Origin of the sequence: Proteus faecis, assembly GCF_003144395.1 — a bacterium.
Lineage (GTDB): Bacteria > Pseudomonadota > Gammaproteobacteria > Enterobacterales > Enterobacteriaceae > Proteus > Proteus faecis.
Genome location: NZ_PENZ01000034.1, coordinates 576,715 through 634,385 on the forward strand (window position 1 = coordinate 576,715; position 57,671 = coordinate 634,385).

The 57,671-nt window shown below is 36.8% G+C and carries 47 protein-coding genes, 1 tRNA gene and 1 pseudogene (2 of these 49 only partly in view); 18 read left to right on the top strand and 31 right to left on the bottom strand.

Features of this window, described 5'->3' with window-relative positions; translation table 11 throughout:
• The 14 genes from DK858_RS12280 to nirB all read right to left on the bottom strand — a co-directional run.
• On the bottom strand, positions 1 to 1,594 hold the 5' portion of the coding sequence (locus DK858_RS12280; RefSeq protein ID WP_109397653.1) for a fimbrial biogenesis usher protein. The gene continues 998 nt to the left of window position 1, outside the view; 1,594 of the gene's 2,592 nt are visible here — the first part of the coding sequence; its start codon is at positions 1,592 to 1,594; the stop codon falls past the left edge of the window.
• A 33-nt stretch (positions 1,595 to 1,627) separates the two neighbouring features.
• A complete protein-coding gene (locus DK858_RS12285; protein WP_109397654.1) occupies positions 1,628 to 2,320 on the bottom strand; it encodes a fimbria/pilus periplasmic chaperone in 693 nt (230 codons plus the stop codon).
• A 24-nt stretch (positions 2,321 to 2,344) separates the two neighbouring features.
• Positions 2,345 to 2,887, bottom strand: coding sequence for a fimbrial protein (locus DK858_RS12290; RefSeq protein ID WP_109397655.1), 543 nt, complete (start codon positions 2,885 to 2,887; stop codon positions 2,345 to 2,347).
• Positions 2,888 to 2,952: 65 nt separating this feature from the next.
• Positions 2,953 to 3,513, bottom strand: coding sequence for a type 1 fimbrial major subunit FimA (fimA, locus tag DK858_RS12295; RefSeq protein WP_109397656.1), 561 nt, complete (start codon positions 3,511 to 3,513; stop codon positions 2,953 to 2,955).
• A 265-nt stretch (positions 3,514 to 3,778) separates the two neighbouring features.
• The gene (locus DK858_RS12300) at positions 3,779 to 4,114 is read right to left on the bottom strand and encodes a helix-turn-helix domain-containing protein (RefSeq protein WP_072064083.1); all 336 of its coding nucleotides are present in this window, start codon (positions 4,112 to 4,114) and stop codon (positions 3,779 to 3,781) included.
• 791 nt (positions 4,115 to 4,905) lie between these two features.
• Positions 4,906 to 5,913: a murein tripeptide/oligopeptide ABC transporter ATP binding protein OppF gene (gene oppF, locus DK858_RS12305; protein ID WP_109397657.1), complete on the bottom strand. Its 1,008-nt coding sequence runs from the start codon at positions 5,911 to 5,913 to the stop codon at positions 4,906 to 4,908.
• Positions 5,910 to 6,893 carry an ABC transporter ATP-binding protein gene (oppD, locus tag DK858_RS12310; RefSeq protein ID WP_109397658.1) on the bottom strand — a complete coding sequence of 328 codons (984 nt, stop codon included), beginning with the start codon at positions 6,891 to 6,893 and terminating at the stop codon, positions 5,910 to 5,912. Before oppD ends, oppF begins: the two co-directional genes overlap by 4 nt.
• 10 nt (positions 6,894 to 6,903) lie before the next feature.
• Entirely contained in the window at positions 6,904 to 7,812 is a 909-nt protein-coding gene (oppC, locus tag DK858_RS12315; protein WP_100160272.1) for an oligopeptide ABC transporter permease OppC, read from the bottom strand.
• An 18-nt stretch (positions 7,813 to 7,830) separates the two neighbouring features.
• Positions 7,831 to 8,751, bottom strand: coding sequence for an oligopeptide ABC transporter permease OppB (gene oppB, locus DK858_RS12320; protein ID WP_069368989.1), 921 nt, complete (start codon positions 8,749 to 8,751; stop codon positions 7,831 to 7,833).
• Positions 8,752 to 8,829: 78 nt separating this feature from the next.
• Positions 8,830 to 10,467, bottom strand: coding sequence for an oligopeptide ABC transporter substrate-binding protein OppA (oppA, locus tag DK858_RS12325; RefSeq protein ID WP_109397659.1), 1,638 nt, complete (start codon positions 10,465 to 10,467; stop codon positions 8,830 to 8,832).
• A gap of 273 nt (positions 10,468 to 10,740) precedes the next feature.
• Positions 10,741 to 12,378: an ABC transporter substrate-binding protein gene (locus tag DK858_RS12330; RefSeq protein WP_109397660.1), complete on the bottom strand. Its 1,638-nt coding sequence runs from the start codon at positions 12,376 to 12,378 to the stop codon at positions 10,741 to 10,743.
• Positions 12,379 to 13,016: 638 nt separating this feature from the next.
• Positions 13,017 to 14,399: a siroheme synthase CysG gene (gene cysG / locus DK858_RS12335; protein ID WP_109397661.1), complete on the bottom strand. Its 1,383-nt coding sequence runs from the start codon at positions 14,397 to 14,399 to the stop codon at positions 13,017 to 13,019.
• A gap of 14 nt (positions 14,400 to 14,413) precedes the next feature.
• Positions 14,414 to 14,758: a nitrite reductase small subunit NirD gene (nirD, locus tag DK858_RS12340; RefSeq protein WP_109397662.1), complete on the bottom strand. Its 345-nt coding sequence runs from the start codon at positions 14,756 to 14,758 to the stop codon at positions 14,414 to 14,416.
• Positions 14,755 to 17,301 carry a nitrite reductase large subunit NirB gene (gene nirB / locus DK858_RS12345; RefSeq protein WP_109397663.1) on the bottom strand — a complete coding sequence of 849 codons (2,547 nt, stop codon included), beginning with the start codon at positions 17,299 to 17,301 and terminating at the stop codon, positions 14,755 to 14,757. Before nirB ends, nirD begins: the two co-directional genes overlap by 4 nt.
• Before the next feature lie 328 nt (positions 17,302 to 17,629).
• On the opposite strand from nirB, the gene DK858_RS12350 reads away from it, so the two are divergent.
• The 5 genes and pseudogenes from DK858_RS12350 to DK858_RS12370 all read left to right on the top strand — a co-directional run bounded on the left by DK858_RS12350 (position 17,630) and on the right by DK858_RS12370 (position 22,677).
• On the top strand, positions 17,630 to 19,195 hold the full coding sequence (locus tag DK858_RS12350; RefSeq protein WP_109397664.1) for an ABC transporter substrate-binding protein: 1,566 nt from the start codon (positions 17,630 to 17,632) through the stop codon (positions 19,193 to 19,195).
• 77 nt (positions 19,196 to 19,272) lie between these two features.
• Positions 19,273 to 20,315 (top strand): annotated as a pseudogene (locus tag DK858_RS12355) (ABC transporter permease).
• Entirely contained in the window at positions 20,315 to 21,145 is an 831-nt protein-coding gene (locus DK858_RS12360; protein ID WP_109397665.1) for an ABC transporter permease, read from the top strand. Before DK858_RS12355 ends, DK858_RS12360 begins: the two are co-directional and overlap by 1 nt.
• A complete protein-coding gene (locus DK858_RS12365; RefSeq protein ID WP_109397666.1) occupies positions 21,138 to 21,974 on the top strand; it encodes an ABC transporter ATP-binding protein in 837 nt (278 codons plus the stop codon). Before DK858_RS12360 ends, DK858_RS12365 begins: the two co-directional genes overlap by 8 nt.
• Complete coding sequence (locus DK858_RS12370; RefSeq protein WP_410110868.1) at positions 21,961 to 22,677, top strand: ABC transporter ATP-binding protein; 717 nt, start codon at positions 21,961 to 21,963, stop codon at positions 22,675 to 22,677. The genes DK858_RS12365 and DK858_RS12370 overlap by 14 nt, the downstream gene beginning before the upstream one ends.
• An 82-nt stretch (positions 22,678 to 22,759) precedes the next feature.
• On the opposite strand, the gene DK858_RS12375 is transcribed toward DK858_RS12370, so the two are convergent.
• Complete coding sequence (locus tag DK858_RS12375) at positions 22,760 to 23,404, bottom strand: YchE family NAAT transporter (protein WP_109397668.1); 645 nt, start codon at positions 23,402 to 23,404, stop codon at positions 22,760 to 22,762.
• 513 nt (positions 23,405 to 23,917) lie between these two features.
• On the opposite strand from DK858_RS12375, the gene adhE reads away from it, so the two are divergent.
• Positions 23,918 to 26,584 (top strand): bifunctional acetaldehyde-CoA/alcohol dehydrogenase, encoded by a 2,667-nt coding sequence (gene adhE / locus DK858_RS12380; RefSeq protein ID WP_109397669.1) that lies wholly within the window; start codon positions 23,918 to 23,920, stop codon positions 26,582 to 26,584.
• A 1,223-nt stretch (positions 26,585 to 27,807) separates the two neighbouring features.
• On the opposite strand, the gene DK858_RS12385 is transcribed toward adhE, so the two are convergent.
• A complete protein-coding gene (locus DK858_RS12385) occupies positions 27,808 to 28,404 on the bottom strand; it encodes a thymidine kinase (protein WP_023581977.1) in 597 nt (198 codons plus the stop codon).
• Positions 28,405 to 28,913: 509 nt separating this feature from the next.
• Here DK858_RS12385 and hns point away from each other — a divergent pair.
• Positions 28,914 to 29,318 (top strand): histone-like nucleoid-structuring protein H-NS, encoded by a 405-nt coding sequence (hns, locus tag DK858_RS12390; protein WP_006536429.1) that lies wholly within the window; start codon positions 28,914 to 28,916, stop codon positions 29,316 to 29,318.
• Positions 29,319 to 29,548: 230 nt separating this feature from the next.
• On the opposite strand, the gene DK858_RS12395 is transcribed toward hns, so the two are convergent.
• The 3 genes from DK858_RS12395 to rssB form a co-directional block, all read right to left on the bottom strand.
• The gene (locus DK858_RS12395; protein ID WP_109397670.1) at positions 29,549 to 30,556 is read right to left on the bottom strand and encodes an NAD-dependent epimerase; all 1,008 of its coding nucleotides are present in this window, start codon (positions 30,554 to 30,556) and stop codon (positions 29,549 to 29,551) included.
• Positions 30,557 to 30,823: 267 nt separating this feature from the next.
• Positions 30,824 to 31,732 (bottom strand): UTP--glucose-1-phosphate uridylyltransferase GalU, encoded by a 909-nt coding sequence (galU, locus tag DK858_RS12400; RefSeq protein ID WP_006536427.1) that lies wholly within the window; start codon positions 31,730 to 31,732, stop codon positions 30,824 to 30,826.
• 179 nt (positions 31,733 to 31,911) lie between these two features.
• On the bottom strand, positions 31,912 to 32,931 hold the full coding sequence (gene rssB / locus DK858_RS12405) for a two-component system response regulator RssB (RefSeq protein ID WP_109397671.1): 1,020 nt from the start codon (positions 32,929 to 32,931) through the stop codon (positions 31,912 to 31,914).
• A 149-nt stretch (positions 32,932 to 33,080) separates the two neighbouring features.
• On the opposite strand from rssB, the gene DK858_RS12410 reads away from it, so the two are divergent.
• The 3 genes from DK858_RS12410 (at position 33,081) to DK858_RS12420 (ending at position 34,780) form a co-directional block, all read left to right on the top strand.
• Entirely contained in the window at positions 33,081 to 33,554 is a 474-nt protein-coding gene (locus DK858_RS12410; RefSeq protein ID WP_109397672.1) for a YchJ family protein, read from the top strand.
• Between the two features lie 38 nt (positions 33,555 to 33,592).
• Positions 33,593 to 34,441 (top strand): formyltetrahydrofolate deformylase, encoded by an 849-nt coding sequence (purU, locus tag DK858_RS12415; protein WP_072064098.1) that lies wholly within the window; start codon positions 33,593 to 33,595, stop codon positions 34,439 to 34,441.
• A 254-nt stretch (positions 34,442 to 34,695) separates the two neighbouring features.
• A tRNA-Tyr gene (locus tag DK858_RS12420) sits at positions 34,696 to 34,780 on the top strand.
• A gap of 33 nt (positions 34,781 to 34,813) precedes the next feature.
• Here the strand turns inward: DK858_RS12420 and DK858_RS12425 are convergent.
• Positions 34,814 to 35,677, bottom strand: a complete 864-nt coding sequence (locus DK858_RS12425; protein ID WP_109397673.1) for a helix-turn-helix domain-containing protein — start codon at positions 35,675 to 35,677, stop codon at positions 34,814 to 34,816.
• Between the two features lie 436 nt (positions 35,678 to 36,113).
• Between DK858_RS12425 and xthA the strand changes: the two genes are divergently transcribed.
• Positions 36,114 to 36,920, top strand: coding sequence for an exodeoxyribonuclease III (gene xthA / locus DK858_RS12430; protein WP_109397674.1), 807 nt, complete (start codon positions 36,114 to 36,116; stop codon positions 36,918 to 36,920).
• A 68-nt stretch (positions 36,921 to 36,988) separates the two neighbouring features.
• Here xthA and DK858_RS12435 read toward each other — a convergent pair whose 3' ends face one another.
• The 3 genes from DK858_RS12435 to DK858_RS12445 are packed head-to-tail and all read right to left on the bottom strand — an operon-like array spanning position 36,989 to position 40,567.
• Positions 36,989 to 38,950 carry a DNA topoisomerase III gene (locus DK858_RS12435; protein ID WP_109397675.1) on the bottom strand — a complete coding sequence of 654 codons (1,962 nt, stop codon included), beginning with the start codon at positions 38,948 to 38,950 and terminating at the stop codon, positions 36,989 to 36,991.
• Between the two features lie 4 nt (positions 38,951 to 38,954).
• On the bottom strand, positions 38,955 to 39,998 hold the full coding sequence (gene selD / locus DK858_RS12440) for a selenide, water dikinase SelD (RefSeq protein WP_109397676.1): 1,044 nt from the start codon (positions 39,996 to 39,998) through the stop codon (positions 38,955 to 38,957).
• A 17-nt stretch (positions 39,999 to 40,015) separates the two neighbouring features.
• On the bottom strand, positions 40,016 to 40,567 hold the full coding sequence (locus DK858_RS12445) for an NAD(P)H nitroreductase (protein WP_072064103.1): 552 nt from the start codon (positions 40,565 to 40,567) through the stop codon (positions 40,016 to 40,018).
• A 533-nt stretch (positions 40,568 to 41,100) separates the two neighbouring features.
• Between DK858_RS12445 and sppA the strand changes: the two genes are divergently transcribed.
• The 3 genes from sppA (at position 41,101) to pncA (ending at position 44,891) form a co-directional block, all read left to right on the top strand.
• Positions 41,101 to 42,957, top strand: coding sequence for a signal peptide peptidase SppA (gene sppA / locus DK858_RS12450; protein WP_109397677.1), 1,857 nt, complete (start codon positions 41,101 to 41,103; stop codon positions 42,955 to 42,957).
• 244 nt (positions 42,958 to 43,201) lie between these two features.
• Entirely contained in the window at positions 43,202 to 44,224 is a 1,023-nt protein-coding gene (ansA, locus tag DK858_RS12455) for an asparaginase (RefSeq protein ID WP_109397678.1), read from the top strand.
• Between the two features lie 22 nt (positions 44,225 to 44,246).
• Complete coding sequence (gene pncA / locus DK858_RS12460; RefSeq protein WP_109397679.1) at positions 44,247 to 44,891, top strand: bifunctional nicotinamidase/pyrazinamidase; 645 nt, start codon at positions 44,247 to 44,249, stop codon at positions 44,889 to 44,891.
• Positions 44,892 to 45,004: 113 nt separating this feature from the next.
• Here pncA and DK858_RS12465 read toward each other — a convergent pair whose 3' ends face one another.
• Together DK858_RS12465 and msrB are read right to left on the bottom strand one after the other, a co-directional pair.
• The gene (locus DK858_RS12465; protein ID WP_109397680.1) at positions 45,005 to 45,286 is read right to left on the bottom strand and encodes a YeaC family protein; all 282 of its coding nucleotides are present in this window, start codon (positions 45,284 to 45,286) and stop codon (positions 45,005 to 45,007) included.
• Between the two features lie 80 nt (positions 45,287 to 45,366).
• Positions 45,367 to 45,804 (bottom strand): peptide-methionine (R)-S-oxide reductase MsrB, encoded by a 438-nt coding sequence (gene msrB / locus DK858_RS12470; protein ID WP_109397681.1) that lies wholly within the window; start codon positions 45,802 to 45,804, stop codon positions 45,367 to 45,369.
• A gap of 343 nt (positions 45,805 to 46,147) precedes the next feature.
• Here msrB and gapA point away from each other — a divergent pair, with 343 nt between their 5' ends.
• Entirely contained in the window at positions 46,148 to 47,143 is a 996-nt protein-coding gene (gapA, locus tag DK858_RS12480) for a glyceraldehyde-3-phosphate dehydrogenase (RefSeq protein WP_072064109.1), read from the top strand.
• A gap of 114 nt (positions 47,144 to 47,257) precedes the next feature.
• Positions 47,258 to 48,142, top strand: coding sequence for a D-hexose-6-phosphate mutarotase (locus DK858_RS12485; RefSeq protein WP_109397682.1), 885 nt, complete (start codon positions 47,258 to 47,260; stop codon positions 48,140 to 48,142).
• 99 nt (positions 48,143 to 48,241) lie between these two features.
• On the opposite strand, the gene DK858_RS12490 is transcribed toward DK858_RS12485, so the two are convergent.
• The 5 genes from DK858_RS12490 to fadR form a co-directional block, all read right to left on the bottom strand.
• Positions 48,242 to 48,994, bottom strand: a complete 753-nt coding sequence (locus DK858_RS12490) for a MipA/OmpV family protein (protein WP_109397683.1) — start codon at positions 48,992 to 48,994, stop codon at positions 48,242 to 48,244.
• Positions 48,995 to 49,088: 94 nt separating this feature from the next.
• Positions 49,089 to 51,392, bottom strand: coding sequence for a carbamoyltransferase HypF (gene hypF / locus DK858_RS12495; RefSeq protein ID WP_109397684.1), 2,304 nt, complete (start codon positions 51,390 to 51,392; stop codon positions 49,089 to 49,091).
• A 49-nt stretch (positions 51,393 to 51,441) separates the two neighbouring features.
• Positions 51,442 to 52,554 (bottom strand): alanine racemase, encoded by a 1,113-nt coding sequence (alr, locus tag DK858_RS12500; RefSeq protein WP_109397685.1) that lies wholly within the window; start codon positions 52,552 to 52,554, stop codon positions 51,442 to 51,444.
• Positions 52,555 to 52,567: 13 nt separating this feature from the next.
• Positions 52,568 to 53,872 (bottom strand): D-amino acid dehydrogenase, encoded by a 1,305-nt coding sequence (locus tag DK858_RS12505; protein WP_109397686.1) that lies wholly within the window; start codon positions 53,870 to 53,872, stop codon positions 52,568 to 52,570.
• Positions 53,873 to 54,346: 474 nt separating this feature from the next.
• Positions 54,347 to 55,066 (bottom strand): fatty acid metabolism transcriptional regulator FadR, encoded by a 720-nt coding sequence (gene fadR, locus DK858_RS12510; RefSeq protein WP_072064116.1) that lies wholly within the window; start codon positions 55,064 to 55,066, stop codon positions 54,347 to 54,349.
• A 233-nt stretch (positions 55,067 to 55,299) separates the two neighbouring features.
• Here fadR and nhaB point away from each other — a divergent pair, with 233 nt between their 5' ends.
• Both nhaB and dsbB read left to right on the top strand, forming a co-directional pair.
• Positions 55,300 to 56,844, top strand: a complete 1,545-nt coding sequence (gene nhaB, locus DK858_RS12515; protein ID WP_109397687.1) for a sodium/proton antiporter NhaB — start codon at positions 55,300 to 55,302, stop codon at positions 56,842 to 56,844.
• A 178-nt stretch (positions 56,845 to 57,022) separates the two neighbouring features.
• Positions 57,023 to 57,547 carry a disulfide bond formation protein DsbB gene (gene dsbB, locus DK858_RS12520; RefSeq protein WP_109397688.1) on the top strand — a complete coding sequence of 175 codons (525 nt, stop codon included), beginning with the start codon at positions 57,023 to 57,025 and terminating at the stop codon, positions 57,545 to 57,547.
• Between the two features lie 84 nt (positions 57,548 to 57,631).
• On the opposite strand, the gene DK858_RS12525 is transcribed toward dsbB, so the two are convergent.
• On the bottom strand, positions 57,632 to 57,671 hold the end of the coding sequence (locus tag DK858_RS12525) for a putative hemolysin (protein ID WP_369961330.1). 233 nt of this gene lie beyond the right edge of the window; 40 of the gene's 273 nt are visible here — the last part of the coding sequence; the start codon falls outside the window, past its right edge; its stop codon occupies positions 57,632 to 57,634.

Here is a 57,671-nt window from a genome sequence, read left to right on the forward strand (position 1 = left end):
AATAATTTTGATAAGAACCCAATAAATATAAAGAACTGTTATCCGTCACTTGCTGATTTATATTAACTTGAAAACGTCCTTTTTTAGAATAATTTAAATCATGGTAATCAGAAAGTTGATCCTTACCTTCAAATAATCCATCAGGTTGTCTGATCTCATACCCTTTCATTCTTTTATAGCTAACTTCATTTAGCGTATAATAGCCTTGTGTTGAATATCGATATCCCATAATTTGGAAATTAGTGCCAGTCTCATTTATTGACTTAGCATAGAGTAATCGAACAGATTGCCCTTTTTTATGCTCTTCATTGGGTAATATACTATTTGCTTGTATAATATCTGCTGAGATAGCGCCTAAACTACCTAAATTTCCCCCTAACCCAATAGCGTATGATTGATAATTATTAGAGAACTGACTACCACCATAGAGGGTTGTATTATAAGGTAAGCCATATATTAGGCTAAATTGTCCAAAATTAGGTTTATCTTGATTACTTGAGCCACTTCTAAACTCACCAGCAATAAGCTCATATTTTAATCGACCTTCTCTTTGTAAAATAGGCACGTTAGAATATGGAACAACAAATTGAGTAATCTTTCCATTATTCTCTTCAACAATAACATCTAAATTACCGCTACTTGAAGTTGCGTAAAGATCTTTTATTTCAAAAGCACCAGGTGGCACCGAAATTTGATAGATCACAAAACCATTTTGTTTTACGGTCACAATAGCATTGCTATTTGCAATTCCTTTAATTGTCGGAGCAAATCCACGCATACTATCAGGTAACATATTATCATCAGATTCTAGTTTAGCACCTCTAAAACCAAGGCTATCAAAGATAACTCCATTAGAAAATGAATCACCTACCGTCAAATCGGCCTTTAACGAGATAATCGGCTTTTGTACATATGTTCTAATATTTCTCCATTTGTTTTGGTTATTTTGTCCTCTAGCATAGATCCATGAGCTTTCATTTCTAAAGCGCCATGAACCTATATTAATACCTGGCGTTAAGTTTAAGAAATAGTTATTATTATTTGAGCCATCTTTATCATTTTTATTATTTCTTCCATTGAAATTATAATTTAATAAAAGAGCATTAATTCCGTTATCCCATTTTTCTGGTGGAATATAACCGCGAACATTATTTTTAAACATTACTTGTGGAATACTTAAAAATAATTTTTGACTTTCAAAATCAAATCTAATGTTTGACTTTTCAATCTCACCTAATATATCAATACAATTTTTACTATTAATTTGTTTACTATCTTCATTTAAATTCACACCTATATTTTTTAATTCTTTATTGTTTAAACAAGGTAGTAACCCAGTTCCATCAGATGATTTTTTATTTTCATAAAAGGGAATACTTTTAGTTTCAATATATTCATTATTGACATAGATTTCGACTGAATAGATTCCTTCAGGCTGGCCTTCACCTTTATCAAAGCGTGATAAATCTGCAACTTCACTATCAATGCTTGATATCAAATTAGGATTAAAAAAGCTATCTGCATAACTAATGCTAGAATAAAAAGATCCTAAAACGAAATAGAGATTAAAAATTATAGTCTTAGATTTTAACATAATAAAACCTTATCATTAATTAATCTTATAATATTATTTACTAACCTTTTTTATTATTATTGGCGTACTGGCACCATAATCATTAATAGTTTGATAAGATATTTGATTATAGCTAGGATTGTTGACTTTTATTTCTATAGATCCTTTTGGCGGCACCATAGTACTATTCAACTTTTCTTCTCCGATTTTTATGTTAATTAAGGTTGCATAATATGGTGTTGGATTTTTTATTGTTAATTTTTGCCCTGAAGATATAAATTCGATACTATTAGGAACATCTTCCGTTCTAAATACCAAACCTTGTGGCCTAACAAATATTTTTATTCTAGATAACACGGCTAATTGCAATATATTTTTATCTTTAATTTCTTCTCTTTCAATTTCAGGTATTGCTTTCATATTTAGCCAAAATAGACTTTCTCTATCAGTGGGTAAAATTTTTCCTGCATATATAATTCTTAATTTATTTTCACTTTCAGGCTTACTCACAAAAAGAGGTGGAGTCACAATAAATTCATTTGTTTTTTTATCATCGTTATCATCAATCCACGACTGAATTAAAAAACGTAATTTTTTATCTGTATTATTAATAGTAATTGATGTTTGTTTAGCATCCATTGGATATATTATGCGAGTTGCAGCCAATGCTACACCTCCAGCATTAGAGAATGAAGAAAAACAAAAGAGAAAAAATAAAATAATATAGTTTCTATATATTAAATACATATGAGCCTCGAGTAACAGGTTTAATTAGTGATAACTAAAAACAAACCACACAACACTATCGGCCTTACCGCCAATAACCGTTTCTTTTGTTGCCAAATAGCTTGCTTTAAATTCTATTTTTAACTCATTTTCTTTAATAAACTTATATTTATTAATATTATTTGGAATTATTATCTCATCTTCAGAATTAAATAGTGCAACACCAACACCTGAAGCTGAATTTTGTTTTTCTGTAATATTAAATAATCGTTTATCTCTGCTATTGACATCACCTAAAATATACAAATTGACTTTGTCAGCCATATTTTCATTACAATTCATTAATTTAATAAAAAAAGGGAGCTTTATTGAATGAGTTCCTATACCACTAAATTGATTACTACTAATAATACCTAAATCAACAATCTGATTTTTACTTTCTGGAGATACTGTACATGCTGGCTCAACAATACCTCCCCTAAAATAAACAATACCATCATCTAAAAATATTTTATTCCTTTCTATAGAATGTGTTGTAAATGAAATAGAAAAAAACAGTGCAATAGAATATATTAAACTATATTTCATATTTGCCTCGATATAAAAGTATGGCCTTTATTATTAGGCCATACTTCTCAATAAACTAATTAGACTTATTCATATTGCATTCTGAAAGTCACATTGGCATCCGCCTGACCCGGTGTTACGGTATCTAATGTTGATTTATAGCGGGCAACAAAATTCAAAGTATTAGCTCCGTCAATTAACTGTTTGGCGGTAGAGAACACGGAACCATCTGGTGATAAAATTTTACCCGTATGGTCTGTAATCTCAATACCAACACCTGTAGCTGCGCCTGCGCCACCAGTTGTAATATTACTGACAGCTAATACTGTTTTGTCATTTGAATCACTAACACCTGAAAATGATGCTGAGGCATTTTTTGCAACTGTAGTATCACACTCTTCTAAATCAATCGAAAAATCAGTGTTTCCAACAGTTTTACCAACACTATCAAATTGGGCTGTTCGATATTGACCAATATTGATAGTTTGATTCATTGACTTTGCACTAACAGCACATGCAGCATTTACTATTTGCCCCGTAAAATTAATTTTACCACCATTAACAATAGTAGCCGCCGAAGCAATACTACTCAGTGATAAAACTGATACAGCTAATACGGTTTTAACTAGCATTTTTCTTTTAAGCATTGACTTTTCCTTTTTATATTACAGGTAAATATAAACAACATCTTCACTTCAAAATATACTCAAGGCAATAAAACTCATATTAAAGAGCAATATTAATAATGGATTTCTATATCTAAATATTAAATCAAGATATGGATAATAAAATAAAGTATTAAGTAACAATAACTCAATAGACATGTCGATATTACATAAATAGGATTTAAATTAAATCCTTATTAAAAGTGTAATATTGGTATATCTATATAAATTTAAAGAACAAAAAATATTAAATAACATTTTTAAAAAAAGGAATGTTATTATCAGTATCATATTTTATTTTATACTTTAGTGTAATTACTCTATTTCTCACTCGATCAAAAAAATCACTAATTGAAATATCAAATATATTTAGTATATAAAATAATATATCTACAGGTATTTTATTTATACCTCGTTCATAACGAGATATCTGTTGTTGAGAAATATTTAATATTTTTCCTAGTTCAGCCCCCGTCATAAAATTACGTTGTCGTAAGAGAGAAAGTTCATATCCTATCGAATGACAAAATATCTTTCTTTCTGAAATATATTTAAAATTCAATGAGAAATCATTTATTTCCAAAATTATCTTCCCCAAATGTATTTGTATTTAATTTACGATATAAGATTAATAAAATCAAACATTCAAAATTTTCTAACCAATTAAAATGCACATAATAAAACACTAAATAAGTGTAAGTAAATATACTCAATCACCTTATATCAGGAGGTTAATAATTTATTTTCTTTATATCATCTTTTTTGTAAGGTGATAAAATCTAAAAAACAATGATTATTTGACAAAATAAAAGATAATATTCTGCATTTATGGGAAAGATAAATACTTATCATTTTATGATTAGTGGATAATTTGGAAGGGATTAATATTTAATTAAAAGTAAAGACAAAGACAAAGTTAAAAAATAGTCTTTTTCATCTTTTTGAATTAAGTTAAAGAGATAAAGGCATTAAGTAATCTTATCAATTGTAAATTGTAACTAATTCCTGCTGAGTTTTGTTGATAAAAATCAAACTTTGTGTTAATTAGTATTTCATTACAATAGTGAAAGCATAAATCTCGCTTAAATCGCACCTAACTCATTAAAAAATAATGTTTTTCAATATATTAAAATATCTAAACACAATAGATATAGTTAATATTAAAAATAAGAAACTTAATTGATTTATAATTAGAATATTAATTATAAACTAGGCTTTTTAAGCTTTTTGAAAAATAATGATAAGCACAAAAACAAGATGTATTAATAAAATATTTTTTGCTTATTAAATAACATAGAATTGACGTTCATATTTTAGATAAAAAAGCCTGAATAAAATTCAGGCTTTTTTATGAAACAGAATATCTAAATTAGTTTAAAGCGGATCCACCTTTAAGCAAGAGACCGCATGGCGGAAGCTCCCCTCTAGTAAAGGACGTGTTTTAGCGCATTCTTCATCCGCCATTGGACAACGTGTACGGAAAATACAACCTGATGGTGGATTAATTGGAGAAGGCAATTCTCCCTCTAATAAATCAATATGCTTGTTACGCTCTTTATCAGGATCAGGAATAGGCACTGCGGACATCAATGCTTTGGTATAAGGATGTAATGGCTGATGATAAACTTCATCATAAGTTCCTAATTCCACAGCATGCCCTAAATACATCACCAAAACACGATCTGAAATATGTTTTACCACCGCCAGATCATGAGCAATAAAGATTAAAGATAATCCCATCTCTTTTTGAATATCTTTCAGCAAGTTCACCACTTGAGCCTGAATTGATACATCTAATGCTGAAACGGGTTCATCACAAATCACCAATTTAGGTTCTAGAATTAACGCGCGAGCAATACCGATACGTTGGCACTGTCCACCTGAGAATTCATGAGGATAACGGTTGATTAAGTTTGGCAATAATCCAACTCTCATCATCATGGCTTTCACTTTTTCAACAACTTCAACCTGTTTCATTTTGGGATGATAGGTTTTAAGCGGTTCAGCAATAATATCGCCAATCGTCATTCTTGGGTTTAAAGACGCCAGCGGATCTTGGAAAATCATCTGGATATCTTGACGAATATCGCGCCATTGCTTATTCCCCATACCCAGTAAATCATTACCTAACCAAGTAACTGTACCGCCTGAGGCTTTGACTAACCCAATAATGGCTCGCGCAAATGTCGATTTGCCACAACCAGATTCACCAACAACCCCTAATGTTTCACCTTCATATAAACGCAGTGTGACACCATCGACGGCTTTGAGGCTTTTTTTAGGTTGCCAGAACCACTGTTTATTATCTTGAACATCGAAATAAACTTTTAAGTCATTCACTTCTAGAATAACTTTTCTATCTTGTAAGATGGCCTGAGTCATACCAATTCCTCCACCGCTTTAAAACAGGCACGTAATCGCCCTTGTGCAAATTGCGCTAATTGAGGTTCACTCGTTAAGCATTGTTCTGTTGCATACTGACAACGAGGTTGGAATGGACAGCCTTTTGGTAAACGCAATAAGTTAGGCGGATTTCCAGGAATGGTAGCTAGTCGTTCATCTTCACCATCTAAGCGAGGAACAGCCTGTAACAATCCGATAGAGTATGGATGTGATGGTTGATAGAAGATGTCACGCGCTTTACCGTACTCCATAGTGCGTCCTGCGTACATCACTAATACTTTATCGCAGATACCCGCAACGACTCCCAAGTCATGGGTGATCATGATAATCGCGGTATTTAAATCATTCTTAAGCTCATTGAGCAAGGTCATGATCTGTGCTTGAACTGTCACATCAAGTGCGGTTGTCGGTTCATCAGCAATTAAAAGTTTTGGTTTGCAAAGCAATGCCATAGCAATCATTACACGTTGACGCATACCTCCAGAAAACTCATGAGGATACATGCTCATACGCTTATGGGCTTCCGGCATTTTTACCGCATCTAACATACGCACAGATTCTGCATAAGCATCGTTTTTACTCATGCCTTTATGAAGCATTAATACTTCAATAAGCTGTGACCCCACTTTCATATAGGGATTTAATGAGGTCATGGGATCTTGAAATATCATGGATATTTCTTCGGCACGCATTTTATTTAATTCACTTTGGCGAAGATTTAAGATCTCACGACCATTAAAGTTCGCGCTACCTGCTGTGCGACCATTTTTCGCTAATAATCCCATTAATGCGAATGCCGTTTGAGATTTACCTGAGCCCGATTCCCCGACGATCCCCAGAGTTTCACCTGCAGATAATTCAAAGTTGAGTTTATTAACTGCGGTAACATCGCCATCCGGTGTACCAAACGTCACACAGAGATCTTTAACACTTAATAACGATTTGTTTGTTGAATTCATTTTGTTCTCCTTAACGATCTTTCGGGTCTAATGCGTCACGTAAGCCATCACCGATAAAGTTAAAGCAGAACAGTGTGACAACTAAGAACGAAGCCGGAAAAAGTAATAACCAAGGAGAAACTTCCATTGAGTTTGCACCATCACTTAATAGTGCTCCCCAACTACTTAATGGCTCTTGTGTTCCTAAGCCTAAGAAGCTTAAGAAGGATTCAAATAAAATCATGCTAGGGACTAATAAAGAGGCATAAACCACAACCACACCCAGTACGTTAGGTACGATATGTCTTAGCACAATATTGCGTGATGACACACCACAAACTAATGCAGCTTCAATAAACTCTTTACGTTTTAGACTTAAAGTTTGTCCTCTTACAATACGTGCCATATCCAGCCAAGATACCATCCCGATCGCAACAAAAATCAGTAAGATATTTTGACCAAAGAATGTCACCAGTAAGATAACAAAGAACATAAATGGGAATGAGTTTAGGATTTCTAATAAACGCATCATCACAGAGTCAACACGTCCACCAATATAGCCTGCCATTGCGCCATACAGCGTACCAACAATAACAGCAACAAAGGCAGCCGCGATACCGACCATTAATGAAATACGTCCACCAATCGCAACACGGACTAATAAATCTCGTCCAGATGAATCAGTGCCAAAATAGTGAGAAGAGGCAAAATCAGGTGCCATTGACATCATTTCCCAATCAGTATCGTCATAAACAAAAGGCGATAACATAGGGGCAAAAATGACAAATAATAAAATAAAGAAAAGTAATATAAGACTCGTGATGGCAGCTTTATTGTGCATAAAACGACGACGAGCGTCTTGCCATAAACTACGACCTTCAATATCTAATTGCTCCGAGAAATTCCCCAAAGCTTCGCTGTTTTCTTTCAGTGATAACATAACGCGCTCCAGTGTCTATTAATAACGAATTTTCGGATCAATAACGGCATATAAAATATCGACAATCGCATTAAAGAAAATCGTTAATGCACCAACGATAATGGTTAGGCTTAATACCAATGAGTAATCTCGGTTTAAAGCACCATTAACGAATAATTGTCCGATACCCGGCAATCCAAAGATGGTTTCAATCACCATTGAGCCCGTAATAATACCGACGAATGCCGGCCCCATATATGAGATAACAGGTAGCAACGCAGGTTTTAAAGCATGACGCAGTACAATTCTTTTCATCGGCAAGCCTTTCGCTTTTGCCGTTCTGATAAAGTTTGAGTGTAAAACTTCAATCATTGAACTACGGGTAATACGCGAGATACTGGCAATATAAGAAAGCGACAACGCAATCATAGGTAGCAACATATATTGCACCGCACCGCCATTCCAGCCACCAGCCGGTAGCCACCTTAGAGAGATAGCGAAAATAAGAACCAGTAGTGGTGCAACAACGAAACTCGGTATGACAACCCCCGTCATGGCAAATGTCATGACGGTATAATCCCATTTGGTGTTTTGATTCAGTGCGGCTATCACGCCTGCCCCCACACCTAAAATGACAGCAAAAATAAATGCCGACAGCCCTAATTTAGCTGAAACAGGGAATGCTTTACCGACTAAGGTGTTTACACTGTAGTCTTTATATTTAAAAGAAGGCCCTAAATCCCCTTTTGACAATTGAATTAAATAATCAAAGTATTGTTTATAAATGGGATCATTTAAGTGATATTTCGCTTCAATATTTGCCATGACCTCTGGTGGAAGTTTCCTTTCCCCTGTAAAAGGGCTACCGGGTGCTAAGCGCATCATAAAAAACGAAATCGTTATTAGAATAAATAGAGTCGGTATCGCTTCTAAAAAGCGACGAAAAATAAATTTGAGCATTGCCCGTTCCTATAACACAAACCTATTCAGGCGTGACGATAAAAAGACCTCGCCTTAAAAAGGCAAGGTCTCGCCCGATTATTTAGCAATAATATACAAGTCTTTAGTATGTAAATTATCTAATGGATCTTTACCGGAATAACCACCCACATAAGGTTTAACTAAACGGGTGTTTACATAGTAGTAAAGTGGAACAATGGCCGAATCTTTATCTAATATGCCTTCAGCTTTTTGATAAATAGCAGCACGTTCGTCATCAGATTTCACACGTAAAGATTCTTTGATCAATGCGTCAAATTCTGTGTTTTTATAGTGAACAGTATTGTTACTGCTGTAAGACAGCATCATGTTCAGGAATGAAGAAGGTTCGTTATAATCTGCACACCAACCTGCACGCGCAACATCATAAGTTCCTTGGTGACGAGTATCTAAGAACGTTTTCCATTCTTGGTTTTCAAGAGACACATCTGCACCTAAATTTTTCTTCCAAATTGAAGAAGCGGCGATTGCCACTTTTTTATGCAGATCAGAAGTATTGTACAGAAGTTTAAATTTCAGTGGATTTGCTTTGTTATAGCCCGCCTCTTCTAATAATTGACGCGCTTTTTCATTACGTTGTTCTTGAGTCCAATTCGCAAACCACTCTGGTTTGCTCTCTTTAATTCCATCTGTAAATGGAGGGGTAAAGCCATAAGCTGGGATATCACCTTGGTTTTTCACTTTATAAGTAATGATATCTCTATCCATTGACAGTTTCAGTGCTTCACGAACACGAGGATCGTTAAATGGAGCCTTCTCATTATTAATTTCATAATAATAAGTACATAAATATGGGCTTATACGCAATTCATCGGGGATCTCTTTTTTCAATTTTTGGAAAAATTCAATCGGTAAATTGCTATACGTCATGTCGATTTCACCCGCACGATAGCGGTTTACATCCGTGACTTCTGATGAAATAGGTAAGAACGTCACCTGATCAATAACCGTATTTTTGTTATCCCAATAAGTCGGGCTACGCTCTAACACAATACGTTCATTTACTGTCCAGTCTTTTAAATTATAAGCGCCGTTACCGACGAAATTAGCGGGTTGTGTCCATTTTTCACCAAATTTTTCAATCACTTTTTGGTTAACTGGCGACATGGAGGAGTGAGCTAATAATTTTGGTAAATAAGGCACAGCTTCAGATAAAGTGATTTCTAATGTGTTGTTATCTAATGCCTTAACACCTAATTCTGTTGCTTTTTTCTTACCTGCAATAATATCGTCGATATTTACGATATGCGCATATTGCAGATAACTTTCATAAGGAGATGCAGTATTAGGATCCGCTAAACGTTGCCAGCTATAAACGAAATCTTGTGCTGTAACAGGGTCACCATTTGACCATTTAGCGCCTTCACGAATTTTAAATGTCCAAACAGTAAAATCTTTATTTTCCCAACTAGTTGCGGAGCCCGGTAAAATTTCACCATCTGGTCCAACAATCGTAACACCTTCGAAAAGATCACGCGCTAATGCAGACTCTGGTACACCTTCGATTTTATGAGGATCCAGTGATTGTGGTTCAGAGCCGTTATTACGCACCAGCACTTGTTTTTCAGCTAATTTCACCCCGTCAGGAACAACAGCAGCGTTAGCGGTTAGTGCTGACAATCCAAAGATTGCGCTTATTGCGATCGCCAACGCACTCTTTTTAGTTAAATTACTCATCTTATAAAATACTCCCAGTTAGTGAGCGGGTTGTTAGACAACCATTCTGTGATGTTCAGTTGTGTTTTAGAACGGTTTACACAACTTATTGTTTTTACAAAAAATAAATCAATTTTGCTTATTTGCTATCAGTTCTTAATTGCCTGATAGCATTATCATTTTTTTATGCCGTTATCTTTTTTGTGTAGTTTTTTTTATTGTTTCACTACTTTTTAAATAACTTTTAATAATTAAAATCGCACATAACTATAGAATATCGGTAATTTACCAGTTTTAGTTATCTGCCTTTATAAAATAGCGCTTTAAGTCCGTATAATCAAAGGGGTCTTTACCTGTAAATCCACCTACTTTTGGACTAACTAATCTAACACTGACACGATAATAAACAGGTACTATCGCCGAGTCCTTGTCTAGCAAGGCTTCAGCGCGCTGATAGAGTTGATGACGAGCCCCTTTATCAACCGCAATTGAAGCATTATTTAATGCATCATCGTAATCATTATTTTCATAAAAGACTGTATTAAGACTACTTGTGGAAAGAAATGAATTTAAAAACGAGGTAGGTTCATTGTAATCTGCACACCACGTTGCTCTCGCAACTTGATAATTCCCTTGATTACGATTTTCTAATGCCGTTTTCCACTCTTGATTTTGCAACGTCACATTTGCACCAATACTTTTTTTCCACATTGATGCAGCGGCAATGGCCTGCTGTTTATTTTGATCAGACGTATTGTAGAGCAAAGTAAAAGTCAGAGGATTTTGAGCATCAAATCCCGCTTCTTTTAATAATTCACGCGCCCTTTCATTACGTTGCTGTTGTGTCCAATAAGCCCATTTCGGGGCTTTAAAATTACCGTTACCAATAAAAGAGGGAGTAAAAGAATAAGCGGGTATTTGCCCTTGCCCCATTATTTTTTCAGCAATGACTTCTCTATCAAGTGTTAGTTTCACCGCTTCACGAACACGAGGATCATCAAAAGGCGCTTTTTTATTATTTAATTCATAATAGAAAGTACATAAATACGGTGTGACATGTAAATTCTCTGGCTGTTCTTGTTTCATTTTTCTATAAAGAACAGGAGGAATAGCACTATTAGTGATATCTATTTCACCACTACGATAGCGGTTTATATCACTGGTTTCTGAACTAATTGGTAAAAATGTGGCTTGTTCAATAATGGTGTTTTTATTATCCCAATAAAGTGGATTACGTTTTAACGTCACCTTTTCATTCACCACCCAACTTTCAATAACATAAGCACCATTGCCGACAAAGTTTTCGGGACGAGTCCAATTCACACCATATTTTTCTACAATCTCTTTTTTAACTGGTTTTAATGGCGTGTGGCTGACCATATCGACTAAATAGGGAATTGGCTTGGTTAAATTGATTTGCAAAGTATGAGCATCTATCGCTTTCACACCCAGTGCTTCAGGCGTTTTTTTTCCACTAAGAATATCTGCAACATTTTCAACATAAGCATATTCGAGATAACTGGCATAAGGTGAACCTGTTTTAGGGTCGACCACTCGACGCCAGCTATAAACAAAGTCGTCAGCGGTCACTGGTGTACCATCACTCCACTTTGCATCTTCTCGCAAATAGAATGTCCACACCTTGTTATCATCCGTTTCCCAGCGTTGTGCAACACCGGGCATACTTTCACCATTAGGTCCAACATAGGTCAAACCTTCTAATAAATTTAAAATAATATTAGTTTCTGGTGCGCCTTCTACTTTATGCGGATCAAGAGATGAAACTTCAGTACCGTTATTAATCACAATATTCTGTTGTTTGGCGAGAATAGTGCCTTCAGGAAGAGTCACGGCATGAGAAAAAAAGGAGGTTAATACAAGTGACATAATACTAAGCGGAAACACTGTTTTTAACGTGGCTTTATTTTTCATGGGTACCTCTCCTAATAAACAATAATTTATAGCGGGGTCGCTCAATTAACGATATGTATCGTTGTTAAATTTTGATTGTAATATTTGTGGCTCTCAAAGGTTTAAAGATATTTATAAGATAAAAATGATACCAACACTCTTCTTTTTTACACTTATCGTAAATTTTGTCAATTAATGCGGTATTCTTATCACTTAACTTTATTGAGCCCTCTAGAGTTCTATCCTGAGAAAATAAAATATATATATTGAGAGAAGCAAAACAACAAATAAACATTAAATTAACATCATGCAAGTTTTATAGATAGAAAACCTACTTAGCTCACAAATTTAATATGATTAGGATGGATTTTATCCGACTTGCAGAACTTTATGATGCTTTATTTGTAAAGAATTTCTCTTTGAAATTAATTTAAAATAACAATAAATTCATCTTTAGACTGAATAACAATTCTAGCCTAAAAATATTTATAGATTATTAAATATTCAATTTTATTATTTGTTTTTAATTTTTAATCTAAATGTTTAATTAAAAAATTTTTCATTTATATTTCTATGTGTTAGATAAAAAACCTCTTTAATATACATATCGATATTAAAGAGGTTTTTTATTTTAAAATGATATCAACAATAAAAATCAGCTAGTTAGCCGATTTGGATTGAAACCATTGTAACTTCTCATTCAGTGTGACAACCTCTCCCACAATAATTAGTGCAGGGCTTTCCATTGTTTCTGCCATCTCTGCCAGTTGACGTAATTGACCAACCATCACTTTTTGTGTGGTTAAAGTGCCCTTTTCAATAATTGCAATCGGCATGGTCGCGCGCATATTTTGGCTAAGTAACATTTGCTGAATATAACGAGCTTTACTTAATCCCATATAAAAGACTAACGTTTGGCTTTCTTGTGCAATACATTGCCATTCAGCCTCGTTTAATCCCTTGCCATGCCCAGTAATAAAGCGGACACTTTGTGCATAATCTCGATGTGTTAAGGGAATACCTGCATATGTTGTACAGCCTGAAGCTGCGGTAATACCGGGGATCACTGAAAAGGGAATATGATGTTCAATCAAAGCTTCTAGCTCTTCACTGCCTCGACCAAAAATAAAGGGATCGCCTCCTTTTAATCTCACCACTCGTTTTCCTGCAGTGGCTTCTTTGATTAAAATTTGATTGATTTCCTCTTGAGGAACACAGTGAAAACCGGCTTGCTTACCAACATAAATACGCAGTGCATCTCTGCGGACTAATGCCATTACCTCATCAGATACTAATCTATCGTAAACCACTACATCAGCTTGCTGGCACTGCTGTAAACCTTTAATAGTCATTAACCCTGCATCACCCGGCCCAGCTCCAACCAAAACAACACTGCCTTGCGGTTGCTGATGTTCAGATAATAGTGCGTTAATACGTTGCTCAATACCGTCATCTCTTTGCGCTTCTATTTCAGCTTGTAATGATCTATCTTCGAAAAATTGCTCCCAAAAATAACGTCTGGCATTTATCGATGAAAAACGCTGTTTTATTTGCTTACGTAACTTGCCGGCGAGTTGTGCTAACACACCAAGATAATTAGGGAGCAGTTGCTCAATTTTTTCTCGCAAAATACGCGCTAGCACAGGAGCTTTTCCACCTGATGAAATCGCCACTACAATAGGAGAACGATCGATAACAGAAGGCATAATAAAGCTTGCTTGCTCTGGTGAATCAACCACATTACAAAATATCTGTTTCTCTGTTGCGGATTGAAAAACCTGTTGATTCACTTGCTCACTATCTGTTGCCGCAATAACAAGCCATTTACCTGATAGATGATCCGCAGTAAATATACCCGTGATACAGTTTAGTTTTTGCTCAGAATGCCACTGCATAAACTGTCCTGTAAACGAAGGTGCGATAACAGAAATAATAGATCCCGCTTCCATAAGTAGTCGGGCTTTACGTTCAGCAATCTCACCGCCTCCCACTAATAAACAAGGTTTACCTCTGAGCTGACAGAATATTGGAAAGTAATCCATATTCATTCCCCTATTTATTGAGATGATTCACTGTGGCTGCGTACACTAACCGTACTGTCTTCAACCTTGACGTCAAAATGGGTGATCGAGAAACGCTCATCTTCAAGACAAAAACCATCCGTTAAACGAAAATGCTGTTTTTTTAGCGGGCTAACGATATACAACTCATTTTCATGTTCAGCGATCAGCCCTCGAGATAAAACACTAGAATGTGCAAAGGGATCTATATTACTTAACGCATATAAACGAGCATCAGAATAAGGGCGAAATATAGCAACGTGATCTTGTTCCACCAGCGCACAAACACCTGTTCCTGGCGTAATCTCCTCTAATTGGCAAACAGCTATCCATTGGCTCATGATTGCGCCTCCTCAGTGACCATTTTGATATCGATACGTTCATGTAAACGTGCGGGACGGTGCTGAAAACGTTCTTTTACCGTTTGCACAGTCGGATCAGGCATTGGATTATTAATAAAGTGGGCAAACCGTTTTAATGCTTTTGGAGAATCAACAGTTTCTTTCCATTCACAAGCGAAACGTTCTTGTAAGGTGTTCAGTTCTTTTTCTAACTGCGCATTTAAGCCTAATTTGTCGTTAATGATGACATCACGTAAATATTCAATACCGCCATCTAAATTATCTAGCCACACTGAAGTGCGTTGAAGTTTATCGGCGGTGCGAATATAAAACATCATAAAGCGGTCGATATAATGCACTAAAGTTTCTTCATCGAGATCAGAGGCAAAGAGATCCCCATGACGTGGTTTCATACCACCATTTCCACCAAAATAGAGATTCCAACCTTTATCTGTGGCGATAATACCAACGTCTTTTCCTTGCGCTTCAGAACATTCACGGGTACAACCAGAGACACCAAATTTCATCTTATGAGGTGTTCTAATGCCTTTATAGCGATGTTCTAATGCAACACCCAAACCGACACTATCTCCAACGCCAAAACGACACCAACTACTCCCCACACACGTTTTTACCATACGCAGAGCTTTCGCATAGGCATGACCTGTTTCAAAACCGGCAGCAATCAATTTTTTCCAGATAGCAGGTAAATCTTGTTTATGTGCACCGAACATAGCCATGCGTTGCGAGCCAGTAATTTTGGTATACAGATTATATTCTTGAGCAATTTGCCCAATAGCAATAATGCCTGCAGGTGTAATTTCACCACCAGGAGAGCGAGGAATAATGGAATAAGTCCCATCTTTTTGCATATTCGCGAGGAAGTTATCGTTAGTATCTTGTAGAGGAACTAAATCATCACGCAAGATATAATCGTTCCAACATGAAGCAAGCAATGAAGCTACTGTTGGTTTACACACTTCACAACCATAGCCTTGACCATGCTTTTTCAATAGTTCATCAAAACTTTTCAGCCCTTCCACACGAATAAGATGATAAAGCTCTTGGCGAGAATAGTGGAAATGCTCACAAAGATGATGATTAACCTCGATACCTTGTTTAGCTAATTCTGCATTTAAGACTTGAGTCACCAATGGAATACAACCACCACAGCCCGTACCGGCTTTGGTTTCAGCTTTAATAGTAGCGACTGTATGACATCCTCGTTCAATTGCTTGAATAATGTCGCCTTTTGTTACATCAAAACAAGAGCAGATCTGTGCGCTTTCAGGCAAGGAATCAACACCAATTGCAGGCTTACTTCCCGCATGTACAGGCAAAATTAAAGCGTCGGGATGCTCTGGTAATTCAATCGTGTTCAGTGATAATTGCAAAAGATTGCCATAATCTTCGGTATCCCCCACCAACACAGCACCGAGTAAGTATTTATTGTCTTCACTAACAATCAGGCGTTTATAAATTTCTTTGCCTTCATCGAGATAAATATAACTACGACACCCTTCTTGACGACCGTGAGCATCACCGATACCACCGACATCAACACCAAGAAGTTTTAATTTTGCACTTAAATCGGCCCCTTGAAAGACAGTGTGATGGCCTAATAAATTATCAACTGCCACTTGTGCCATCTTGTAGCCCGGTGCAACTAAGCCAAATGTTTTATTTTGCCAAGATGCACATTCACCAATGGCGTAAATATCAGGATCGGTTGTTTGGCAATAATCATTAATAACAATACCGCCTCTTGGGGCAATATCTAAATCACATTGACGAGCTAATTTATCTTTTGGGCGAATCCCCGTAGAGAACACAATAAAGTCAACTTCAAGAGAAGTACCATCTGCAAATTGCAGTGTCTTACGTGCATTTTCTCCTGTCGATAATATTTCTTGTGTATTTTTGGACGTATGCACTTTTACACCCATACGCTCTATTTTTCGCTTAAGTTGTTCACCACCTAACGTATCAAGCTGCTCTGCCATTAATGTTGGTGCAAACTCGATAACGTGCGTTTCAATACCCAAACTTTTTAGCGCGCCAGCGGCTTCTAAACCTAAAAGTCCTCCACCAATCACCGCTCCTTTACGGCTAATACGTGCACAAGATTCGATAGCATTTAAATCTTCAATAGTCCGATAGACAAAGCAATCTGATGAGTTATTTCCCTTAATTGGAGGAACCCATGGATAAGAGCCCGTTGCCATGACTAACTTATCGTAACTAACACAGCGCCCCGTATTTGTATGTACCACTTTTTCGTCACGATTAATGGTTATTACACGCTCACCAATTAATACTTCTATTTGGTGTTTTTCGTAATAACCTTGTTTAACTAAAGAGAGTTCTTCTGCAGTGTGATGGGAAAAATAAGAGGAGAGATGGACTCTATCATATGCAACACGAGGTTCTTCACAAAAGACGACAATATTAAATTCTTCATTACCACCTTTATCAATCAGCTCTTCGATATAACGGTGCCCGACCATACCATTACCGATGATTGCGAGTGTTTTCTTGCTCATTTTTGCCTCAGATTTAAAGATTTCTAAGGCTAAAATACGAAACTACTCATAAGCGATATTGATGAATATCAAATACAGCTTAATCAATTCAGCTACTACAACTTAATAGTCAATGAGTTACTACTAAAGGAGTATTTTATTACCCTGTTCTTGCGGTTAATTATTCTTCTATCATAATTAATCTTAACTACTTATAACGAAGTGTTATATGTAAGCGTAATTAAAACTTTGCGCATTGGTCACGTTTTGCCTAAGTTAAGTTCACAAAGTAATAACTAATAAGTTATTGACATAACGACTTTAGCTACACCATTTCAGGGAGCGTCTCATGAAAGCAAAATTATTATCATTATTCGTTGTGGGTGCCCTTTCCGTACCGGCATTTGCAGCCACACCTGCTAATACATTAATTGTGGTACAAGGGCTTGATGATATTGTCAGCCTTGATCCTGCTGAAAGTAATGAACTATCCAGTATTCAAACTGTACCCAGTTTATATCAACGTATTGTTCAACCTAATCGTGATAATCCAGAAATTAATGAACCTATTTTAGTTGAAAGTTGGCAAGCAAATCCTGAACAAAAAACAATCGTATTTAAAATTAAACCTGATGCAAAATTTGCTTCAGGTAACGCTGTACGTCCTGAAGATATTATCTTCTCTTATCAGCGTGCGATCACCATGAATAAATCACCAGCCTTTATTCTAAATGTCTTGGGTTGGAAAGCTGATAACATTAATTCGTTACTGAAAAAAATCAGTGACAAAGAATTAGAAGTACGCTGGACTGCCGATGTCAGCCCTGATGTTGTGCTCAATATTCTTTCAACACCAATTGCTTCTATCGTTGATGAAAAGCTAGTTTCCGCTCATGTTAAAAATAATGATTTTGGTAATAGCTGGCTGAAAATGAACTCAGCAGGAAGTGGCGCATACAAAATGCGTGCTTATCAACCACGTCAAGCCATTGTGTTAGAAGCTAACCCTCTATCACCAACTGGTGCGCCTAAAATGGCGAATATTATTATTAAGAACGTGCCCGATCCGGCATCACGTCGCTTATTAATTGAAAAAGGTGATGCAGATATTGCACGTGAACTCGGCACTGACCAAACTGCCGCGTTAGCAGGCAAAGCAGGGATAAAAATATTAGATATCCCTTCAGCAGAGCAAGTGTATATGGCGTTTAATACTGCCAGTGGAAATCCAGCACTGAGTAACCCTGCATTTTGGGAAGCCTCTCGTTATTTAATTGACTACAAAGGTATTACTGAAGATTTAATGCGTGGTCAGTATTTTATTCACCAAAGTTTCTTACCTGTGGGTTTACCCGGCGCATTAAAAGATAACCCATTCACTTTTGATCCCAAAAAAGCTAAAGAAATTTTAGCCAAAGCAGGGATCACTAATGCACGCTTTACATTGGATGTAGAAAATAAAGTCCCTTACATCACTGTGGCGCAATCCATTCAAGCAAGCTTTGCTCAAGCAGGTGTACAAGTGGATTTATTACCGGCGGCAGGTAGCCAAGTATATAGCCGTGTGCGCGCTAAACAGCATCAAGCAGCAATTCGCTTTTGGATCCCTGATTATTTTGATGCTCACTCAAATGCCAGTGCCTTTGCTTATAATGACGGACAATCCAATACGGTTGCTTGGTTAAATGGCTGGAATATTCCTGAATTAAGTCAGCAAACATTGACCGCACTTAATGAAGCGGACAAAACAAAACGTCAATCGCTCTATACTGAAATGCAAAAAGAATTACAACGTAGCTCACCTTATGTATTTATCGATCAAGGTAAAAACCAAATCGTCATGCGTGATAACGTCAAAGGTTATGCTCAAGGCCTAAATGCAGATATGGTCTATTATGACAAAGTAACTAAGTAATATTTTGTTCTGAAACCATCCACAGTCATGTTACTGTGGATGGTCTATTTTTTGCCATTTCACTAGGCTATTGCTGTATGAATACTGCTATGACGTTACCTTTTCGTCTAAAAAGTCAGTTAATTACCTTTGCTCAAGGAATATTGACACTGGTGCTGACTCTTTTAGGGCTTCTTGTCATCACTTTTACACTTTCTGCACTTTCACCTGTCGATCCTGTCTTACAAATTGTTGGTGATCACGCAAGTCTTGAAACCTATAACCAAGTCAAACATGAATTAGGGCTAGATTTACCTATCTACATGCAGTTTTTTCACTATGTGGAAGCACTGCTACAGGGGCATTTAGGCACAGCAACATCAACAGGCCAGCCAGTGCTTGATGATTTGTTAGCAACGTTCCCCGCCACATTAGAATTAGCAACCGTTGCATTACTGATTGGTGCCAGCCTTGGTATTTTATTCGGCGTTTTATGTGCACGATTTGTAGGAACACCTCTCGATTTTATTTTGCGAATTCTAACGTTATTAGGTAGTTCAGTTCCTATTTTCTGGTTAGGTTTGATTTTGCTATTGATCTTCTATGCCACATTACAATGGACGGCAGGCCCCGGACGATTAGACGATATCTATCAATTCACCATAGAGCCCATAACTGGTTTTGCATTAATTGATACATTATTAGCTGGCGATAACGATGCTTTTTTTAATGCGTTATCACACCTTATTTTGCCTGTTTCTCTATTAGCTTATTTTGCCCTTGCTTCTATCACTCGCTTAACTCGTTCAGCCTGCTTAAACGAAATGAGTAAAGAGTATGTCACACTAGCGAGAGCAAAAGGCATTGTGAGTTGCGTATTCTTTTTTATCACGTATTGCCTAATATTCGGGGGGTCTTAATGACCATTATCGCCCTCTCTTATACTGGCATGTTAGAAGGTGCCGTATTGACAGAAACGGTCTTTTCTTGGCCGGGAATTGGTCGATATCTTACAACAGCACTTTTTGCAGGTGATACCACAGCTATTATGGGCGGTACCTTAATTATCGGTTTATGCTTTGTCTTTATTAATAATATGACCGATATCGTTATTCGTTTGACTGATCCGAGGCTCCGCTAATGACATCTTCATTTTTAAGAAAAATAGCGCGTTCGCCTTCTGCCTTTATCGGTTTATCGTTGCTTATTTTACTGTTAATTATTGCTATTTTTGCACCTTGGCTAGCCCCTTATGATCCAAATTGGCAACATGCAGCCCAACGCTTGTTAGCTCCCAATGCTGAACATTGGTTAGGCACAGATAATTATGGACGCGATATTCTTTCTCGTCTTATCTATGGTACCCGCCCAATGCTAGGTTTAGTCGGCTTGGTGGCGCTGATTACGCTACCTTTAGGATTATTGATTGGTATTTTATCTGGATATTATGGCGGTTGGACTGAACGTATTTTAATGCGCGTCACCGATATTGTGATGTCAATGCCTTCTCTTATTCTCGCTTTTGCCTTTGTTGCAATGTTAGGCCCTGGTCTGCTAAATGGTGCATTAGCGCTGGCTTTAACTGCATGGCCTGCTTATGCACGACAATCACGCAGTGAAATTCAACATTTACGCAATAGTGATTATCTTGCAGCAGCCGAAATGATGGGGATTAAAGGTATCAGGCTGTTATGGGGACATATTTTACCGCTATGTTTACCTTCAGCCATTGTCCGTTTAGCGCTGAATTTAGCGGTGATTATTCTCGCAGCAGCAGGATTAGGCTTTCTTGGATTGGGTGCTCGCCCACCGATGGCGGAATGGGGAGCAATGATAGCAGAAGGTATGCCTGTTATTTTTGATCAATGGTGGGTTGCCGCTATTCCAGGTACAGCGATTTTAATCAGCAGTCTGGCATTTAATTTATTGGGTGATGGATTACGCGACGTACTGGGAGATACCCATGAATAAAACACCATTAATTGAGGTAAATAACCTCTGTATCGATTTTCCAAAAGCAAGAGTTGTCAATAATGTCTCTTTCTCTTTAGGTCAAGAGCGTTTGGCAGTTGTTGGCGAATCAGGTTCAGGCAAATCAATGACCGCACGTGCATTAATGGGCTTAGTTCGTCAGCCGGGAAAAGTCAGTGCAGATAAACTAAATTTGCAGGGAAATAATTTATTGAATTTCTCATCTCGCCAATGGAATAACATCCGAGGTAATACGATTTCAATGGTATTACAAGATCCTCGTTATGCCTTAAATCCGGTAAAAACCATTTATCAGCAAGTAGAAGAAACCGTAAAACAGCATCAAAAACTTTCGCGCCAAGATAGACGCCAACTTATCATCGATACACTACTGTCTGTCGGTTTACCTGAACAGAATATTTATCGCTATCCCGGTGAATTATCAGGTGGTATGGGGCAACGAGCAATGATAGCTATTGCGCTAATCAATAACCCTACTATTTTAATTGCCGATGAACCGACATCAGCACTTGATGCTCAGTTACGTCATCAAATTCTTGAACTGATCACCATACAATGTGAGCAACGCAACATGGGCTTATTGTTAATTAGCCATGATTTGCCCCTTGTTGCCGAATATTGCGAACGTGTCATGGTGATGTACCAAGGCGAACAAGTTGACGAACTCAATGCTAAAGCGCTACCGACTGCCACACACCCTTATACTCGTACTCTTTGGACATGCAGACCTAATGCAAGCACTTATGGCACGCAATTGCCTGTATTAGATAGAACGCTTAATTTCAAGGAGCTGAATCATGCTAATTGATCTTCATGATTTACATGTTCAATTTGAACAAGGTAAACAAGCAAAACACGTTGTAAAAGGGATCAACCTACATGTTCAACAAGGTGAAACTTTCAGCTTAATAGGTCGTTCTGGTTGCGGAAAATCGACTATTTTACGAGTGATTGCAGGATTATTGCCTCATTGGCAAGGTGCTATATCCCTTTTAGGTCAAACAATTAAACCTCAACAACATTTTCAAGGGACATTACGTCGTAATATACAAATGGTGTTTCAAGATCCCTATGCCTCTTTACATCCTCAGCACCGTATTGAGCGTGCGTTCTCTGAGCCTTTAAAGATCCATCAAATGCCTTTTGATAAAGATACGATTGAACAAGCATTAGCCCAAGTTGGTTTGCCCGGGGATGTGGCAAGTCGTTATCCTCATCAACTTTCTGGTGGGCAACGTCAACGTGTCGCCATTGCAAGAGCCCTGTTATTACAACCTCAATTATTACTTTTAGACGAGCCAACTTCAGCGCTAGATATGTCAGTACAAGCCGAGATCTTAAATCTGCTTAACACGCTGAAAAAAGAGCATAATATGACATACTTATTAGTCAGCCATGATGCCGATGTGATTGCACATATGTCGGATAGAGCTGCATTAATGGAAAATGGTGAACTAACACAACATTATGATCGGGATGCGTTATCAAAGGGAATACACCGTCTCGATTGAGATAAAAGAGAATAAATAAAAAGAAAGATCCAAGCAGTATTAGGTTATTAATACTGCTCTTTTTCATTGTTCTACACTGTGTTTAAACTAATAAGCCAGGAAAAATAGAACGTAATCCGGTCACAATAAATTCAATACCTAACGACATTAATAATAAGCCCATTATACGAGTCACCACATTAATGCCCGTTTGCCCTAAATATTTTACTAATAGTGTTGCGCTGCGAAACAGCAACCAACAGCAAAAGGCAAAAAAGATACTGGTTGCGGCTAATCCTATAAAATTAGTAAGACCTTCCCAGCGAGAGCTCCACACAATACAAGAACTGATTGCCCCGGGTCCCGCCATTAATGGTAATGCTAAAGGCACAACAGCAACGCTATTACGTACTGCGGATTCGTTTCTTTCTTGATTATTTTGTTTATCTTCCCCTAAACGCCCATTTATCATCGTCATTGCAATGGTAACAATCAGCATCCCACCTGCTATACGAAACGAGTCGATAGAAATACCAAAAATACTCAGTATAGAATCACCAATTAACAGAGAGGAAACTAAAATAATTGCAACGGAGCCATTCGCAATTAAGTTTGTTTTATTGCGCCCTGCATCAGTTTGATAACTCGTCATACTGATAAAAACAGGCAAAATACCAATTGGATTTACAATCGCAAAAAGACCGACAAAAAATTTAATATAACCGGATAAATCCAGCAATGACCCCATGAAAAGCCCCTTCTTGGCTAATAAACATGCGAATTATCTATAAAAGATAGATTAACTCTAAAAAATGCGCGTTACTTTAAATCAATAAACCAGTTAATTCTATTAGTTAACAAGTTTTTACCTAAAATATTCTATTGTAAACTGATTAAAACCTAGTGGTTTAATTTTATATCGAAATCGAGTGTACGACAAAAAAATCGTTGAAGATTTATTACATATAAGAATCATTCTCATAAAAAGTCATGCTGAAAGGTGTCAGCTTGCTAATTTTGTGACATATATCACGTTAATTAATTAGAAAGATGGTAAGCTGTTATCATTCAGAAAAAGAGGGTTACTTCGAAAATACATTTGCCTTGGTTATTGTTTTTTTTAAGTTTTTTAAGCAAATTATACTCTCTAATAATTATTATTGAATTGAGCACATTATTATCTTTCTAAGCTATTCTTATTAATTATGATGAAAACAGCTAATTTGCTTAAAAAATTTAACATTTTATCAGGAGTCTCTTTATGTCTGTAACTAACGTTACTGAACTCAATGATTTGGTTGCTCGTGTAAAAAAAGCCCAACGTGAATTTGCTAATTTCTCTCAAGAACAAGTTGATGCTATTTTCCGTGCTGCTGCATTAGCTGCCGCTGATGCTCGTATCCCTCTTGCAAAATTGGCTGTCAAAGAGTCTGGTATGGGTATCGTTGAAGATAAAGTGATAAAAAACCACTTTGCTTCTGAGTATATCTACAATGCGTATAAAGACGAAAAAACCTGCGGGATCTTATCTGAAGACCTTACTTACGGCACAATAACCATTGCTGAACCTATTGGGATCATCTGTGGTATCGTACCAACAACTAACCCAACTTCTACTGCGATTTTTAAAGCACTAATTAGCTTAAAAACACGTAATGGTATTATCTTCTCTCCACACCCACGAGCAAAAGAAGCGACAAACCGTGCTGCTGAAATCGTATTAAATGCAGCTATCGCTGCAGGCGCACCAAAAGATATTATTGGTTGGATTGATGAGCCTTCTGTCGCCCTATCTAACGCATTGATGCACCATGATGATATTAACCTGATTTTAGCAACAGGTGGTCCAGGCATGGTTAAAGCAGCGTATAGTTCGGGTAAACCTGCTATCGGTGTTGGTGCAGGTAATACTCCTGTTGTTATTGATGACTCTGCTGATATCAAACGTGCAGTGGCTTCAATCTTAATGTCTAAAACTTTCGATAACGGCGTAATTTGTGCATCAGAGCAATCTGTTATCGTTGTTGACAGCATTTATAAACAAGTTCGTGAGCGTTTCTCAACTCACGGCGGTTACATGCTAACAGGTAAAGAATTAAAAGCTGTCCAAGATATCATCTTAAAAGACGGTAACTTAAACGCAGCTATTGTAGGTCAACCAGCAACAAGAATTGCTGAAATGGCCGGCATTGAAGTACCTGTCAATACCAAAATTTTAATTGGTGAAGTAAAAGAAACCACAGAAGCAGAACCATTTGCTCACGAGAAATTATCTCCACTATTAGCAATGTATCATGCTCAATCATTTGAAGATGCCGTGCTAAAAGCTGAAAAATTAGTTGAGATGGGGGGGATTGGTCACACTTCTTGCTTATATACAGACCAAGATAACTGTCCTGAACATGTTGCCTATTTCGGCGACAAGATGAAAACATCTCGTATTTTAATCAATACACCAGCATCTCAAGGTGGTATTGGTGACTTATACAACTTTAAACTTGCTCCTTCTCTAACATTAGGTTGTGGTTCATGGGGTGGTAACTCCATTTCTGAAAACGTAGGGCCCAAACACCTTATCAACACTAAAACCGTGGCGAAAAGAGCAGAAAATATGTTGTGGCATAAACTTCCTAAATCTATTTACTTCCGCCGTGGTTGTTTACCTATCGCACTGGAAGAGATTGCGACAGATGGTAAAAAACGTGCCTTTATCGTGACCGATGGTTTCTTATTCAACAATGGTTATGTTGATGAAGTAACTCGTGTACTGAAAAAATTTGGCGTTGAAACAGAAGTCTTCTTTGAAGTTGAAGCAGACCCAACATTAAGCGTTGTGCGCAAAGGCGCAGAACAGATGAATAGCTTTAAACCTGACGTAATCATCGCATTAGGTGGTGGTTCCCCGATGGATGCGGCGAAAATCATGTGGGTTATGTATGAACATCCAGAAACTCACTTCGAAGAATTAGCATTACGTTTCATGGATATCCGTAAACGTATTTACAAATTCCCGAAAATGGGTGTGAAAGCACAAATGGTTGCTATCACAACAACATCAGGTACAGGCTCTGAAGTAACACCATTTGCCGTTGTAACTGATGATGAAACTGGTCAGAAATACCCATTAGCAGACTATGCATTAACACCTGATATGGCTATCGTTGATGCAAACCTTGTTATGAATATGCCTAAATCTCTATGTGCATTTGGTGGTTTAGACGCAGTGACTCACGCATTAGAAGCCTACGTTTCTGTATTAGCGAACGAATATTCTGATGGACAAGCCCTGCAAGCATTAAAATTACTGAAAGAATATCTGCCTGCAAGTTATCATGAAGGCGCGAAGAATCCAGTTGCTCGTGAACGTGTTCATAATGCAGCGACCATTGCGGGTATTGCTTTTGCTAACGCATTCTTGGGTGTTTGTCACTCAATGGCGCATAAATTAGGCTCTGAATTCCATATTCCTCACGGTTTAGCTAATGCGTTATTAATTTCCAATGTTATTCGTTATAACGCTAATGACAACCCAACAAAACAGACTGCATTTAGCCAATACGACCGCCCACAAGCACGTCGTCGTTATGCAGAAATCGCTGACCATTTAGAGCTTTCAGCTCCGGGTGACCGTACTGCAGCTAAAATTGAGAAGTTATTAGCTTGGTTAGAAGAAATGAAATCTTCATTAGGAATTCCATCTTCTATTCGTGAAGCGGGTGTCCAAGAAAGTGATTTCTTAGCAAAAGTTGATAAATTGTCTGAAGATGCATTTGACGATCAGTGTACTGGAGCTAACCCTCGTTACCCACTGATCTCTGAACTAAAACAACTGTTATTAGATTCTTACTACGGTCGTGAATTTAATGAGCATCCGGTTGTTGAAGTGAAACAAGAGACAAAGGCGACGAAAAAAAACAGTAAAAAATAATCGAAACACGCTGTGTTAGTGTGATCCTCAATATTTCGGTTATTTATCCTTAAATAGAAAACCCAGCCCTACTACGGCTGGGTTTTTTTATGACTTCTCATTTGTAATTTGCTACTGGTTTCTGAGATTGAGGAGTAAGGCGTGATAAGTCACTATTTAGCCATAAATTATAGGTATTTATACTTAGCTTGTGGGTTTTCTTTTTACTATAAAAATAGTGTCTTCCTTTATCTATTCATAATTAGCTCTAGAAAAGACGCTGAACAACTTATCTCTCTAGCTATACCAATGCATTAGCACATTATAAAAAACGCCTTTGGGATGATTACAGGAGGCGTCAAACTCTCCCCTCTTTGATTAGTTAGTTTAATTATTTCACTCTTACCTTATGTCCTTCACAAAATGACTATAACAAAATGTTATTTGAAATCATCGTGTTTACCTTACAATTTCTTACAATTGTATTTTTGTTGTTATCTGATAAAAACAAATAGGCTTCATCATCTGGATTATTAATTTGTATTCAAAATATGGAGATATAAATATTTTATATCTATAACCACGTTGAATTTATAAAAGACATAGTTTCAATAAAGTATTATCAAAATGAAGCTTACTCACTTATTGCCAAAATAATAACGTAATAGAGGTCACTATTTGTACATTCCGCTTAGAAACTTACTCCTTTAGGAGTATGAGAAGAACCTTTTTATCCCTATTAACAGCCACAAAATGAAGTGTTTTATTTATTCAGTAATAACTTAAGCAGTCTATAATCAGCATCTATAAAACTCGATATAAACGTTTCATTATACCAACTATAGATAAACGAAATATCTTTTAGCCTTTTGTGCCTATCTTTATTCAACTTTATTAAACTATTAATAATATAAATGCATCAAATGTCTCTCTCTCTTGTCATTTGTAAAAAACAATATCGACATCACAAAATAAACACCTTACGTATATTTGATTATGTCTTTTTTGATTAATGATAATGAAATCTATGAAATAAATAAATTTTCTTATCAAAAAATAACATATCTTCACAAAAGAAAATCAAACTCACCGCATTTTGATATAAAAAAAGCCAATAAATTGGCTAAAAATTAAAAATATATAAACATTTTTTGGTATTACATAATATAACGCTTTATTTGAACTCTTATTTCATCCTCCCTCTTTCACCCTGACAAATTAGTAAAAGAGGGAAATTGAAAAAGTTACTCTTGTTCAATACACCCTTTTAATGTTGCCTGCGTATAATGCTTACGACAGACTGAAACATATTTTTCATTTCCACCTATTTCAACTTGAGCACCATCACTCAGAACATTTCCTTTATCATCTAGGCGTAGTACTTTATTTGCTTTTCTACCGCAATAACATACTGTTTTAAGCTCTACAAGCTTATCAGCCCATGCTAATAAATAAGCACTGCCGGTAAATAACTCACCTCTAAAATCCGTTCTTAATCCATAAGTGAGAACAGGGATATCATAGGTATCCGTTATTTCGCAAAGTTGTTCAACATGCGCCTTACTTAAAAATTGGCACTCATCAATCAATACACAGTGAATAGGCTGTTTGTTATGTTCAGCAACAATAACATCACGAATATTCATATCATCACTAAAGAGTAATGCATCCGCACTTAATCCTATTCTTGAGCTAATCTTTCCCTTTGCAAAACGTGTATCAATAGCCGCTGTGAAAATCAATGTACGCATTCCTCGTTCATTATAGTTATAAGAGGATTGCAATAAAGATGTTGATTTTCCAGCATTCATGGCTGAATAATAAAAGTAAAGCTGAGCCATCAGCTCTCTCCTTAAATAGTGTTTATTTTCACGAGCGACAGTCTAACATAAACAATCTGCAAGTTATCTATAACAAGTATTTATTACCTTTATTTCTATTCTAGATATACCATCGAAAGATAAAATTTGTTGTTAATGCTAATTTTTGTTTAAAAAATAAATAGCTTTAATAAGTACTTAACATATTAAAACACACCTTGATATACCTTTATTAAAGTATGAAAGTTAGTCCGATTCCATTTTTAGAAAAAAGTCCGTTATTATAAAAAAATGAACAAAGCTTTCTATTCTTTAGCATTAGCGCTATCATCAGTTAAAAGATGCATTTCCTTACTAATATTTCCTTTATTGACTAAAGATGCCTCAACTTTTATTATTTTTTTCGTTGAGATATTAGTTTAAAAAAAAGAAATTTTACGTAAGGTTTGTATTTAGGTATTGCAGAAATTTAAATAGCAATCTATTATTAGTATTACATCAGCCAACAACATTTATTTGAGACCAGGAAAATGAGCGAATCTTTAAAAATATTAAATAACATCCGTACTCTTCGCGCACAAGCAAGAGAAACTTCTTTAGAAACTTTAGAAGAAATGCTAGAGAAACTTGAAGTTGTCGTTAATGAGCGTCGTGAAGAATTCTCATTAGAAAAAGCAGCTGAAGAAGAACGTGTTCAGAAATTACAAAAATACCGTGAAATGTTAGAAGAAGCCGGTATTGATCCAACAGACTTACTTGAAGCAAGTGCAACTAATAAAACTGGCCGTGCTAAACGTGCAGCTCGCCCAGCTAAATACTCTTACGTTGATGATAATGGTGAAACTAAAACTTGGACAGGCCAAGGTCGTACACCAGCTGTAATCAAACGTGCTATTGATGAAGAAGGCAAATCATTAGAAGATTTCCTGCTGTAATTTAAGTCAATACTCTATTTGAAATACCCTTTTAATTACTTAAAAGGGTATTTTGTTGTTTATCCCATTTAATTAAACAAGCGTTTAATTTTAATATGTGCTGATGTTGTTTGTATTAGATGTGGGTAAACAAAAATAAAAATTGTAATAACTACGTTATTTATTTTTATTTATAATGAAAAAGGAGCTTTATCGCTCCTTTTTTCTTTGATTTAATGAAACTAAAGTTATTAATTTTTATAATAACTTAAATACCAATCAACAAACTGTTTTACGCCATATTCTACTTCTGTATTTGGTGAGAAACCTATTGTTTCAGACAAGTCTTGGCAATCGGCACAAGTAGAAAGAACATCACCATCTTGCATCGGCATTAAATTCAATTTAGCTTTAATATTTAATGATTTTTCTATCGCTTCAATAAATGCCATCAATTTGGTTGGTTGTCCATTACCCACATTGTAGATTTTATAAGGTGCAGAACTTGAAGATGTTTCGCCTTTCTCTACTGTCCAGTTTTCATCTGCTTCTGGTATAACATTAACCAATCGAACAACTGATCCCACAATGTCATCAACATAAGTGAAATCACGCGTCATATTTCCGCCGTTATAAACATCAATAGGTTCACCAGCTAGCATTGCCTTAGTGAATTTAAATAATGCCATATCAGGACGTCCCCAAGGGCCATATACCGTGAAGAAACGTAATCCCGTTGTTGGTAATTGATATAAATGTGAATAGCTATGAGACATTAACTCATTGGCTTTCTTTGTTGCTGCATATAATGAAACAGGATGATCAACACTATCTTCTGTTGAGAAAGGCTGTTTCTGATTTAAACCATAAACAGAGCTTGATGAGGAGTAGATAAGATGTCCGACTTTATTATGGCGACATCCTTCTAATATATTTATATGACCAACAATATTCGCATCAATATATGCCATTGGGTTTTCAATTGAATAACGAACCCCAGGTTGAGCAGCTAAATGAATAACTCGATCAAATTGGTGTGATGCAAATAATTGAGCCACTTTTGCTGAATCAACGATATCAAGTTTCTCAAAATGGAAATTTTCTTGCTGTTGCAATTTAGCTAATCGAGCTTCTTTTAAGCGCACATCATAATAATCATTCAAGTTATCTATTCCAACAACATGATAACCCATTTCGATTAAACGCTGACTCATATGATAGCCAATAAAACCCGCCGCACCTGTTACCAATATTTTCATATTATCACTCAAATAGCCCAATAATTTATTTTTATGCCAACGCTATCATGCTTAATATCACCTCGATTAAACATCATAACGCTTAACATCATCATACATTACAGAAATCAACATGGCTCAATACTAAATGCATTGAGCCATACCTTAATCTCTTACAATCGCTTTATCTAGCTTTTCCCACAAAATAATCCACTTATTATGCATTATACATTTGCAGGAATTATACAGTGAGATTAACCATATAAATGATTGTTAATAAGCTTTATTTTACTGTATTTTTAATGATTTTATCCATTGTGCAAAATCTTCACCAAACTCTTCGTGCTGTATTCCGTACTCTACGAAGGCTTTCATATACCCTAATTTATTACCACAATCGTGGCTTTTCCCTTGTAGGTGATAAGCTTCAACAGCTTCTTTTTCAATCAGCATTGCAATTGCATCAGTTAACTGAATTTCATCTCCAGCACCCGGAGCGGTTTTCGCTAAGAGTGGCCAAATACTTTCAGATAACACATAACGTCCTACGATAGATAAATTCGAAGGTGCTTCTTCTTTTTTAGGTTTTTCAACAACACGAGTTATGGGTTTGCTATCACCCGGGCATAAGCTTTCACCCATGCAATCAACAATACCATAATTAGAAACTTCATCTTCAGGAACAGGTTCAACAAGAATTTGGCTTGCGCCGGAATGTTCAAAATGAGAAAGCATCTCTTTTAAGTTAACTTTCGTTAAATCGGCACTGTATCTATCTAAAATGACATCAGGCAGGATAACAGCGAAAGGCTCATCACCAATTAATGGCTTAGCACATAAAATAGCATGGCCTAATCCTTTTGCTATTCCCTGACGGGTTTGCATAATAGTGACATGGCTTGGACAAATGCTTTGTACTTCTTCTAATAACTGGCGTTTAACGCGTTTTTCTAAAATCGCCTCTAATTCAAAACTCGTATCAAAATGGTTTTCAATTGAATTTTTAGATGAATGTGTAACAAGTACAATTTCATTAATACCTGCTGCAATACACTCATTCACTACATATTGAATAAGAGGCTTATCAACCACTGGCAACATCTCTTTTGGAATTGCCTTGGTTGCAGGTAGCATTCTTGTTCCTAATCCAGCAACAGGGATCACCGCTTTTCTAACTTTACGCACTGCTGATGACATTATATTTCTCCTGCAATTCGTACCGTTCTACTTTCAGATGTGAATGGGTACAATTAAAAATAATCGCCAGAGTATACCAGTTAATATCTAAGGATAAACAGACTCCTACCCGTTAATTGAGATAGTTCTTCATTTATGTTTAATATATGCACGATATTCTATTTTTATTTAATCTAAACTTAACTTTTATAGATAGGTGAAAACATTAATTTAATCTGATTTGTGTTATCCCAAATTTTACATTGCCAAATTGTTCCCTCACATTTTACTTGATTAATATATAAAAGTTGCAATGTACCTAAAGGAACACCGCTATTTAATTCGAATTTTTTACTTTCTGTTTTTATTTCAGCTTTTAAACCTGCTGAAGCTAATAGAATATTTTTTTTCTGAGTATGATAATAACCAAGTGTGATAGGGAATTGTCCTTTCACTCCTATCTCATTAATCATTTTATTTAATTTATTCAACATATTATACATACTTGGCAAAGATCGTGCTTTTTCTGATGACTTTAATACATCATTAAAAACAACCCGTAAGAGTAAAGCGACCAAAAGCCCATTTTCATCATCTCTCGATATATCCACACAATAGAAAATAATTTGATCTTCTGATAAAGCTGCAATATCAAATAGCAAACCCATTTTAGCTATATCATTTAATTGACGATAATTAACACAATATCCTGCAACAACCTGCTTAACTTGAGGCTGCATCTGTTTTATGAACGATTGAATATAATGAGTATCTTTTCGTAAGCTATTCCAAAGTGGTTCTAAATGTATACCTTCTATTAATACTGATTCAAAAAAACCAGGGCATAATACTTCAATGACTTTTTGTTTTAATTTATCAAGATGTGTTATTGGCTTAAGGAAAATCTCTTGTGCCCCTAAACGCAACATATCATCTATTTCAGCCATATTATCTGTACATGAAATAGCAATAACAGGAATAGCCAATTTAAGTTGTTCAAGATGACACAAAAAAGTGGGACCATTCATTATCGGCATACGGATATCACATAAAATAAGATCAGGAAGCAATCCCCCTTCTAATAAAGATAATGCTTGGCTACCGTTATCTGTTGTATAAACGCAGGCTTTCTCATGTGAAAAATATTCCGTCAACATTGTGCGAAAAACGACCTCGTCATCAATTATTAAAATTTTTTTACCCACTAAGGCTTTGTTCATTGGTGACTCCGGTAACTATCGTTTCACATGCTGATAAATTAGCGCTACATTATTAGTTTAGTTCAACATTGACGTTAATTATTCCCAATCGTTACTTTTTTCAATCTATGGGTAATCGTCATACAGATAACGTGAATTAGGACATTATTTTGTCGAGTTTATGCCCCTGCAATAGCCAATTATTCTACTCTGATTGTTGCGAGCCTTACCATCTAGGTCAAAAAAACGCCCCAACAGCAGAAGCATTGATGCGTTCGCGTTATAGTGCGTTCGTTAAGCATAATGCGGATTACTTAATAAAAACGTGGCATCCCTCTTGTCGTGTTACATCTTTACATGATGAATTAACTTCAGGCTTTCCAAATACACAATGGCTTGGACTCAATGTTATCTCATCACAAGCGAGCACAAATAAAAATGAGGCATATGTTGAATTCTCAGCTTGCTTTATTGAAAGAAATGCCGATGATAAACAGTACTTACATGAACGCTCTCGTTTTCTAAAAATAGATGACTGTTGGTTTTATATTGACGGTGTGAAACCGAAAGTGGGACGAAACGATCCCTGCCCCTGTGGTTCAGGACGTAAATACAAAAAATGTTGTGAAAATAACATCAAATAACGGCAAACACAGAAGTAAAAGAAAGGATTTATCCATACATGCAACACCAAAATATTCAAAAAAAAATACTACGTACAATTTGCCCTGATGCAAAAGGACTTATCGCTAAAATCACCAATATTTGTTATAAACATCAATTAAATATTGTTCAAAATAGTGAGTTTGTTGACCATCGTACGGGTCGCTTTTTTATGCGTACTGAGCTTGAAGGTATCTTTAACGATGAAACCTTTCTTGCCGATTTAGATGATGCCTTGCCACAAGGCTCCAAACGTGAATTAAATACCGCAGGCCGTCGTCGTATTGTCATTATGGTGACAAAAGAAGCACACTGCTTGGGTGACTTATTAATGAAAAGTGCATTTGGTGATTTGGATGTTGAAATTGCCGCCGTCATTGGTAATCACGATACGTTAAAACACTTAGTAGAACAATTTGGTATTCCTTTCCATCTTGTTAGCCATGAAGGCTTAACCCGTGATCAACATGATGAAAAGTTAATTACACAAATTAATCAATACAAACCTGATTATGTTGTACTCGCAAAATATATGCGTGTATTAACACCTGCATTTGTACAAAACTTCCCAAACCAAATTATTAATATTCACCACTCATTCTTACCCGCCTTTATTGGTGCACGTCCTTACCATCAGGCTTATGAGCGCGGTGTTAAAATCATTGGTGCAACAGCACACTACGTAAATGATAATTTAGATGAAGGTCCAATCATCACTCAAAATGTGATCAATGTTGACCATACGTTTTCTGCTGAAGATATGATGCGAGCGGGCCGAGATGTTGAAAAGAATGTTCTTAGTCATGCATTATATTGGGTTCTTTCACAACGTGTATTCGTTTACGGTAACAGAACAATCATTTTATAAATTTTCTGCCACTAATAACGCAAGTATTACAACTATCTAAATGTAAACCGCGATAACAAGCATATCGCGGTTTATTTTTATCTCATATAAATAGAGATGATATTAATTAAAATCAACATGATAGCGCATAAAGCTTGAACGATACGCACATTTTTACAGCAGTCAGACTCTTTTTAGTAAAATAGCGCTTTACAGATCTCAGGTATTTGGTATTATTGCGCCCGCTGTCACGGACAGCAAAACAATTTAATGTTGGTGGGATACCCAAGCGGCCAAAGGGAGCAGACTGTAAATCTGCCGTCACAGACTTCGAAGGTTCGAATCCTTCTCCCACCACCATCTCCTCTCCGTTTTACTCTAGAAAAATCCTTTTCATTCCATTTTATTAATTAAATCTAAAAATCGATTCAATACACTCGAGTGATACTTAGATTTATAGATGTAACAGTTATATCGTACTTCAGGTTGAATTAATGGTATAAAGCATAAGTCTGCTTCATACTCATCTTTGAATGGGTTTTCATCTGTTAATAAAAGAGAATTATGCGTTTGAATAAAATTCAAACAGCAATTAAGATCATCCATTATTCTAACACACACAGTCTTTCCTCTATCCCCAATTTCACTCTCTAATTTTTTTATCTTAGCTGTTTTGTATAATGCCGGATCACATAACCAAATATTTTCACTCAAAAGTCTATCAAGATTATTATTGACACCATTTACAAGTGTTTTTTGACAACAAATACCCAAGTATTTATTTTCTATTTTATGAAGAAGGCTAAATTTTTCACTAATAATTTTATCAGAACTTAATATTAATGTATTACCATCATAATCAGGTATTTCTTCAAAGTTTTCTCTTGAGAATCGCATTATATTTATATGGGAATAATTTTTATTTGCAGCTTGATAAAACTGAGTTAAATATTGACTTTTTCCCCAATCATAATAAACATGAATGCTATTATTTATAATACCCGATATATGTTTTTTAGTTATCTCTTTTTCCTGCAAATAGAGCGATTTCAAATCATTATAAAGCTCAAGCCCTTCTTGGGTTAAACTCATGCCAAACTTCTCTCGTTTAAATAAACGCTTTCCTAATACGGCTTCAAAGTCTTTTATAGATTTAGCAACGGGAGGCGTTGTGCGATTCATCACCCGAGCAGCTTTACTTAATGAGCCATTTTCGACTACGGCCATAAAGGCTTCTAACTTACGAGAAAAAAACATAATTCACCATTCCTTAGCTGTGTAGAATAAAATAATTTCATTAATTCATTTGATGTGAATGAAATAATGATTAATTAATTTAAAAATTAATTTTATATAAAAGCAGTTTTATATAAATATACTTTTACCTCCTTTTAATGAATACAATTTATAACTACAATATTATTTTTATTATGTCATCATTCTTCACATATAAAGAATAATAATACTTATATTCTTCTATCAAAGATTAGTTTATGTTTCTAGTTTGTTTAATTAATATTTTTTGTTATGTAATTAATTATTTTTATTAAATTAGCGCACTCTATTTAATAATCTTTATTTTATCTCTCTCTTGATAACCTATACCATCATTTCAGTGATTTGCTTACATTCATTTTATGATCCTGTTAGTATAAGGCATCCTATTATTCAATATATAAATGGTTACAGTCACATGAAATTTGTCTCTTTCAATATTAATGGTTTACGCGCTCGTCCTCACCAACTTGAAGCTATCATAGAAAAACATCAGCCGGATGTTATTGGACTTCAAGAAACAAAAGTTCATGATGATATGTTTCCATTAGATACAGTGGGTACCTTGGGTTATCATGTTTTCTATCATGGTCAAAAAGGACATTATGGTGTTGCCTTACTCACAAAAGAAAAACCTGTCGCAATACGTAAAGGTTTTCCTGGTGATGACGATGATGCACAACGTCGCATGATCATGGCAGATATCGAAACACCAGCGGGTTTAATGACCGTGATGAACGGTTATTTTCCTCAAGGTGAAAGCCGTGATCATGAAACTAAATTTCCAGCAAAAGAAAAATTTTATGCCGACCTTCAAAATTACCTAACTACCAGCTTAAAACCGACCTCTCCAGTACTTATTATGGGTGATTTAAACATTAGCCCAACAGATAAAGATATTGGCATTGGCGAAAATAATATGAAACGCTGGTTAAAAACAGGCAAATGTTCTTTCCTACCAGAAGAGCGGGAATGGCTGGCAACCTTAATGGGTTGGGGATTAACAGATACATTCCGCCAACAGCACCCTGAAACTAATGATAAATTCTCGTGGTTTGACTATCGTTCTAAAGGATTCGATGATAACCGAGGTTTACGTATTGACTTACTTCTAGCAAGTCGCTGCTTGGCAGATAATTGTATTTCAACAGGAATTGATTACGAGATCCGTGGAATGGAAAAACCTTCTGATCACGCACCAGTTTGGGCTGAATTTAAAATCTAATCAAATGAAATCTTAATTCAATAAAAGCACTTCCCTAACTAATAGAGGAAGTGCCTTTTTATTTGTGCTTAACTATCAGTAGTTGCTTCTTTACTCTGCGCTTTATTTTTTGTGGCGCTTGCTTTATGGCTTCCTTTAGTTACCGCCTTGCGCTTTTTATTATGCGCTGGTGCAGGAAGATTTCTGAAAGCTTGAATATTCGGACGCCGTTTCGCTTGTGTAATCAATTCTATCAAGGTGTTATTTAATGGCATCATAAAATCTTGATATTTAAATTGTTTCTCACTGATTTGTGTGAGTATCGATTCCCAATGTGCGGTCATATCCGGTAAAGTTGCCATATCAGGTAATACATGAATTAATGCCCTACCCGCCGGCGTTGAATTAATGGCTCGCCCTTTTTTTTGCAAAAAGCCACGTTTAAATAATAGCTCAATGATCCCCGCCCTTGTCGCTTCAGTACCTAATCCATCTGTCGCTCTTAGGATTTTCTTAAGTTCTTTATCTTGAACAAAGCGCGCAATTCCAGTCATAGCCGAAAGCAAAGTTGCATCAGTAAAAGGTCTTGGGGGCTGCGTTTGCTTTTCAACAATTTCACCCTTTTCACACAGCAACTCATCCCCTTTAGCGACTATTGGCAATGCAGAACCGTCATTTTCAGCATCTTGCTCTTTTGCCCCTAGTAATACTCGCCATCCTGATTGCGCTAAAAAACGTGCTTTAGCAATAAACTTACCATTTTCAATATCAAGTTCGATAACGCATTTACGATAAACAGCATCAGGCATAAATTGCATTAGATATTGGCGAGCAACGAGGTAATAAATATTTTTCTCATTTTCACTTAATGAGATATTACCCGTTTTTGCCGTTGGAATAATCGCATGGTGAGCATCAACTTTTTTATCATCCCAACAACGATTTTTTTTATCAATATCTAGGGTCTCTTGCGGTAATAGGCTTTGATCATGTGTGCTAATCGCATTAATAACAGCATGGCGACCAGCAAAATGTTCATCAGGTAGATAACGACTGTCAGAACGCGGATACGTGATCAACTTATGCGTTTCATATAGGCGTTGGCACGTATCCAAGACTTGTTGTGCACTTAAACCAAAACGTTTTGCCGCTTCAATTTGTAATGCAGAGAGTGAAAAAGGAAGTGGGGCTATTTCAGACTCTTGCTTATCTTGATAATCCGTTACATACGCAGGTTTGTCTGTAATTCTCTCAACAACATGCTCGGCAAGTTTACGATTTAATAATCGCCCTTCCTCATCTTGCCAAGGTTCGCAATGTTCACTTGGTTGCCAAATCGCGGTAAAGCGTTCATCAGCAGATGTTACAACATGTGCTTTAACTTCAAAGAAATCTTTAGGAACGAAGTTTTCAATTTCTTCATCACGACGAACGACTAAACCTAATACAGGCGTTTGTACACGCCCTACTGATAATACACCTTGGTAACCATTGCGCTGACCTAAAAGTGTATAGGCTCGCGTCATGTTGATACCATAAAGCCAGTCTGCTCTTGCTCGTGCCAACGCAGATACGCATAATGGTACAAATTCATGGTTATACCGTAGTTTATCAATAGCACGCGTCACTGCCGCTGGGTTTAAGTCATTAATTAAGCAACGACGCGCCTGTTTTCTTTGCTCTTCACTGATATTTAAATAGTTAAGCACTTCATCTACTAAGAGCTGACCTTCACGATCGGGGTCACCCGCGTGGATCACTTCTTGTGCCTGCTTAAGCAGTGTTTTGATGGTTTCCAACTGTTTTTTAACATCAGCTCGGGGCTTGAGTTGCCATTTTTCAGGAATAATGGGCAAATCATCTAACGACCAGCGGGCGTACCGCGGGTCGTATGCATCCGGCTCAGCTTGTTCAAGTAAGTGACCAACACACCACGTCACATACTGGTTATCACCACAAAGAATAAAGCCATCGCCCCGTTTATGAGGCTTTGGCAATACATCAGCAATAGCCCGAGCAAGGCTGGGTTTTTCTGCAATAAATAATCTCATTACGTTAGTTAGTCACTTCAATCAACGCTTTTCCAGCTACTGGCGCAGTTAGTTCACCAATAGAAGTTAATTCGATATTAAAACGTGAGGCAACTTCCTTCACTTGTTCAACCGCTTCAGGTAATACTGCTAATAATAAGCCACCTGATGTTTGTGGATCACAGAGTAATTTGCGTTGCATTTCAGTGATCTCACCAATTAAATGACCATAACTCTCAAAGTTACGATTTGTACCACCCGGAACACAGCCTTGTTCAATATAAGACTCGACTTCTGGCAACCTTGGTACTTGTGAGAAGTGAATAGTCGCTTGTACACCAGAGCCATCACAGATTTCACTTAAGTGCCCTAATAAACCAAAGCCAGTAACATCGGTCATTGCAGTGACACCATCGATATCTGAAAAATCAGAACCGGCTTTATTCATGCGACACATAATTTCTGTCGCTAAACCTTGGTGTTCTGGTTTTAATAGACCTTTCTTCTCAGCAGTTGTTAATACACCAATACCCAAAGGTTTAGTTAAAAAAAGCTGACATCCTGCTTTAGCTTCACTGTTTTTCTTCACTTTGCTCACAGGCACGACACCCGTTACAGCAAGACCGAAAATAGGTTCTGGCGCATCAATTGAGTGACCACCAGCCAATGAAATTCCCGCTTCTTGACAAGCAGCTCGACCACCTTCAATCACTTCTCGTGCAATTTCCGGTGCCAGTTTATTAATTGGCCAACCTAAAATAGCAATCGCCATAATAGGTTTTCCACCCATTGCAAAAATATCGCTGATTGCATTTGTTGCAGCGATGCGACCAAAATCATAAGGATTATCAACGATTGGCATAAAGAAATCGGTGGTGCTAATAATACCTGTACCATTTCCTAAATCATAAACAGCGGCATCATCTTTGGTTTCATTACCAACAAGTAAATGAGGATCATGAAATTTAGCTTGTTCGCTATGTAAAATGGTTTCTAAAACTTTTGGCGAGATTTTACAACCACAACCTGCACCATGACTGTATTGTGTTAAACGAATTGCTTCAGACATAACATGCCATCCTTTTTTTAAAAATAAGTCACAAAATCAGTTAAGTCAGCAGGAGAAACCGTCATTGGTGCTTTTAAAGCTGGCGTGCCTAAATAAAGAAAACCAATAATCTGGTCGTGTTCACCACAGCCAAGTCCTTCTCTTACCACAGCATCATGAGTCCAAGAGCCTGAACGCCAAATTCCCCCAAATCCTTGAGCAACAGCGGCCATTTGCATTGCTTGTACGCAACAACCCGCTGCAACAACTTGCTCCCATTCAGGAACTTTAGGATGATCTTTCACTTTCGCAATCACTGTGATGATCAGTGGGGCACGAAAAGGTGCATTTTTTGCTTTTTCTTCAACCTCGGGGCCTAAATTACTCACAACTGCAGCTTTATGTAGCAATTGACTAAAACGCTCAATGCCTTCATTTTGCATCACAACGAAATGCCAAGGTTTGAGTGCACCATGATCAGGCGCGCGCATACCCGCTTGTAAAATAGTATTGAGGGCTTCACTATCAGGGGCTGGAGTAGTCAGTCGGGAAGCTGAACGGCGGTTCAAAAGCAGTGTTAATGCATCCATTTTATTCTCCTGTCAGCATTTTATTTTAGCAAGATCCCATTCTTATGGGGATGGACAGTTCTTATCAATTCGCAGTATAACAAACTGTTATATTACCACCATCCACAAATTTAGGCGGAAATTTTTCTAAAAATCAGCAATATGGTTATTTAATCGTAAATTATTGTTCATAAAATGATTAACCTCAGCCTACTCCATTAATTTAAGTTTATTTTGATCTTTAATTCGACGATTTCTTATATTCGTTTGATGCCTTTTTGTGTGAATTTATTTGGCTATTTTTACGTAAAATAACTGTTTACTTAATAACACCTTAAGCAAAAAGTTATCATTCGTGGTTTCCTAAAAATCAATGACAGACATTCAATAAGAGCTATATTAGAATATTCCTTTATTGTTATTGCTATTCTCTCTATTGCTAACAACATTCTTTGTTTTAATAGTATGAGATTATGTGGATGTAACCTGCTTACCAATAATTCTAGCATGACTGTTTAGGATTAAATTTTAGCTTTACATGATGTGGAGATAATATGAATAAAATTATGGAGTTAATAGGCGTAATATTAAAATTCAGTTGGCAAGCCATTAACTTTATCAGGAAATTAATCTTAAACGTTATTTTCTTTTTCCTTCTCTTTATGGTTATTGGTATTTTCTTAATTAGTAAGGAAGCACAAAAACCGATGGATTATGAAGGTGCCCTTCTTGTTGACCTTAAAGGCGTAATTGTTGACCAAACTGCAACCCAAAATCCCTTAGGAGAAGTTGGACGTGAACTTTTAGGCGTTTCTAGTAGCCAGCTCCAAGAAAATTCATTATTTGAAGTTGTCGATACGTTACGACGAGCAACACAAGATCCCAAAATTAAAGGTATGGTGCTTAAACTTGATGAATTTGCAGGCGCAGACCAGCCTTCGCTAAATTATATTGGTAAGGCACTTAATGAATTTAAAAAGACAGGCAAACCGATTTTTGCAGTAAGTGGCTATTACAGTCAACCACAGTATTATCTCGCTTCTTATGCAGATAAAATTTATCTCACTCCTCAAGGTGCCGTGGGCGTTTATGGTTTTGGCTTTCAAAATCTCTATTACAAAACACTGTTAGAAAATTTAAAAGTAAGTACTCATATTTTCCGCGTAGGAACATATAAATCCGCGGTTGAACCATTAATGCGTAATGACATGTCTGCAGAATCGCGAGAAGCTTCATTACGTTTAGTTAATTCACTGTGGTCTACTTATTTAACCCAAGTTGCAGAAAACCGTAGCATTACCAAAGAAGATGTTTTCCCTGGTGCAAAAGAGATGATTGCACAGCTACGCAATGCAGATGGTGATAACGCAACTTATGCGCTAAATCGTAAATTAGTGGATTCTGTAAGCTCATACGCTCAATTTGAAGCAGATATGACAGAAACTTTCCAGTGGGATAAAGAGAACCAACAATTTAACAATATCAGCATTTATGATTATGCTGATACATTGACTTCATCATTACCTGCAAATGACGAAGGAAATATTGCTGTAGTCGTTGTTCAAGGAGCCATTATTGATGGTGAAAGTATCCCTGGTTCTGCTGGGGGTTCAACTATTGCTAATCAAATTCGCCAAGCACGTTTAGATCCGAATATTAAGGCACTTGTATTACGTGTAAATAGCCCTGGAGGTAGTGTTTCTGCATCAGAGCAAATACGCAGTGAAGTTGCCGCCTTTAAACAACAGAAAAAACATGTGGTTGTTTCAATGGGAGGTTTAGCCGCATCAGGTGGATATTGGATCTCAACCCCTGCAAATAAGATTATTGCCAGCCCATCAACATTAACTGGCTCAATTGGTATTTTTGGCGTTATTAATACCTTTGAAAATAGTCTAGAGTCTATTGGTGTTTATACTGATGGTGTCACGACTTCACCATTAGCAGGATTATCTGTCACAAATAAACTACCTGAAGAGTTTGCAGAACTTTTACAATTAAATATCGAAAGTGGTTATAAAACGTTTATTAATTTAGTAGCAGAATCTCGCAAAAAAACACCAGCTCAAATTGACCGTATTGCTCAAGGTCGAGTGTGGGTAGGAATAGATGCAAAAAATGTGGGTTTAGTCGATGAGTTTGGTGATTTTGATGATGCTATTGATGCTGTGGCTAAAATGGCAAAAATTGACCAACCTGTTGTTGATTGGATGAAACCTGAATTGAGCCTGTCAGAGCAGATCATAATGAGTTTATCGTCTAATGCAAAAGCGCTCCTTCCTGATCCATTACAAGCGTATATACCTGCACCTGTTTTAAAAGAAGTGAAAACACAGACAGAGTTTTATCGCAATATGAACGATCCGTTAAACCGCTATGCGTACTGTTTATCTTGTGGGGATATTCAATAATCTTTTCCACTCATACACCTGCTCACACTGAGCAGGTGTATTTATCCATTTTTTCTCACTTTTTATAGCACAATACTCTGATGAGCAATATTCACTCATTTATATCTACGCTATTTTTAACACAATGATTTAAAGAAAATATTAGTTGTTCTCTATTTTCTTTTTTAGCATCCTTTCCTTTTTTTATTCTGCAAACTCCCTATAATCAGGTATTTCTCACAGCTTAATAAGAGTGCTTTGTCTGATGCAAAAGAAATCAATCTACGTTGTTTATACTGGCGGTACTATTGGTATGCAACATTCTGAACATGGCTATATTCCTGTATCAGGACATTTACAACGCCAATTAGCTAAAATGCCAGAATTCCACCGTGAGGAAATGCCTGATTTTACAATCAAAGAGCACCTTCCTTTAATTGATTCTTCAAATATCACACCAGAAGATTGGCAATCTATCGCTGATGATATAAATGAAAATTATCACAACTATGATGGATTCGTTATTCTTCATGGCACTGATACCATGGCATTTACCGCATCAGCACTCTCTTTTATGTTTGAGGATCTTAGCAAGCCAATTATCGTTACTGGCTCTCAAATTCCTTTAGAAGCCTTACGATCTGACGGACAAACAAACCTATTAAATGCGCTTTATCTCGCTGCACATCATCCCATTAATGAAGTAGCACTCTTCTTCAATAACACGCTGTATCGCGGAAACCGCACAGTAAAAGCACATGCTGATGGTTTTAATGCCTTTGCATCGCCGAATAGCGCACCGCTACTCGAAGCTGGCATTAATATTAAACAATTTAAAATTAATTCTTTTCCAAAAGGAAATGGTAAATTTACTACACATAATATTACGCCTCAGCCTATTGGTGTTGTCACAATTTATCCGGGTCTTTCCGATGAAGTGGTGAAAAATATCCTGATGCAACCAGTGAAAGCCTTAATATTGCGCTCTTATGGTGTCGGCAATGCCCCATCACACCCAGCTCTCCTTTCTACCCTACGTGAAGCAACAGAGCGTGGTATTGTTGTTATCAACCTTACACAATGTATTTCTGGCCGCGTAAATATGGAAGGTTATGCAACAGGTCAAGCATTAGTGGAAGTGGGTGTGATCAGTGGCTTTGATATGACATTTGAAGCAACATTAACTAAACTGCATTATCTCCTTAGCCAACAATATAATTACACTGAAATCTGTCGACTAATGCAACAAAACCTACGCGGTGAAATGACATTAGACGATAACGACTAAGTTTAATCTAAAGGTAAAACTGGTGAAAAATTCCGCCCTATTATTGGTTGATATACAAAATGATTTTTGTACAGGTGGTGCATTAGCTGTTAATGAAAGCGACATGGTTATACAAACAGCCAACCAACTTATTCATAATTTCAAGCAATCTAAAAATCCTATTATCGCCAGTTTAGATTGGCATCCAGCCGATCATCTTAGTTTTGCTGAAAATTCAGGCACTACGGTGGGAGAAATCGGTACACTAAATGGATTACCACAAGTTTGGTGGCCAGTTCATTGTGTACAACATTCTTCTGGTGCTGCATTTCATCCTGAATTAAACCAAGAATTAATTAATCACATTATTTATAAAGGGCAAAACCCCCTTATTGATAGTTATAGTGCTTTTTTTGATAACGACCATGAATATCAAACAGGCTTACACACACTTTTACAGACGCTCAATATAAAACATCTTTATATTTTAGGAATTGCTACAGATTACTGTGTCAAATTTACAGTGCTAGATGCGTTATTATTAGGATATCAGGTCTCAGTCATTACAGACGGTTGTCGCGGTGTAAATATTCAAGATGACGATAGCGAAAAAGCGCTAGAAGAGATGCAAGCAAAGGGGGCGACATTAATTGATTCAGCGCATTGGCTTAATCGTAACAATCAATAATTTCGCAGTCGTTTCGTTTTTTATCATCATTAAATGAAAAAGGAGATACTATTAACCAACTTGGTTAATAAATATCCCCTTTTTATCTCTATTCTATTCATTTAACACTGGTTTTAGTCATCATCCATTGGCGTTAACGTTGCTAAACGTTCAGATTGAAACTGAGCTTTTAATTCTTGTTTGCTCTTCATGGTAATTTGCCCATTAGTTCCTACTGTCATATGTTCAGGTGTATGGTTATTTTTCGCCTGCCATAATAAAACAATCTGCATACAATGCTCTTTTTGCTCAGCAGTCAATGCAACGCCATCAGGCCATTTACCCAGTTCAACTGCGGTTGAAATACGCTGATATATTTCTGGTGTTACCATCGAAATAAGTTCATTAACTTCCATTGATTACTCCATAAGCTAAATAATCACTTGAAATAGCTGAATCGTTTTTTCAGTTGTTATTATTTTGTTAATTCGATAAATTAACCTGCTTGTTTTTCGCCTGTTTCACTATTCGTAAATGAAAGAGATGCTGAATTAACACAATAACGCTCCCCTGTTGGGGCTGGACCATCATTAAAAACATGGCCTAAATGTGCATCACATTGTTGGCAACGTATTTCTGTTCTCTTCATATTATGAGAAAAATCATCAACATAACGAATTGCATCATCACTAACGGGTTGATAAAAACTAGGCCAACCACATCCTGCATCAAATTTGGTATCTGAATAAAACAAAGGAGCAGAACAGCATAAACAGTGATAAATCCCTGTTTCACGATTGTGTAATAATTTACCACTAAATGGAGGTTCTGTACCTTGTTGTTGCGTCACATAACGTTGCATTTCGTTGAGTGTTGATAAATCAAGGTGATTGTTATTACTTGAAATATTCACTTTCTTTTCATTATCTGCCATATAGACCTCTTGCCCAGAAAAATGCTTTTTAAAACAACAGTGAATGATAACAAAGATTTAACAACAAATCTGAAAAATATAGTCTAAAATCACTAAGAGTAATCTTTAGTTTTTGAAATGTGATGAGTTTCACATAACAGAGCAAAGGTAACTTCATTTATCGGCGTTGATCCCGATAATACACAGCGTAACATTTGTCTAAAACGACCAATCTTTAAGCGAAAAGTGTTTTTTTAATTGATTTTTTGCAATTATTGACACGATTCCGCTTGACGATTGGCGCGGTTTTGGTAACTTTAGAATCAACTTTTTAATTCACTAAATTAAAGCTGGTGGAATACATATGACTATCAAAGTAGGTATTAATGGTTTTGGTCGTATCGGCCGCATCGTTTTCCGTGCTGCTCAAGAACGTTCAGATATCGAAATCGTAGGTATTAACGATCTGTTAGACGCAGACTACATGGCATACATGCTGAAATACGATTCAACTCATGGCCGTTTCAACGGTACTGTTGAAGTAAAAGATGGCCACCTCGTTGTTAATGGTAAAACCATCCGCGTAACTTCAGAAAAAGATCCAGCAAATCTGAAATGGAACGAAGTCGGTGCTGATGTTGTTGCAGAAGCAACCGGTCTGTTCTTAACTGACGAAACTGCTCGTAAACACATTCAAGCTGGTGCGAAAAAAGTTGTTCTGACTGGTCCTTCAAAAGACAGCACTCCAATGTTCGTTATGGGCGTAAACCATAAATCATACGCAGGCCAAGACATCGTTTCTAACGCATCTTGTACTACTAACTGCTTAGCGCCTTTAGCTAAAGTTATCAACGACAACTTCGGTATCGTTGAAGGTCTGATGACTACTGTTCACGCAACAACTGCAACTCAACGTACTGTTGATGGTCCATCTGCAAAAGACTGGCGTGGTGGTCGTGGTGCTTCTCAAAACATCATCCCATCATCAACTGGTGCAGCTAAAGCTGTAGGTAAAGTTATTCCTGAGCTGAACGGCAAACTGACTGGTATGTCTTTCCGTGTTCCTACTCCTAACGTTTCTGTTGTTGACCTGACTGCACGTCTGGAAAAACCAGCAACTTACGCTCAAATCTGTGACGCTATCAAAGCTGCAGCTGAAGGCGAACTGAAAGGCGTTCTGGGGTACACTGAAGATGCAGTTGTTTCAACTGACTTCAATGGCGAAGTTCTGACTTCAGTATTTGATGCTAAAGCAGGTATCGCTCTGAACGACAACTTTGTTAAATTAGTTGCTTGGTACGATAACGAAGTTGGTTATTCAAACAAAGTTCTGGATCTGATTTCTCACATCTCTAAATAATTAGAGTCTAGAAAGTCACGATTTCTTTTAGAGCCACCTTTTCGGTGGCTCTTTTATTTTCTAGCCAGTCAGTTTATTGTATTGAAATAGTCAGTGACATAAGGTCATAAGATAATGAATGAGAAAATTTTTTCTTTGCCGATTATTGAACAAATATCACCTTACTTAAGTCGTCGGCAATTAGGCGAGCTTCCTATCCTTGTTATTTCACACCCTAAAGTACGCGCAGCTATCACTCTTCAAGGCGCACATTTAATTGCTTGGCAACCCGCACAAGAACATCCTGTATTTTGGGTAAGTGAGGCCTCTCTCTTCACTCCTGGCGTTGCCATTCGTGGCGGTATTCCTATTTGCTGGCCTTGGTTTGCTTCAGCAGGTACACCAAGCCATGGATTTGCGCGAATTCTTCCTTGGGAATTTAGTGCACATACAGAACAAGATGATGGTGTTCTCATCACCATGACATTAAAAGAGAGCCAACAAACACAAAAATATTGGCCTCATCCCTTTACTGTTATTGCTCGTTTTAAATTAGGAGCAACCTGTGAGGTTGAATTAGAATCTTACGGTGATTATGAAGCAACAGCTGCCCTTCACTCTTATTTTAATGTGAGTGACATTGATAATGTTTCTGTAACCGGCCTAGGAAGCCACTACATTGACACAGTGGCAGATAAAGAGGTTTACACTGATGAAACCTCATTGCGCTTTAATGGGCGCACTGACAGGCTGTATACTGAGCCTGAAGATTTTAATCTTATTCATGATGACGGCTGGGATCGTACGATTGAAGTTCACCATTACCATCATAGCGATGTCGTGTGCTGGAATCCCGGCGCAGAGCTTGCAAGTTCAATGAAAGATATGAGCACAGGTGGCTATCGTAAAATGGCTTGTGTAGAAACTGCTCGTATTCACCAACCATTAAAACCAGATAACGTTCATCCTGGTCGTTTATCTCTGGTCGTTCGTGTTCGTAAAAATATAGCTGAAAAATAAACTATTGCCGATATCTAACACAATAAAAAAGCTTCGAATTTAAATCGAAGCTTTTTTATCATTGTAAATCTCACTAAATTCTAATTAGATTTTAGCTAGTTAGAATGTGTAAGTCACACCAGTCCACATAATTGCAGTCACAGATTTATTCACCATAGGGCTATCTTTCACTTCACTTGGTAAATGGTCGATACGTCCCATCGCAAAGAAATTCCATTTTTCTGCAAATTTATAGTTAGCTGAGATTTCAAAATAAGGTCTCCAGCTATCATTTGGCGTATATTCTGCTAAACCACTGCGTTGTGATTCTGCTTGACTAATTCCATAAGCATAACGGTTTTGCTTTTTGTTTTCCCAAACAACACCTGCACCAGGTTGTAAAGACCAGTTACCCAATTTGAAAGGATATAAATAAGCAGCATCAGCGATAATGCCATTACTTTTGCCTAACATATCACCCGATACGATTGCTCTTAAGCTACCCCATGATTCATGGTGTTTATAAGTAAAGCCACCCATCATTGTGTCACGACGACGATTCAGTTTTTTCATTTGCTCGTCGTCACTATCGCTTGGTTTATAAGCCTGAGGATAATAGTGTAAATCAACAGAGAGTTGATCTTTGGGTGTATTCCACAGGTAATATCCCGCGGCTAACGTCGCAAAATAAAAATTCTCTGATTGGTAATTAACTTGAGGTACTGGCAATAAATAATCTTTTGATTTAGCCCCTTTATAAGGCTTAACTTGCGCTAAGACTGAACCACCTATTGACCATTCTCCTGCAAATGCTGCTGGCGTGCTAAGCCCTGCGATAACAGCTAAAGAAATGATAATCTTCTTATTACTCACGATGATTTTCCATATTGTCATTAATAAAGTAGCAACCAAAAACCTATTTCAGTCACAAATAACTAAAATTATTATTATTTTACCTATAATCATTTTAGTTTTGCATTAAATGTGTAGCAATCAGTGCTTGCCCTAATGCAATACCACCGTCTCCTGCTGGTAATATCTTAGGGGCGAGTACTTTTTTATTGTTTAATTTTTTCTTAAACAGGCGTTTGAGTAATGTATTATTTAATACCCCTCCTGTTAGTACAACGGTATCAATCTGGTATTTATCTGCATATTGCAATGCAATATCGCCCAAACTTTCAGCTAATAAATAATGAAATAGCCATGCCTTTTCACTAACATTAAGCTTTATACTTTCCCATTGCGACCAAAAAACGCCCAAATCAAGCACACTATTTTTTACAGGCATCAAATGCCCATATCGCTCAATTATTTCTGCCTGTTTTTCTTTATGACATGCTAATGCAGCAGTTTGTAGATAACAGGCGGCTTCACCTTCCCAGCTTATTTCTTTAGGCGCTAATCCTAATGATGCCGAAACCGCATCAAAAAAACGGCCACAAGAAGAGGCTTTAGGTGAGTTTAAGCCACGTTCTAAGGCCTTACTTAATATCTGTAAATCATGGTTAGGTATCATTTGGGCAATCACACTACCTCGCCAATCTTTAGAAAAAGTAGCTAAATGTGCGAACCAGTTTCGCCAAGGTTGAATAGAGGCAAGATTACCTCCGGGCATCGCAACAGCTGGAAGTCCACCAATCCGCTCTGAGCTTTTATAGTCCACCAGCAGACATTCCCCTCCCCATAACGAGCCATCTTGCCCAAAACCTAATCCATCAAGAGCAATACCAATGACAGCACCTTGTCGATGAGTATGGCCATGTTCAGCAAGGCAAGAAACAATATGTGCATGGTGATGAGAGACTTCAATAACAGAAATATTTTGTTCTTGAGCAAACTGCTTACCCAACTGATGACTGATGTAGTTAGGATGTGCATCTATTGCTATAGCTTTAGGTGTAAACCGATAAATTTGTTGGAAAAGAGCCAACGATTTTACCAACTGCTGTCTCACACTTAAATCATCAAGATCGCCTAAATGAGGCCCCATAATCGCTTGATGTTGACGTAATAAACAAAATACATTTTTGAGATCACCGCCCATAGCAAGTACTGAGGGTTGTGCTCCAAAATCTTCCGGTAATGAAATTGCATCAGGAACATAACCACGAGAGCGTCTGATCATCACGCTCTGTTTACCCTCAATGCGAACTAATGAATCATCAGCTCTTTGTATAATTTCTCTGTTATGCATTAAGAATAAATCTGCAATATCTTTCAATTGCATTAAGGCCTCTTCATTACTTAATGCTGGTGTATGACCTGAGGCATTTCCTGATGTCATAACAAGAGGAATGTTCGTACCACGCGCTAATAAATGTTGTAGTGGATTGGCCGGCAACATTACACCTATTTCAGTTAATCCTGGCGCAATAAGATCCGCAAGTTTAGGTGTAACAGTTTTAGGAACTAATACAATTGGGGCTGCCGTACTTTGCAATGTTTGAATAGCTGTTGGAAGAAAATCCGGATCATGCTCATCTGCTTTAATTTGATCAATGCCTGTGAGCATCACCGCTAATGGCTTCGCGGGTCGATATTTGCGTTCACGTAATAATGCAACACTCTCATTATTACGTGCATCACACACTAAATGAAAACCACCAATACCTTTAACTGCAACAATCTTTCCAGCAAGTAACGCTTCACAGGCTTGAGTTAATGCATCCTCTTTTGTGACTAATTCTTTACCCTGATTATCTGCAAGCCAGATATGAGGCCCACATACAGGACATGCATTAGGCTGGGCATGAAAGCGCCGATCTGAAGGATCTTCATATTCGTGTTTACATTCAGGACAGAATGGAAATTCAGACATTGAAGTAAAAGGCCTGTCATAAGGCATTTTCTTGATGATAGTAAAACGAGGGCCGCAATGTGTGCAGTTAATAAAAGGATAATGATAACGACGATTTTGTGGATCAAACAATTCATCAATGCAAGCTTGGCAAGTTGTTGCATCAGGAACAACTTGTGTATCCATTTCGCCACCACCGCTTTTTACAATAATAAAATCAGTAGGTAGCTGTTCCCATTGATAGGGTGATTCTTCTATACGTTCAATGCGTGCTAATGGAGGACATTCTTCTTTTAATGCTTCTATAAAGAGCGCATTTTTAGGTGAAGGCGTTAAATGTACCAATACACCCAAACTATCATTACTCACTTGCCCTAATAAACCAAAACGATGAGCTAATTGCCAAACAAATGGACGAAAACCAACGCCTTGAACCTTTCCTTTCACACGCAATGCAATGCCGTTACTCATAGGATCACCAAATCAAAATAAATTTAATCTTATTCTAGTTTAGTGATTATCAACAACTTTCATTTAGATCAGAAAAAGTGGAATTAGGTAAATTTATCATCACTTCAACAGTAACTCTTGGCGCTATTGCACACAATAATTCATAACCAATAGTGCCACAAGCCGTTGCAACATCATCGACAGAAAGTTCTTCCCCCCATAATTCAACTGGGCTACCGCAATTGACATCAGGAAAATCTGTCACATCAATAGTTAGCATATCCATAGAAATACGCCCTACCAATTGTGTTTTATGCCCATTAACAATAACAGGTGTACCATCTGGTGCATGTCTTGGATAACCATCAGCATAACCACAGGCAACCACACCAATCCGCATATCACGCTCAGCGGTATATCGGCTACCATAACCTATCTGCTCACCTTTTTTGACTTGTTGAATAGCTAATATTTCACTATTAAATGTCATTACAGGTTGTAAATCGAAATCAGCAATATCTTGCCAAATACCCGAAGGCGAAACACCATACAAAATAATGCCAGGACGCACCCAATCGTGATAAGTTTCAGGATCAAATAACGTTGCTGCTGAATTGGCCAAACACCGAGGTAAATCATTTACCATGGCCTGATTAATGGTGGCCTTTTGTGTATTCATATTCAATCCAGTATCAGCATTAGCAAAATGCGACATTTGGATAATAGAACCAATATTTTTAATACTTTTTGCACGATCAATTGCTTGCTTATAGGTGTCTGGTCGGTAACCCAACCGATTCATTCCACTATTTAGTTTAAGATAGATGTTAATCGGTTTTTCTAATTGTGCATTTTCTATGGCATCAAATTGCCAATCAGAATGCACTGCTGTTGTCAGAGAATAACGCTCTAATAAATAAACATCTTCTGGCCTAAAAAAACCTTCCAGCAAAAGGATAGGCCCTACCCATCCTTGCTCTCTTAACATGATAGCTTTATCTAACTCAATTAATGCGAAACCATCTGTATGACTTAATGCAGGCCAAACACAGGATAATCCATGTCCATAAGCATCTGCTTTCACAACAGACCACACTTTGCTGCCTTTAGTTCTCTCTTTAATAACAGACAGATTATGGCTTAATGCATCGAGGTTAATGGTTATTTTTGTGGGTCTGGACATGGTTTTTCCTCAATTAATAAGCTGCATCAAGTTTTTGCCCCGGTAAGAGCAATTTAGTATTAAAGCCATCGATATACCGAAATACAGATAAATCATCAGCAGCAATAGCAGGTTTATTCCCTGATATTAAATCAGCCAATAATTGCCCTGAGCCACATGCCATTGTCCAACCTAATGTGCCGTGCCCGGTATTTAATGATAAATTGCGATAAGCCGTAGGCCCGACAATCGGTGTACCATCAGGTGTCATAGGCCTTAAACCTGTCCAAAATGTAGCTTTCTCAATATCACCACCACCTTGATAGAGATCTTGTACAACCATTTTTAATGTTTCACAGCGTGATTTTAAAATATTCAGATTAAAACCAACGACCTCGGCCATTCCACCGACACGAATTCGCTCATCAAAACGTGTTACCGCAATTTTATAAGTTTCATCTAAAATAGTGGATGTTGGTGCTCTTGAAGCATCAATAATCGGCATCGTAAGCGAATAACCTTTAAGGGGATAAACTGGAATGGCGACTTTGTTTTTCAAAAACTCTGTTGAATAAGAGCCCATAGCAACAACATAATGATCAGCAGTTAATAACCCATCATGACATTGAACGCCCGCTACTTTATCACCATCAAATAACAAATGTTTGATTTCTTTGTTAAACAAGAATGTGACACCAGCATCTTCTGCCATTTTAGCGAGTTTTTTCGTAAAAATTTGGCAATCACCCGTTTCATCATTTGGTAAACGTAAACCACCTGTCAATTTGTGACTAACATGCTCAAGTGCAGGTTCGGCTAATTTTAGTTGATCTGCCGTTAACAATTCATAAGCAACTCCCTCTTGCTTTAATACAGCAATATCATTGGCTGCATTATCAAATTGCTTTTGATCACGAAACAGTTGCAGAGTACCACCTTGACGACCTTCGTATTCAATGCCAGTGTCTTGGCGTAATTGACGAATGCAATCACGGCTATATTCGGCAATACGCACCATGCGGCTTTTATTCATGGTGTAATGTGATGCATCACAATTACGTAACATTTGCCACATCCAACGTAATTGGAAAAGAGATCCATCAGGCTTAATCGCTAATGGTGCGTGCTTTTGGAACATCCATTTTACTGCTTTTAATGGGATACCTGGCGCTCCCCAAGGCGTTGCATACCCCGGAGATATTTGACCTGCATTACCAGCACTAGTCTCTTCTGCTGCACTATTTTGTCTATCAACAACAATAACTTCATGGCCTTGTTGCACAAGATACCACGCACTCGTTACACCAATAACGCCGCCACCTAAGATGATCACTTTCATGGCAAGACTCCAATAATTTACATTGATATAACATAAGAATAATATTCCATACACAAAAAGCCAATATAGAATAATCATCTAGGCCAATAAAAAGATAGATTTTAGAGTTAAGTCACACTTGATTGTTATTCGATAAGTAATTTTCAAAAAAAAATATTGAATTAACACATAAAATCAACAAGATATAATTTTTACTATAATTTATAAAAATATTGTTTAATAAATTATTTTAAATTGAAGAAAGTTTTATGTGTAGGGAAAGAGAATAAGAGTTTTATTAAAATCCAAAAATAACTCAAATTATAGATTATAATTCTTGAATTAACTCAATTTAGTTATTCTTTTTACTAAAAATAATCTATTTAAAGCATTGCCTAAAAAAATGACCTATTGGGCTTTTTAAATGCATAAAAAAACCAGTATCACAAATTATGTAAATACTGGTTTTTTATTGTGATAACGCAACAAACTTAATTAGCGTTTTACTTCTTCTAGGTCACTCGGTAATGGTGACTGTAAACTTTGCCAGATAATACCACTGTCTTTACCATATTGGCGGACACATTCCATGACATGCTCGACATCTTTTTGCTCACATAATACAGCCAGTTTTTTATAAAATGCTAACGCGAGTTCTTTGGCTTGAATATTTGAGAAATAATAACGACCTACACGGGTATAAAGCCCTTTTAAACCGTTTAAGATAAGACCATAAATTGGGTTACCTGATGCAAACGCCAATCCTCGAAAAATGTTGTAATCCAGTTCACTAAACTCATCAGCACTATTTTCAGTGGTAAGCTCATGATTTAAAACTTCAATACATTTTTCAGGACTATTTCTAAATGCTGTACGTATAAAAATAGCTGAGATATTAGTTCTGACAGCCAATAAGTTGTCTATTAATTGTGGTACTCGATCATGATCAAGGCGAGCGACTGTTTCAAGGATATTAAGGCCTGATGTTTCCCAGAAATTGTTTACCTTCGTTGGCTTTCCGTGTTGAATAGTTAACCAACCATCACGAGCAAGACGTTGTAACACTTCTCTTAATGTGGTTCTTGTAACGCCAATTAATTCAGAGAGCTCACGTTCCGCTGGAAGAATAGATCCAGGAGGAAAACGATTATTCCAAATGCTTTCAACAATATACTCTTCCGCAAAACCTGCGGGGCTTTGAGCCTTAATAACCATATTTTTATTTCTTCCGAAGCGACTTTTCTGCTAATAATGAAAAATATAATATCAGAATGCGTAATTTTGATATAGCTCAACCATCATTAAATAGTGAATGGCATCATAAAACTTGATGTCGTTTTGCCAATTAATTATGACTAATGAGCTTAATTTCACAGCGATTAGCGCGTACTATGGTTAGATTGCGTATCATTGCGCTAAAAATCTCTATTTGGAGGATGAGAAACCTAATGGACATGAGTATAAGACAAGCACTACTAAAGAACTTTATGGGGAACTCCCCTGATTGGTATAAGCTTGCTATTCTTACTTTTTTAATTATCAACCCACTGATTTTTTTCTTTATTGACCCTTTTGTTGCCGGCTGGCTATTAGTTGTAGAATTTATTTTTACACTATCTATGGCACTAAAGTGTTACCCATTACAACCCGGAGGATTACTTGCTATTGAGGCCGTCATCATTGGTATGACTAGCCCAAAACAAATTGGTCATGAAATTGCCAACAACCTTGAAGTGATTTTGCTTCTTGTCTTTATGGTTGCAGGTATCTATTTTATGAAGCAATTATTACTGTTTGCTTTTACTAAACTACTGTTATCTATTCGTTCTAAACGAATGTTATCTATTGCCTTTTGCTTTGCGAGTGCATTTTTATCTGCCTTTTTAGATGCTTTAACCGTTATCGCGGTTGTAATCAGTGTCTCTCTCGGTTTCTACTCTATTTATCATAATTTTGCATCTAATCAATCAGGTACAGAATTAAGTAATGATGGGTTTATTGATACCGCAGAAAAAAAACAAACTTTAGAACAATTCCGTGCCTTTTTACGTAGCTTAATGATGCATGCTGGTGTCGGTACTGCGTTAGGTGGCGTAATGACCATGGTAGGTGAACCACAAAACCTGATTATTGCGAAACATTTAGAGTGGGATTTCGTGACCTTCTTTATCAGAATGTCACCAGTGACTATTCCAGTCTTCTTTGCTGGTCTTGCTGTGTGCTACTTTGTTGAACGCTTTAAGCTCTTTGGTTATGGTGCTGAATTACCTGATTTAGTTCGTAAAGTTCTCACTGAATACGACAAGAAAAACAGTGAAAAACGCACTTCTCAAGAAAAAGCACAACTGATAATCCAAGCATTAATTGGTATTTGGTTGATTGTTGCTTTAGCGCTTCATTTAGCAGAAGTCGGTATTATCGGTTTATCTGTTATTATTCTCGCCACTGCATTTTGTGGGATCACAGAAGAACATGCACTTGGTAAAGCATTTGAAGAGGCCTTGCCTTTCACTGCATTATTGACCGTTTTCTTCTCTATTGTTGCTGTTATTATTGATCAACAATTATTTGGCCCTATTATTCAGTTTGTTCTTCAAGCTTCCGAATCCTCACAACTGTCTCTTTTTTACCTCTTTAATGGTCTATTATCTGCTATATCAGATAACGTGTTTGTGGGTACGGTTTATATCAGTGAAGCTTTAACAGCATTGCAAGATGGATTAATTAGCCAATCACAATATGAGCATATTGGTGTTGCTATTAATACAGGTACAAATTTACCTTCTGTTGCTACCCCAAATGGTCAAGCTGCATTCCTGTTCTTATTAACATCAGCACTATCACCACTCATCCGTTTATCATATGGTCGTATGGTAATAATGGCACTGCCATATACAATCGTAATGACATTACTTGGTTTACTGGCCGTTGAGTTTTGGCTTGTCCCTGCAACACATTGGTTCTATGACATTGGTTTAGTTGCTATTCCATAACAATTGATCCACAGTTACACCACATAAATAGGACTTTTATTCGATAAAAGTCCTATTTCCTTCATAAAAACAAGCTTCAATGTAAATATTTGTGAAATAACGGGTTTTAACTTTTTTTGCGCTTGATTTTTGGGCAGAATAGACACTTATTTTATTTAATATTTAAATGGATATTATTATGCTGACATCTCTTCGTCACTGGTCCCAAAGCCGTTTTTCATGGCTATTGCTTGCATTAACAGCAATAGGTCTTGAAGGTGCTGCATTGTATTTTCAGTACGGAATGGAATTAATGCCTTGTGTAATGTGCGTCTATCAACGCATCGCGGTATTAGGGATCTTAGTTGCTGCATTGATTGGCGCATCCGCACCTAAAATGGCACTTATGCGTATGGCAGGTGGTTTTTTATGGATTTATTCTGCATACCGAGGAATTGAACTCTCTTGGGAGCATACACAACTTATTCTGAACCCCTCACCTTTTGCAACCTGTGACTTTTTTGTCACTTTGCCTTCTTGGTTTGCCTTGCAAGATTGGTTCCCTGCTGTATTCCAAGCAACCGGTGATTGTTCTGTCAGCCAATGGCAATTCTTAACTTTAGAAATGCCACAATGGATGCTTATTATTTTCTCTGCCTATTTTGTTGTAGGTTTATTAGTATTAGTAAGCCAAATAACAAATTCTTTTAAAACAAAAGAATAAAAAAGAAAATAGCCTTTAGCGATAAACTAAGGGCTATTTTTATAATAGAAACGTAGCGATTAAATATTCAACCAAAAACAAGCTTTAACCTGGAATACAAGCTCCTTCAATTAAAGCTTGTTCA

What these genes read in the sequence shown, in the direction of transcription:
- DK858_RS12395 (WP_109397670.1), bottom strand. Translation starts at nt 30,556, where the DNA reads ATGAAAATATTGGTAACAGGTGCGGCGGGTTTTATTGGCTATCATATG.
- cysG (WP_109397661.1), bottom strand. Translation starts at nt 14,399, where the DNA reads ATGGATTACTTTCCAATATTCTGTCAGCTCAGAGGTAAACCTTGTTTA.
- adhE (WP_109397669.1), top strand. Translation starts at nt 23,918, where the DNA reads ATGTCTGTAACTAACGTTACTGAACTCAATGATTTGGTTGCTCGTGTA.
- DK858_RS12385 (WP_023581977.1), bottom strand. Translation starts at nt 28,404, where the DNA reads ATGGCTCAGCTTTACTTTTATTATTCAGCCATGAATGCTGGAAAATCA.
- msrB (WP_109397681.1), bottom strand. Translation starts at nt 45,804, where the DNA reads ATGGCAGATAATGAAAAGAAAGTGAATATTTCAAGTAATAACAATCAC.
- dsbB (WP_109397688.1), top strand. Translation starts at nt 57,023, where the DNA reads ATGCTGACATCTCTTCGTCACTGGTCCCAAAGCCGTTTTTCATGGCTA.
- DK858_RS12350 (WP_109397664.1), top strand. Translation starts at nt 17,630, where the DNA reads ATGAAAGCAAAATTATTATCATTATTCGTTGTGGGTGCCCTTTCCGTA.
- nirD (WP_109397662.1), bottom strand. Translation starts at nt 14,758, where the DNA reads ATGAGCCAATGGATAGCTGTTTGCCAATTAGAGGAGATTACGCCAGGA.
- oppD (WP_109397658.1), bottom strand. Translation starts at nt 6,893, where the DNA reads ATGAATTCAACAAACAAATCGTTATTAAGTGTTAAAGATCTCTGTGTG.
- DK858_RS12505 (WP_109397686.1), bottom strand. Translation starts at nt 53,872, where the DNA reads ATGAAAGTGATCATCTTAGGTGGCGGCGTTATTGGTGTAACGAGTGCG.
- sppA (WP_109397677.1), top strand. Translation starts at nt 41,101, where the DNA reads ATGAATAAAATTATGGAGTTAATAGGCGTAATATTAAAATTCAGTTGG.
- oppB (WP_069368989.1), bottom strand. Translation starts at nt 8,751, where the DNA reads ATGCTCAAATTTATTTTTCGTCGCTTTTTAGAAGCGATACCGACTCTA.
- ansA (WP_109397678.1), top strand. Translation starts at nt 43,202, where the DNA reads ATGCAAAAGAAATCAATCTACGTTGTTTATACTGGCGGTACTATTGGT.
- alr (WP_109397685.1), bottom strand. Translation starts at nt 52,554, where the DNA reads ATGTCCAGACCCACAAAAATAACCATTAACCTCGATGCATTAAGCCAT.
- nhaB (WP_109397687.1), top strand. Translation starts at nt 55,300, where the DNA reads ATGGACATGAGTATAAGACAAGCACTACTAAAGAACTTTATGGGGAAC.
- rssB (WP_109397671.1), bottom strand. Translation starts at nt 32,931, where the DNA reads ATGAACAAAGCCTTAGTGGGTAAAAAAATTTTAATAATTGATGACGAG.
- nirB (WP_109397663.1), bottom strand. Translation starts at nt 17,301, where the DNA reads ATGAGCAAGAAAACACTCGCAATCATCGGTAATGGTATGGTCGGGCAC.
- xthA (WP_109397674.1), top strand. Translation starts at nt 36,114, where the DNA reads ATGAAATTTGTCTCTTTCAATATTAATGGTTTACGCGCTCGTCCTCAC.
- hns (WP_006536429.1), top strand. Translation starts at nt 28,914, where the DNA reads ATGAGCGAATCTTTAAAAATATTAAATAACATCCGTACTCTTCGCGCA.
- DK858_RS12330 (WP_109397660.1), bottom strand. Translation starts at nt 12,378, where the DNA reads ATGAAAAATAAAGCCACGTTAAAAACAGTGTTTCCGCTTAGTATTATG.
- selD (WP_109397676.1), bottom strand. Translation starts at nt 39,998, where the DNA reads ATGTCTGAAGCAATTCGTTTAACACAATACAGTCATGGTGCAGGTTGT.
- gapA (WP_072064109.1), top strand. Translation starts at nt 46,148, where the DNA reads ATGACTATCAAAGTAGGTATTAATGGTTTTGGTCGTATCGGCCGCATC.
- fimA (WP_109397656.1), bottom strand. Translation starts at nt 3,513, where the DNA reads ATGCTTAAAAGAAAAATGCTAGTTAAAACCGTATTAGCTGTATCAGTT.
- DK858_RS12285 (WP_109397654.1), bottom strand. Translation starts at nt 2,320, where the DNA reads ATGTATTTAATATATAGAAACTATATTATTTTATTTTTTCTCTTTTGT.
- fadR (WP_072064116.1), bottom strand. Translation starts at nt 55,066, where the DNA reads ATGGTTATTAAGGCTCAAAGCCCCGCAGGTTTTGCGGAAGAGTATATT.
- oppC (WP_100160272.1), bottom strand. Translation starts at nt 7,812, where the DNA reads ATGTTATCACTGAAAGAAAACAGCGAAGCTTTGGGGAATTTCTCGGAG.
- DK858_RS12465 (WP_109397680.1), bottom strand. Translation starts at nt 45,286, where the DNA reads ATGGAAGTTAATGAACTTATTTCGATGGTAACACCAGAAATATATCAG.
- galU (WP_006536427.1), bottom strand. Translation starts at nt 31,732, where the DNA reads ATGTCATCAGCAGTGCGTAAAGTTAGAAAAGCGGTGATCCCTGTTGCT.
- DK858_RS12425 (WP_109397673.1), bottom strand. Translation starts at nt 35,677, where the DNA reads ATGTTTTTTTCTCGTAAGTTAGAAGCCTTTATGGCCGTAGTCGAAAAT.
- DK858_RS12375 (WP_109397668.1), bottom strand. Translation starts at nt 23,404, where the DNA reads ATGGGGTCATTGCTGGATTTATCCGGTTATATTAAATTTTTTGTCGGT.
- hypF (WP_109397684.1), bottom strand. Translation starts at nt 51,392, where the DNA reads ATGAGTAACGGCATTGCATTGCGTGTGAAAGGAAAGGTTCAAGGCGTT.
- DK858_RS12290 (WP_109397655.1), bottom strand. Translation starts at nt 2,887, where the DNA reads ATGAAATATAGTTTAATATATTCTATTGCACTGTTTTTTTCTATTTCA.
- oppF (WP_109397657.1), bottom strand. Translation starts at nt 5,913, where the DNA reads ATGACTCAGGCCATCTTACAAGATAGAAAAGTTATTCTAGAAGTGAAT.
- purU (WP_072064098.1), top strand. Translation starts at nt 33,593, where the DNA reads ATGCAACACCAAAATATTCAAAAAAAAATACTACGTACAATTTGCCCT.
- DK858_RS12365 (WP_109397666.1), top strand. Translation starts at nt 21,138, where the DNA reads ATGAATAAAACACCATTAATTGAGGTAAATAACCTCTGTATCGATTTT.
- DK858_RS12360 (WP_109397665.1), top strand. Translation starts at nt 20,315, where the DNA reads ATGACATCTTCATTTTTAAGAAAAATAGCGCGTTCGCCTTCTGCCTTT.
- DK858_RS12485 (WP_109397682.1), top strand. Translation starts at nt 47,258, where the DNA reads ATGAATGAGAAAATTTTTTCTTTGCCGATTATTGAACAAATATCACCT.
- DK858_RS12445 (WP_072064103.1), bottom strand. Translation starts at nt 40,567, where the DNA reads ATGGATGCATTAACACTGCTTTTGAACCGCCGTTCAGCTTCCCGACTG.
- oppA (WP_109397659.1), bottom strand. Translation starts at nt 10,467, where the DNA reads ATGAGTAATTTAACTAAAAAGAGTGCGTTGGCGATCGCAATAAGCGCA.
- DK858_RS12435 (WP_109397675.1), bottom strand. Translation starts at nt 38,950, where the DNA reads ATGAGATTATTTATTGCAGAAAAACCCAGCCTTGCTCGGGCTATTGCT.